The organism is Bacteroides zhangwenhongii, assembly GCF_009193325.2.
In the GTDB taxonomy this organism is placed as follows: Bacteria; Bacteroidota; Bacteroidia; order Bacteroidales; family Bacteroidaceae; genus Bacteroides; species Bacteroides zhangwenhongii.
In genome coordinates this window covers 1324513-1382183 of sequence record NZ_CP059856.1, presented here as the reverse complement: position 1 = coordinate 1382183, position 57671 = coordinate 1324513, and the positions used below count along the sequence as shown (strand labels likewise).

Genomic DNA, 57671 nt, shown 5'->3' with positions numbered 1-57671 from the left:
CATTGCCGGTGGCGCGTTAATGGGGGTTATCAGTGCCGCGATGCGCTTCGGTGGAATCAACTTGGTGAACGAAGCATGGCTGAACAATACTTGGTCGGAAGTGTTGGCGTTAGGAGCATACGCCCTGCTGATTCTCTATTTCATCAAAGCCTCAATGAAAATTAAATAAGCAAACATGAGGAGACTTTTATCCGTCATAGTATCGTTTATAAGTGCAATGACTTTTGCCCAACAACAGCCTGCGGAGCTCACTCCGCAGGACTCTCGAACGATGCTGCAAATCGGAAAGTCTTATTTGGGAACCAAATATGTGGCCAATACGCTAGACCGGGATGGAGAAGAAGAGTTGGTTATCCGGACCGATGCAGTGGATTGCCTCACTTTTGTAGAATACACACTGGCTCAAGCTCTCGGCTCTTCTTTTACTGAGAACCTGCAAAAGATACGCTACAGAGATGGAATTATCGACGGATATCCTTCCCGTTTGCATTACACTTCCGATTGGATCGAGAATGGTATCCGTCAAGGATTCCTTACGGATGTGACGGCAGAGAACAGTGTACAAACTCTTCAATTAAACCTCTCTTATATGTCCGCTCACCCAAAACTATATAAAAAGCTAGCCAATTCTCCGGAAAACATCGCCCGAATGACCGAATACGAGAAAGCATTATCCGGGAAAATCGTACATTGGCTGCCGAAAAGCGAATTACCGGAGAATGGATTATCCTGGATTATGGACGGAGATATTATCGCCATCACAACGAAACTTCCCGGACTGGACATTGCTCACGTTGGGATAGCGCAATATATAAAAGGGAAACTGCATCTGCTACATGCTTCCTCTACACTGGGAAAAGTAGTTATCAGTGATGATCCCCTCAATCATATGCTTAACAATAATAAATCGTGGACAGGTATACGTGTTGTCCGAATGTCTCACTAAAAAAATAACGAATTATGAAACGAGTTAAACATTTCCTTCTAGCCTCGTGCTTATTCCCCGCTTTGCTGGGAGCACAAGAAATGGCAAATGCCAACTTTCTGGAACTTACTCCGGATGCCCAATCGGCAGGTATGGCAGGTACAGGATTAGCTATCACCGATAACGGTAGCACAGCTATCTTTCATAACGCCTCTACAATCGCTTTCTCACAGGAAGCAATGGGCGCTAGTTATTCATACGCTGATATCAACAAGGACTGTGCGCTGCACAGCGCATCTCTTTTCTATCGGATCGGAAGAGAAGGTATTCATGGATTTGCTTTGGGATTCCGCCACTTCAAGGATCCTAAAATAATGGATTACCGTCCCCGTATATGGGATTTGGAAGCTGCCTACTTCAGGAATGTAGCCAAGAACTTATCACTGTCATTGACATTCAGATATCTGCAAGAAAAAGTAGCAAAGGAAGCAGATAGCAAGAGCAGTGTCGCTCTTGACTTTGGTGCCACCTATTATCGGAATACGGATCTTCTGGATGGAATGGCTTCTTGGTCTATTGGTTTCCAAGCCGCCAACTTGGGCAAAAAGCTGGATGGTCAGAAATTGCCTGCACGATTGGGATTGGGAGGTAGTGTCGACCTTCCATTCAGCATGGAGAATCGTTTGCAAGTAGCACTTGACTTCAACTATCTTCTTCCTTCCGAAATCCGGCATTTGCAAGCAGGAATAGGAGCCGAATATAACTTCCTGAAATATGGAGTAGTCCGCGCAGGATACCATTTCGGAAACAATGATAAAGGAATAGGCAACTATGGTACGCTGGGTTGTGGAATTAATTTCTGGCCAATGCGCGTCGATTTCTCTTATGCACTGGCTGATAAGGATTGCCTTATGCACCAGACTTGGCAACTGGGATTCGGAGTAGTTTTCTAAGTTCATTTTCAAGGCGCTGCTTCACTTCGTCCATAGGTATCTCACGTTTCAATTCCTGACGAAGAGAAGTGACGCCTTTATCAATAAACCCGCAAGGGTGAATATAACTGAAATACCGTAAATCCGTATTTACATTCAATGCCAACCCGTGCATTGTAACATAATGACTGCTCCTTACTCCTATCGCACAAATCTTACGGGCACGAGGGGTATCACCTTCCAACCATACGCCTGTAGCTTTCTCCAACCTCCCCGCTTCAATGTCATAAGATGCACATACACGTATCACCGCTTCTTCCAACAAATGAACATATTCCTTTAGTCCTAATGCAAATTCATCCAAATTCAATATCGGATAACACACCAACTGTCCGGGACCATGATAAGTGATGTCCCCTCCCCGATCTATGTGATAAAGAGTAGCGCCAATCGCCTTTAGCTGCCCATCACTCAGCAACATATTATTTTCTTTTCCACTGCGCCCCAATGTATAAACGTGTGGATGCTCACACATAATAATGAGGTTCTCATAGACTTCACTCTGAGCTTTTGCCCGAACTACACCGTCAAACCACTCCGCCTGCCGTTGCCACGCTTCGGCATACGGTATTAAATTCCAATCGATAAAAGTTGTTTTCATAAAAACAAAGGTAAGAAATAAAAAGAAAATATGTACTTTTGCACTGTAAATATAACAAACGCAACTATGAAAATGGACTTCCCACAGGTAGACTTGCCTACCGAAGTATTAGCATGGACGAATGTTACGGAAGACATTCTCAATATCTATAAGCAATCCTGTCGGTTGCAGGCATGTATTGTTGCCATCTGCACCGAAGGCTCGATGAAAGCCTCCATCAATCTGCTTGATTATGAAATCCGTCCGAATGACCTGATAACATTATTACCGGGAACAATCATCCAATTTCGGGAGAAAACAGAAAAAGTATGTCTCTGCTTTGCCGGTTTTTCCGCCTATTGTGCCGGACGAATCAATCTGATGAAAAACATCGGTAACGAATATCCAAAACTGATAGAACAGCCGGTAATCCCTCTCAATGAAGAAGTAGCCAGTTATCTGAAAGACTATTTTGCTCTATTATCGCGTGTCAGTTGTAATGAGAACTTTGAAATGGATTCTGAATTGGTTGAATTATCTCTTCAGACTATCTTGACAAGCATACGATTGATATATCGTAAATTTCCGGGTGAAAACAATAGTTCGAACCGCAAAAAGGAAATTTGCCGGGAATTGATTCAAGCCATCACCGAGAATTATAAAGATGAACGTCGTGCACAATTCTACGCAGATAAACTAGGAATATCGCTTCAACATCTAAGTACAACCGTAAAACAAGTGACAGGCAAAAGTGTGCTGGATACCATTGCGTATATTGTGGTCATGGACGCCAAAGCGAAACTGAAAGGAACTAATATGACTATCCAAGAGATAGCTTACTCACTAAACTTCCCCAGCGCCTCATTCTTTGGTAAGTATTTTAGGCGGTACGTAGGAATGACACCATTGGAATTCAGGAACAGATAATTCCTACGAAGAGCAATAGAGGATAAAATTATAAACAACGAATCCCCAAAAACGAACGGTGAACAAATTGCGCATGATCCGCAAAGGCAGTGTCCATAATATTGTGTAAATGTAAACGGGATTCAGTTATAAGTTCTCTTATATCTGGATTCTGTTTTCAAAAATAAGCATAAACTGGTTCATAATCAATCCCCAGTTAGTAATCGGCATTGTCCATTTCTTCTCAATCTCCATCAAGGAAAGGTATACCATCTTCTTCACTGCGTCATCCGACGGGAATGAAAGCTTTGATTTAGTGTACTTTCTGATTTTTCCATTCAGATTTTCAATGAGATTTGTGGTATAGATTATTTTTCTGATTTCCAATGGGAACTGAAAGAAAACAGTCAGATCATCCCAGTTGTTCCTCCATGAAAGAATGGCATAAGGGTACTTCCCTCCCCATTTCTTTTCCAGATTATCAAGCTCCGCGGCAGCAACTTCCTTGTTTGGCGCATTATAGATATTCTTCATATCTGCCGTGAACTCTTTTTTGTCCTTGTAAACGACATATTTACATGAGTTTCTTATCTGATGTACAACACAAATCTGAGTTGATGACTGAGGGAATACGGTACGTATAGTGTCCGTAAATCCGTTCAGGTTATCGGTACAGGTTATCAGTATATCTTGTACCCCACGGGCCTTCAAGTCAGTGAGAACACCCATCCAGAAGGCGGAACTCTCTGATTTACCCACCCACATGCCAAGAACTTCCTTCAAGCCGTTTTGTTTCAGGCCGACACAGAGATAGACAGTCTTGTTGATAATCTTCCCGTTGTCACGGACCTTGAAGACAATACCGTCCATCCAAACGATGAGATAGACCGGGTCCAAAGGACGGTTCTGCCATTCTTGAGCAGCCTGGTTTACTTTGTTTGTGATGATGGAGATGGCAGAGGTGGAGAGTTCTATCTCATAGATCTCGCGCATCTCTTCTTCTATATCGGACACACTCATTCCTTTGGCATATAAGGAGATAACAAGCTTTTCTATGGAAAGCCCACGGCTTTCATGCTTGGGGACTACTATGGGTTCAAACTGACCGTTGCGGTCACGAGGGATGGGTATGACAGCCTCGCCGTGCTCGGTCTGGATTTTCTTGGGGTAACTGCCGTTACGGGAATTACCACTGTTATTGCCGGAAACAGAATGTTTCTCATAACCCAAATGAGCATCCATCTCACCTTCAAGCATCTTCTCCAGCACTTGGGCGTGGAGCTGCTTTAGGAACTTGCTTACGTCTGCCTCAGTTTTGAAATGGCTGAGGAACTCCTTGGTTAAAACCTCATCAGGCACTACATGATTCTCTTTCATAATCTTTTTCATTTTGCAAATCTATTAAATAAAAAAATACGGAACTCGTACTGAATCCCGTATTTTACATTTACACAAAATATTTTATAGTGCCTCCGCAAAGTATTCACCGTTTATTATTTACTTACAATTTGTTTTCTTTGTACAGTCGCTTACTCATTTTCTTCCCAAGCTCAATGAATTGAGCACTACACTCACACTGGAGAAGGCCATTGCAGCACTTGCCAACATCGGATTCAATAACAAACCGTTCAATGGGAACAAAATACCGGCAGCAATAGGAATGCCGATCAGATTATAAATAAACGCCCAGAAAAGATTCTGATGAATCAGTTTGACCGTCTGCTTTGACAACTGAAAAGCTTTAGGAAGCAGCAATAAATCTGATGTCATCAAAGTTACCATAGCCACGTCCATAGCAATATCAGTTCCTTTCCCCATGGCAATGCTCACGTCAGCCAGTGCCAGAGCCTGCGAATCGTTGATACCATCTCCTACCATAGCGACTTTCTTTCCCTGCATTTGAAGCTCACGCACAAACTCGGCCTTATCATCCGGCAGAGCGTCAGCGACAAAACGTTCAATTCCTAAACGGGAAGAAACAGCTAATGCCGTCCGCTGCCCGTCACCCGTCAACATACAGATGTCAATGCCTTGACGTTTCAGTTCTTTTACCGCTTCGGCAGAAGTAGCCTTTATCGGGTCAGAAACAGCAATGATAGCCAATAATTCATTTTCACGTCCAAAGTAGATGATACCATTGCCATCCGATTCATAGCGAACCAGCATTTCAGCCATCACATCATTTACTGTCGCACTGAAATCTTTTAGGAGCTTATGGCTACCTACCCAATAGGTATGTCCCTCATAAGAGACCTTGATTCCTTTTCCCGTAATACTCTCGAAGCTGTCCAATGCAGCGGGTTTTACCTTCTCCTCGTTCTGAAGAGCAGACACGATAGCACCGGCAAGCGGATGTTCCGATTTCATTTCTGCAGCTAAAAGCACATCTTTGAAATGAGGTTCCTGCGATTGCGCCCATAACCATCCGGTAGCAGTAGGGTGTCCTTCGGTCAATGTTCCGGTTTTATCCAGTACAACGACATCCACTTTACGCATTTGTTCCAAGGCTACCGCGTCTTTAATCAGAATATGCTGGCTGGCAGCTTTGCCTATTCCCACCATCAATGCAGTAGGCGTAGCAAGTCCCAAAGCACATGGACAAGCAATGACAAGGACAGAAACAGCCGACAGAATGCCATAAGAGATATATTCACTGCCACCGATGGCAACCCATAAAACAAATGTCAGGATAGCAATCCCCAATACGACAGGTACGAAAATTCCGGTAATGCGGTCGACGATACGTTGCACGGGAGCTTTGCTACCCTGTGCTTCCTGCACCATGGAAATGATGCGGGCAAGCACCGTTTCACTGCCTACCTGTGTGGCATATATGATGAACGAGCCACGCTGGTTGATCGTTCCTGCCAAGACTTTATCGCCTTTCTTCTTTTCTACCGGAACCGGTTCACCACTAATCATACTTTCGTCAACATAGGAATCGCCTTCGGAAAGCTGACCGTCCACCGGTATCTGTTCTCCCGGACGTACAACAACCATATCACCTATCTGGAGGTTCTCGATCAAGATCTCCTCTTCCACTCCATTGCGCAGAACCCGGGCTACTTTAGGCTGCATTCCCATCAACTTGCGAATAGCAGTCGAGGTATTGCCTTTAGCACGTTCCTCCATCAATTTTCCGGTAAGAACGAAAGCGATAATCACCGCAGAAGCCTCATAATAAACGTGCGGTTCCAATCCACGAGCATACCAAAATTCGGGGAAGAACGTATTGAACAGACTGAACAGAAAAGCAATGGAAGTACTAAGTGCAACCAGTGTATCCATATTGCTCCGTCCCAGTTTAGCCTGTTTCCAAGCTCCGGTAAAGAAACCACCTCCGAAAAAGACCATGACAGGGATAGCAAGTACCATCTGAATCTCATTAGAGTAGGGTACATGCATCAGTATCATGGAAAATACCAGCAACGGCACTACCAAAATCCAAGCCCCAATCACTTTCCACTTCAAACGAGTGTAACGCTTATGCTGCTCCTCTTCCCGGCGTTCCTCCTTGTGGGCTTCTTCCACAATCAGATCATAACCTGCCGCAAGCACAGCCGCACGGATTTCTCCGGGAGTCAGCTGATCCTTCTCATAAGAAACGGTCAACGTATTGGTAGCAAAATTAACGGAAGCCTCGATAACTCCCGGCAATTTTTTCACTGTTTTTTCTACATTATTAGCACATCCTGCACAGTGCATATTAAGTACAGGAAATGCCTTCTTTATTGTGTTACCCATATAATTATAGTTTATGCCTTTCCCGACCCCTTAAAAGGAGTCGGGAAAGAACCATTGTTTATTTATAGAAACAAGCTAACACTGGTATTTGTTCAATTACTTCTTATCAGTCTTTTGATCACCTTTCTTTGTTTCTTTTACAAATTCAGCTTCATACTTAAACTTATTAAACCCTGCCTGTAACTTCTTTACATTTGTTTTCTCGGCATCATACGTGATAGTTACCAGCCTGGCTTTTACTTCAGTTACAATATCCTTCAATCCTTTTTCAAAGCGCATATTATCTTTTACTTTCTTTTCGCATTTCTCACAATGCATCTGGGACACTTTGAATACAACTACACGAATATCTTTTGCCAATACAGCTGCTACACTCAAAAGAGCCACCACGCAAGTGACCATCCATCTTTTTGTTTTCATTTTTCCTATCAGTTTAAAATTAGTATTCTTTATTTTCTATGTGATCGTTTCGCTACTCACTATTCCTAGTTTTTACTCACTATTCCTAGCTAAATTAAAACGTATTCCGATATATCCTTTTGCCCCGTGTACCGGTCCCCATATCATAGTGGAATCAAAGTTGCTTCCCCAAGGATTTGCCGCATCGACAATCGGATTCTTTTGTTTGAAATTGGTCAGGTTCTCGCCTCCTACATAGATAGACCAGCGGCGGAAGTAACGTGTCACCTGTAAGCTCAACTGCTCAAAACTACCATATCGACGTTCCCAGGACAACTGTCCATCTCCCAATTCATAAGGAGCAGGCATCCTACCTCCACCATTCAGTTGCAGTGTTGCATCAAACTGCCAAATCCCCAGCGGAGTCTGGTAAGAAGCAGTGAGCAAGCCTTTGTATTTGCTGGTTAGAGGTTTCTCCATTCGCACTCCTTTGTAAGTCGTTTTTGCATCCGTGAGTCGGTAAGCTCCTGTCAAAGTGAATCCTTTGAAGAAAGGATAACTTGCTTCCACCTGGAATACATGCGAGTAAGAACGTCCATTCAAATTATAGAAAGCTACTTCATGAGGGTTGCTATCCATATCCACTATTACTTGTTTCAAGAAATCTGTGTAATAGTATTCTGCATTTACATTCAGCGTTTTGCCGAATATAGGAATATAAGTAGATACACTGGCACCGTAATTCCATGCTTCTTCCATATCCAGATTCTTAGCAATTTCTACCTTACGACTACTGGAAAGCAGATAATTGTTTTCTGCCAGCACATGATTGGTACGATACCCTTTTCCGGCAGAAAGACGGAAGTTCACATAATCATTCGGATTGTATTTAAGATGTGCACGCGGAGTCACAAAGAAACCATGTTCGTTACTGTAGTCTCCACGCAAACCCGCCATCACCATCCATTTATCATTCAGGTTCAACGTATATTGCACGTATGCACCGGGAACGGCTTCCTTTTCAAAAGCTTTGAGAGGATTATCCGTATTATTCTCCAAACGATAATGCTGGTCGTAAGCATCATAATTGAAGCTTAATCCTGCGGAAAAGCTGTTCTGCGGATTAAATTCCGTTTCAAACATCAGCGAAGCATAAACGTTGGTTTGATCCACATTATACAGTTTGCGTCCATACGTAGCATCCTGATTGTGCAAAGTGGTGGAAAGAATCAAAGCCAGATTCGTATTCTTCTCCTTATTAAATATGTAAGCATTCTTGGTGAAGAATTCATAACGTTCTGTATCAATCCCCACTTTATATAAATCACCGGAGTGCATTGTCCCTCCATGATTGGCCTGTCCGCTGGTACGTGTTTCGGAAAGAGCTTTGATACCTGCCTGAAAAACATAATGGTCGCCCATATATGCCCATCGGTTCCACACATTATACTGTTCTACTTGAGGAATATCCACAAATCCGTCATCATTGCCATCATGCGCCTTAGTCTCATTCTCATAATGTGCCAGCAAAGAAGTACTCCATCGTTTGGAAATCTTTAATGTAGCATCTGCATTGGCTTCATACCGATTGGTAGTGCTTGCAAAAAGATTGGCAGATACCCAGTCGGCTTCCGGCAACTGCGGTTTCTTAAATTCCACGTTAATCTGTCCGGTGATGGCTTCATAACCATTCTTTACTGAAGACGTTCCTTTGGAAACTTGTATACTCTGCATCCACGGACCGGGAACATAACCTAGTCCATAAGGAGAAGCTGCCCCACGATAATTCGGAATGTTTTCCGTCAACATCTGCACATAAGTGCCGGACAGTCCTAATAATTTAATCTGCTTGGCCCCTGTTGCTGCATCAGAATAGCTCACATCTACCGAAGGATTGGTCACAAAACTTTCACCCAGATTACAACAAGCAGCTCTACTCAATTCAGCACTGCTTATCATATCTTCATTCATCACGCTACTGCGTAATTTCATCGTTCCCAGTTTGCGAGTGACAATATTCACCTCATTCAATTCCACTCCATCACGAAGCACAATATCCAACTGCTGATTTTTACTGCTCACATGAATGGTATCATTCTGGAAACCAATAAAACTGATTATTAACATGTGGCTTTTGGAAGGTTTTACAATAGAAAAACTACCATCTTCCTTAGTTGTCACTCCTTGCCCTGTATTCATCCAGAACACATTTGCACCCGGAATAGCCTCCCCAGTACTATCTTTCACTGTTCCCCGTACTTGCGCATATAGATTACCGGCAAATAACAGGAACAGTCCTATTATCATATATTTCATTCTTTCTAAAGTTACTTTCGAGATACAAAATTAATTTATTTCTCATGCAACTTAGTTGCATTCAGTTTCGCTTTACTTCCATATTCGATAGAAAGCAAAGGAATAAATAAGAAAGAAATAGTGGCTAAATAATATAAGTGGAATATAGCGCCAGCTTCTGCCTCGAACAGAGAGGTGGCGGAGAGGTCAGACTATCATATTCTACCGGTTTATCCGCATAAGTCGGAGTCAACAGATAGCAAAAATGCTCACACAAAAGATCGACTACTAAAGCTGATGTTGTCAGTTCAGTAGTATGTTTCATCAAATCAAGCTTATAGATAGTAGCTGTACAACCCTTATCGTTACAACCTTTTTTTGAATCACAAGTATGAGTCTTTTTACACTTCGGACAGCCTGTATCACAACAGCTCTGCACCGTTTCACAACGGGCACAACAATAATGTACAATAGAAACTCCCCCTCCTGAATAGATAATCAGAAGAGAAAGAAACAGTACGGATATGTAGGCTAGTCTTTTCATTTCAGGGGGCAAAGATAGAAATAAAAACAGACTTTTCCTATATGTTTTCGTTATTAAGATTCAATCCCCATTACAAATAGATTCTCTCGGTCATTATTTGGGTATTTTAGAGTCATATCAGCACAATTAACTCTTTTTACTCAACAATAAGACCTATCTTTGCCCCGAATAAATTCGTTGATTTTCAAGTAAACATTATGCTTACATATCTACTCCTTATTGTCACACTTTATCTGGCAGGCAATGCCTATATATTTATCAGAGCAAGACAAGCTCTGAAAGTTAAATCTCTTGGGGCGAAAATACTCTTAACCGTTTTATTCTGGGGATGCGCCTTATCCTTTTTCGTTACAATGTCGGCTCGTAATCTTGCAATGCCCGCATTTATCTCCCATTCAATGTACATCATCGGAACAAGTTGGTTGATATTTACTTTATACATGGCTTTACTCCTGCTTGTGTTTGACATCTTGAGATTATTTAAAGTCGTTTGTAAATATAGATTTCATTTATCCCTGCTATTCACATTAGCATTGTTGGGATATGGAGTCTACAACTATCACCATCCGGAAACCAATGTAGTCAGCATTTTAACCGGAAAACAATATAAAGATACTACCCAAGCAATTAAAATCGTCGCTATCAGTGATGTTCATTTGGGAAACGGTACAGGGAAAGCAGCATTAAAAGGATATGTGGAAATGATCAATGCGCAACGTCCTGACCTTATACTGATTAGTGGTGACTTGATTGACAGCAGTGTCGTACCTCTTTATACAGAGAATATGGCGGAAGAACTGGCTGATTTGAAAGCTCCTATGGGCATCTACATGGTGCCCGGCAATCACGAATACATCAGTGGTATTGATGAAAGTATCCGATATATAAGACACACTCCTATACAGTTAATGCGCGATTCGGTAGTTACACTTCCTAACGGCATACAACTGATAGGACGTGACGACCGTCATAACCGCAAGCGTCGTTCCCTGCAAGAGTTAATGGCAGGTGTCGATCAGAGCAAACCTACCATATTATTGGATCATCAACCTTTTAACCTGAAAGAAACGGAAGCTGCCGGCATCGACTTGCAATTCAGCGGGCATACACACCACGGACAAATATGGCCTATCAATTGGGTGACTGATTATATATTCGAGCAAAGCCACGGTTATCGCCAATGGGGAAACACGCATATATATGTATCTTCCGGACTGTCTCTATGGGGACCACCTTTCAGAATAGGGACACATGGCGAAATGGTTATTTTCAATTTTCAATGAATATTAATATAACATTGTCACATATGTTACAAACTCCGGGCAATCTCTGCCTTATCTTTGCAGAAAAAAAAGATTATGGAACAATTACATGCTCATGAAGTCCTCCACATGATGGAAGGCAATAGCTACTCGGAAGCATCATTACGGGAAGCAATCATTCAACAGTTCGGTGAACAACAACATTTCTATGCCTGTTCGGCAGAAGATATGGATGTGGATACCCTCATCGAATTTCTGAAGAAGAAAGGAAAATTCATGCCGGTAGAAAATGGGTTTACAGTAGACATAAGTAAAGTCTGCAACCACTAAGCCTCATTTCCGCACTCTACAAGAAAAGCAGCTTACCGAAAGAGCGAATACCCACGGCTTTTTCATTTAAGCTTTGATTTAGGGATATAATCTCCCTACCCATGCCAGTGCGGCATGGGAGCTAATCCAGTTGTTGATAATCAATAATTTACAAATATATCAAATCTAAATTTTTCTCATTTTTGAGCCAGAAAATGTAACACCTTAGTGAAGCTTACCGATAATTCCCTTGTTATCTCAGCTGTACCTTTTCGCTTATCTGATATTTTTTTCCTTCTGTTCTTCCAAACAGCAATCAGTGCCAAGACCATCCTTTGAATTGTGTCGAGGTTTCTAGCCGCCCGTTCAGCCTTACGCTTTATACTATCCTGCCGGAGGTTTCGGTCAAGATCCCAGTGCATGCTTTCAATAGCCCAATGCTGTTTGGTTATCTGACTAAGCCGCTCTGCACTGCTATCCAGGCTTGAAATGTAGAGTCGCTGTTCAGATGTAGTCTTGCCATCAGACTTTTTCTCGGTAGATGTGAGTATTTCTATAACAGTCAAATTGCCATTCCATTTTTCCTTGTCGACAATAAGTTCTTCCCCACGGTATATACGGCATATCCTTGACTCAATCCTGCCGTGTTCCAAGTATGGACCTTCCTTGTAGACATCAGTGGGGGTGGCGGTCTTTATAGAGTCTTCAAGGCCATAACGCAAAGATCTTTGATTCGCCTTGAGTTCGATCACGAAGTCTGCTCCCTTATCTCTAATCTTGTCTATTATTACCTTTTGGAATGACATGGCATCTGCTGTGACCACACATCCTGACACGTCTAGTTTGTCCAATAACCGGGGCACGGATTTGATTTCATTACTTTTCTCCTTGCAAACATCAGTAGCCAGAGTAAAGCCCGAACCAAGTGAGTATGCAGATACGATATCAGGGTTACGTCCGTTCTCGTACAAGGTACCTCGCATGGCCTTGCCATCAATACAAATGATATCAGTTGCCGAAGAGGATATTTCCTTGCGGAAAACGTCTGCAAAAGCAGACATTCGGTCAGCCATCTTTTCATCGTCTATGCTTTGAAACACACGGCAAAGCGTAGCTTCTGACGGCAAACCATATGGAAATAGCCCTTTCGCCTGCAGGCGTTTCAAGTGGCGTTTGCCAAATTGAAGTATTTCAGCTCTGGTAATACACTTGCTGAGCCTCCCCAATATGACAAGCATGAGTATGTCTTCAAGTTTGTGTTTGAAGTTTCCCCTGCTTGTTCTGCGGTATTCAGGGACTGAGGATACAAATTTTCTCAAATGAGTCATGATGCTGCCACGAAGACAGTCAAGGTGTTTTTTCTTTAGTGGTATTGTACGTAAAAACTTGTATATCAATAAAATAAATCGTATTTTTGCTATCGCAAAAACAAAGGCGGAAGACAATATTAACACCATATCTTATTGAATTCCGCCTAAAAAAAATAAAAATGAACGATAAGAAGAAACACCTAAGGCGGTGCTTCCGCATCGCTGCGCACGAATATAAGGAATTTTACTGCAATAACAAGCGATGAACAATATTTCTTAAATGAAAAAGCCGTGGCGAATACCTGAATATTTTTCTGTTTTTATTCGTCCGATTCATGAATTTCATCTATATTTGTCAATAGTGAATGATAGAACAAATGTAGAATTTATAGAAAAAACGAGTATGAAAAAACAATATGTCAGTTTGCTTGCTATTATACTTTCGGTAAGCGGCTTTTTCTTTTCTTGTCATGACAAGATGAACAAAAACACAGGTGCGTTACAGTTCGATAGTATCCGGGTAAATGAGACGGCACACCTCTTTAATGATACAGCCAAACCGGCATGTAACATCATCATCAATTTCACCTATTCCGACAAGTCATCGGATGATATGCTGAAAGACAGTCTGAATGCCTATTTCATATCCGCTTGTTTCGGCGACAAGTATATCGGCGAAAAGCCGGAGGAGGTTATAAAGCAATATACGGAGAATTATGTCAACGAGTATCGCCGTGATCTGGAACCGATGTATGCCGAAGACGAAAAAGACAAAGAGGACGAATCCTCCATCGGTGCCTGGTATTCATATTATAAAGGTATAGAAAGCCATGTACAACTATATGAAAAGGACTTGCTTGTATATCGCATCGACTATAACGAATATACCGGAGGCGCACACGGCATTTACATGACTACCTATCTGAATATGGACCTCACACTGATGCGCCCGCTCCGTCTCGATGACATCTTCGTAGGAGAATATAAAGATGCGCTGACCGACTTAATATGGAACCAGCTCATGGCTGATAATAAAGTGACGACTCACGAAGCATTGGAAGATATGGGCTATGCTTCTACCGGAGACATCACTCCAACCGAAAATTTCTATTTAAGCAAAGAAGGGATAACTTTCTATTATAATGTCTATGATATCACTCCATACGCTATGGGTCCTGTAAAAGTGACCGTGCCGTTCCCGATGATGGAGCATTTATTAGGCAGTAACCCGATTCTGGGAGAACTAAAAGATTAAACTTCATAAAAAACGAAACAGCAGTGGAAATCATACTGAAATATTTTCCTGATCTGACAGAAGAGCAGCGTAAACAATTTGCAGCTCTATATGACCTCTACATCGATTGGAATTCAAAAATCAACGTTATCTCACGTAAGGATATCGAGAATTTATATGAACATCATGTGCTCCATTCGTTAGGCATTGCAAATGTAATTCAATTCCGTCCCGGCACCAGTGTTATGGATTTAGGTACGGGCGGAGGTTTTCCGGGCATTCCTTTAGCAATATTATTTCCGGAAACCCAATTTCATCTGGTCGACAGTATCGGTAAGAAAGTGCGCGTAGCCACTGAAGTGGCAAATGCCATCGGATTGAAAAATGTCACTTTCCGCCATGCCCGTGCCGAAGAAGAGAAGAGAATGTTCGATTTCGTTGTCAGCCGTGCAGTCATGCCTCTGGCGGATCTGATAAAGATTATCAAGAAAAACATTTCTTCCAAACAGCAGAATGCGTTGCCAAACGGATTGATCTGCCTTAAAGGCGGTGAGCTGGAACACGAAACAATGCCTTTCAAACATAAGACGGTCATTCACAACCTAAGTGACAATTTTAAGGAAGAGTTCTTTGAAACCAAAAAAGTGGTATATGTTCCGATTTAGAAACTATATGCTTGATATATAAGATAAATCATAGAGAACCATGAAAATAAAGAGATTTGAGTTTAATATGTTTCCCGTAAACTGTTATGTTTTATGGGATGAAACAAAGGAAGCGGTTGTAATCGATCCGGGCTGCTTCTACGAAGAAGAAAAGCAGGTGCTAAAAAAATTCATTCTATCAAATGAACTGAACGTGAAACATCTGCTGAATACTCATCTACACTTGGATCACATTTTCGGAAACCCGTTCATGCTCAAAGAGTTCGGTCTGTCGGCAGGAGCAAACAAAGCGGATGAATATTGGATCGACGAAGCACCGAAGCAAAGTAGGATGTTCGGTTTTCAGCTGCAGGAAGCCCCTGTGCCATTGGGCAAATACTTGCATGATGGAGATATTATCACCTTCGGACATACCCAACTGGAAGCAATCCATGTGCCCGGCCATTCTCCCGGCAGTCTGGTGTACTATTGCAAAGAAGAGAACTGTATGTTTTCCGGTGATGTCCTGTTTCAAGGCAGTATCGGACGTGCAGACCTTACAGGAGGCAACTTCGACGAACTGATAGAGCACATTTGCAGCCGTCTGTTCGTACTTCCTAACGAAACCGTCGTATATCCGGGACACGGTGCTCCTACGACCATCGGAATGGAAAAAGCAGAAAACCCTTTTTTTAGATAAAATATAATCCCCCACAAATTATGAAAACCGATTTGTTAGCTAGCCGTCACATCGGCATCAATGAACAAGACACAGCCGTAATGCTTCGCAAGATTGGCGTAGAATCATTAGACGAACTTATTGACAAAACAATTCCTGCCAATATCCGACTGAAAGAGCCGCTTGCATTGACTAGTCCGTTGACGGAATACGAATTTGGAAAACACATAGCCACATTGGCTGGTAAAAACAAACTTTATACGACCTATATTGGATTGGGTTGGTATAATACGATTACTCCCGCCGTCATTCAACGGAATGTATTCGAAAATCCGGTGTGGTACACCTCTTATACTCCTTATCAGACGGAAGTATCACAGGGACGTCTGGAAGCACTGATGAACTTTCAGACTGCCATATGTGACCTCACCGCCATGCCGCTAGCCAACTGCTCATTGCTCGACGAAGGTACTGCCGCCGCCGAAGCCGTAAGTATGATGTATGCCCTCCGCTCACGCGCACAACAAAAGTCCGGTGCCAATGTAGTCTTTGTGGACGAAAATATTTTCCCGCAGACATTGGCTGTTATGACAACACGTGCCGTTCCTCAAGGTATCGAACTGCGTGTCGGCAAATATAAAGAGTTCGAACCTTCACCGGAAATATTCGCCTGCCTCTTACAATATCCCAATTCCAACGGAAATGTGGAAGACTATGCCGCATTCACAGAGAAAGCGCATACGGCAGAATGCAAAGTGGCTGTTGCTGCCGATATTCTGAGTCTTGCCCTGCTGACTCCTCCGGGAGAATGGGGAGCGGACATCGTGTTTGGAACCACGCAACGTTTAGGTACGCCCATGTTCTATGGCGGTCCGTCTGCAGCCTACTTCGCCACACGGGATGAGTATAAGCGGAATATGCCGGGACGAATCATCGGATGGTCTAAAGATAAATATGGAAAACTCTGTTACCGGATGGCATTGCAGACTCGCGAACAGCACATCAAACGTGAAAAAGCGACCTCAAATATATGCACGGCACAGGCTCTGCTGGCTACAATGGCAGGCTTCTATGCAGTCTACCACGGACAGGAAGGGATTTCGGTCATTGCCTCCCGCATCCACAGTATCACAGTGTTTCTCGACAAGCAACTGAAGAAATTCGGTTACACGCAAGTAAATGCGCAATATTTCGACACACTGCGTTTTGAACTGCCCGAACACGTTTCCGCACAACAGATTCGCACGATTGCCCTTAGCAAGGAAGTTAATCTGAGGTATTACGAGAACGGAGACGTAGGTTTCAGTATTGACGAAACAACGGATATTGCAGCCGTTAATGTGCTGCTTTCCATTTTCGCCATTGCCTCCGGAAAGGACTATCAGAAGGTAGACGACATCCCGGAAAGAAGTACGATCAGCAAAGCCTTGAAACGTACGACTCCTTTCCTTACCCATGAAGTGTTCAGCAAATATCATACGGAAACGGAAATGATGCGTTATATCAAACGCTTGGATCGAAAGGATATCTCATTGGCGCAATCCATGATCTCTCTCGGATCATGCACCATGAAGCTGAATGCTGCCGCAGAAATGTTACCTTTAAGCCGTTCCGAGTTTATGGGAATGCATCCGTTAGTTCCGGAAGACCAGGCGGAAGGGTATCGTGAACTTATAAGGAATTTGAGTGACGACTTGAAGATTATTACCGGCTTCGCCGGCGTCAGCCTACAACCGAATTCGGGGGCTGCGGGAGAATATACGGGCCTTCGCGTTATTCGTGCCTATCTGGAAAGTATAGGTCAAGGACATCGGAACAAGATATTGATACCCGCATCGGCTCATGGAACGAATCCTGCATCGGCTATCCAGGCGGGATTTACAACAATCACCTGCGCATGCGACGAGCACGGAAATGTGAAGATGGATGACTTACGTACCAAAGCCGAAGAGAACAAGGAGGAATTGGCTGCGCTGATGATCACTTATCCCTCCACCCACGGTATATTTGAAACGGAAATAAAAGAGATCTGCGACATTATCCATGCTTGCGGAGCGCAAGTATATATGGATGGAGCCAATATGAACGCGCAAGTGGGATTGACTAATCCGGGATTCATCGGCGCGGATGTCTGCCACTTGAATCTTCATAAGACATTCGCCTCACCACACGGTGGCGGAGGTCCGGGAGTAGGCCCTATCTGTGTAGCGGAACATCTGGTTCCTTTCCTGCCCGGACACGGTATCTTCGGCAATACCCAGAATCAGGTATCGTCCGCTCCGTTCGGTAGTGCGGGTATTCTCCCCATTACATACGGATATATCCGGATGATGGGTACGGAAGGACTCACCCAAGCTACTAAAATAGCGATCTTGAACGCCAACTATCTGGCTGCCTGTCTGAAAGACACATACGGCATTGTCTATCGTGGAGCAAATGGTTTTGTTGGCCATGAGATGATTCTGGAATGCCGCAAAGTGTACGAAGAGACCGGTATCTCCGAAAATGACATCGCCAAGCGTTTGATGGACTACGGTTATCATGCCCCTACCCTCTCGTTCCCTGTTCACGGCACATTGATGATTGAACCTACGGAAAGCGAGAGTTTGGCGGAATTGGATAACTTCGTAGCTGTCATGCTGAATATCTGGAAAGAGATTCAGGAAGTGAAGAATGGCGAAGCGGACAAGAACGATAATGTATTGGCTAACGCGCCGCATCCGGAATACGAGGTTGTGAATGACCGTTGGGAGCATTCCTACACACGTGAGAAGGCAGCTTATCCGATAGAGAGTGTACGCGATAATAAATTCTGGGTAAATGTAGCACGTGTAGACAACACATTGGGAGACCGTAAGTTGCTACCCACTCGCTATGGTATCTTTGAGTAACCCCGGGGCTCACATTCCTTGAGGCGTGGGCTTATTTCTATAAGCCAAGGGGGCAAACAAACTGAAGCCTTGGAGAAACATTGATTTCCCCAAGGCTTATGCCTCGTAACATAGAAGATAATCCAAGTGTAAATCTGAAAGTATGATTTCTACTTAACAATAGTTACAGTATCCGCTTTTACCTTCTTCTCTTTCATTGGAATCTTCGGATCGCCATATCCTAACGCAACACAGCCGTATACTTTATGACTAACCGGTACTCCCAATGCAGTGATAAATTCACGTACTTCGGGATCATCACAAGTCGTACCTAACTGATTGATCCAACAAGAGCCGATACCTAAAGACTGTGCAGCCAAAAACATATTCTCTATTGCACAAGCGCAATCCATACCCGCCCACCATTGAGTAGGTTCGTTAGAAACGATTACCAAAGTCGGGGCATGATAGTAACAGCAATAAGCCTTATTGCGGGCACGTTCCTGCAAACGGACATCATCACTTTTAGCAAAAGCTCCTTTTATGCGTTCATTTAGTTCTGCCAGTTTACTGACATTCTGAATAGCAGTGAAATGCCATGTTTCCAAATGCATTCCACTCGGAGCATACGTTGCAGCCTCCAGGATTGCCTGCAAATCTTCTTCCGGAACTTGTTGCTCCGTATAAGCACGCACGCTACGGCGCGCCTTGATGTTTTCTAAAATTTCATTTGTTTTCATGGGCGACAAGTGTTTTATATAAGTATATCATCATTATTAGTTTGACAGTCTCAATACTTTGTACTTTTTTCTACCGTTTGACCAATCCGATCTTTGCGTTTAGTTTGAAATAATAGACTCCATTCTCCCTCTCCAAAAATCCGTATTTATCCTTCTCCAAAGATCCTTTTTCGAAACGAGTATTCAGAAACAAGAAATCTTCCATCACTTGTTTCTCGGATTTATGGTAGCAAAGCACATCTCCATTACCATCTACCAGCAGAATGCCTTCCACTGCCGAATCCAGCCCGGTATAGATCTTTGCAGGACGCATTCCCAATGCCAATGCCATCAGAAATTGCTTTATTTTAAATTCATAGAACTTATGCTTGTTTATCAGTTCATCCTTGATCTTCAGCGGATTCATCTGTTTGATAACCTCCGTCAACTCACTCACACGTGATATGCCGTCAAGGTGCATTATACGAACCATCTCTGTCAGTACACGCGGGAAATGCAAATCAATCATCAAAAGATTGCTACGAAATACACGGTCGGCCACATCCGAATATTTAAGCACTCCTCCCAAACGTTCGATCATCATCATACGCTCGGCAACTTCATTAGGGCTCTCCGGCAAAGCATTGATCTTGTTTACTGTCGGAGTAGCAAATTTAATCCCGGTCTGCTCCAGCTTAAGATTCGCCGCACGCCCTCCATCCAACAATGGATTCATGGCACTCAACCGCGAACGGACATTAAATCCTCTCAAAGGCGCTTCCGAATGCCAGAATGCAATGGAGAAATCGGTGCGATCCTCCGTTTTTGCCTCCAAGTCGAAGATAGCCGCTTCATCCAGAAACTCTTCTACTCCATCCGGAGAGGTCACATCGTTTTCCGAAGAGGATTTAACCGCTTTCAGTATCAAGTCCGCTACGATACCGAAATCTTCACGAGGCATAGTTTTAACTCCTGTTTCCCCTTCGATGCGAATCGTCTCTTCCTCAATATAATACCGACGTGTCCCGTCGTGCTCTTCCCTCTGAATCATTGCAACAGGCCAGAATATATCTCCTGCCTTTGCTTCCGCCGTGCCTAACGCTACTCTCCCGTCCGCCAACAAACGGAAGAAAGTATAAAGTTCACACCATTCTTTTTTAGTTGCTTCGAATGCCATATATTTTTTCTTTATTTTGCTACAACTGTTTTTATCTTAATCTAATTTTATCCTATCTCTGCGACTGCTATCTTCCTTATTATATATAGGCCATAAGCAACTCCTACTGATTGATAACCTGCGGCAAAATTGCAGACGGTACAACCGGAGGAAGGATATGGGTCACCTCTTCCAACGGAGGGAGCTTGCCGACTTGTGCAAACAGGGAGTTCCGTATCCATTCTCCGGGAGTGACTACGATAAATCGTCCCGTCCAGCAACCATCAAAATAAGAAGGATTGCCCGACTGTTTCTTAATAGGGTAACAGATGTTTTCCCCTTTGCTCCGCATCTCCGGTGAACGTCCGGGATCATTCACCCACACATATTTGTCATCAATACCGCGAAGTACCATCCAATGTCCTCTCGGACCGGGACGCAAACCACGAACCGCACCTGTATATCTCACATTCACAAGCACAGGTATACCACGATCGATATAATCTTTCAATATCCGATAATCTTTCTGCTGGAAATGTTCGGCACTTATCATGTTTTCATAATAGCGTGCCAAAGAATCAATTTCAAAAGAATAGTATCCTCCTTGCCCTATCGAAGTGCGACGACGGAAAGGAGCGCGCTTTTTCAGAAAGTAATTCCGCTGATATTCAATCAGTTTCTGTTCTGCATCCTGAGCTGTGCGTTGCGTATCAGCCGTCATCCCTTTAAAATAATCAAAGACCATTAACGAGGAAGCTAGAGAACAATGCGAATAAGGATATCCCGCTATTTTCTGCGAATACCAAGGAACAGGAATGTTGTTGGGAGCAAACTTTTGAGCTTCCTGTGCATAGGCTTGTACACCGTTCCACACAAGAAAAAGCAAAAGCAATCTCGATATCATGTAGTATTTCTTTCTCATCCGGTTCAAATTCTCTTTCTCTCCTATTTTACTTTCAGTATATTAATTGGCACTTTTCCATTCAATGATTTTCTTTTTCATCCAAAATCCGAGCTGTTTCTACCTTTTCCAGCCGGGCACGCAGTTTCGCCATCATCGAACGACGAATGCGCAATGTCATACTGCAATCCATATCATACGACTGATTGAGTATTTCCGGTTCTTCTTCCTTCACGATACGCATCATATCATTCATAAAAGGATACTCAAACATAACAGTCACTTCCTCGTCCACTGTTTTTTCTATGATTGTAGCGGCAGCAATGGCTTCGGCAGCAGCAGCCTTGTAAGCTACAATCAATCCGCTTGTGCCCAACTTGATTCCACCGAAATAACGGACTACAATGATCAATATATCTGTCAACTCGTTCGAATTGATTTGTCCGAGAATCGGTTTTCCTGCAGTACCCGAAGGCTCTCCGTTATCATTGGCCCGAAAATCCTTGCGTGCCGCTCCGAGCATATAGGCATAACACACATGGCGCGCATCATAGTATTTCTTCTGATACGTTTCAAGATGCGCCTTTATTTCATCGAGGCTACGCACAGGAAGAGCGATAGCGATAAACTTGCTTCGCTTTTCCGTATAAATACCTTCAGAGGGTTCGGAGATGGTTTTATAAGTATCTTCAGCAGTCATGTTGCAAAGATACGGCTTTACACGGAAAATACCATCTGTCGTTTGGAAATATTAAATGATACGTTTGCCACAAATATACGGTTGATGTGGCACAAAGGAGCAGTCGTTTCGCTATAAACAACCGCTCTTTTTCATGGAAACAAGCGGTCGATCTGACGCAATTAACCGTATGATTGCAACAGATCGACCGCTCAATTTTATAAGATATCAGCTCTTGTTATAAGATGACAGTTATTAATCCAACTTATGAATCACAAGTCCCGAACGGAGTTTGGGTTCAAACCAAGTGGTTTTCGGTGGCATGATATTACCAGTATCGGCAATATCCATCAACTGTTTCATGGATACGGGATAAAGCGCTAAAGCCACTTTCATTTCACCGCTATCCACACGCTTCTTGAGCTCTCCCAAGCCACGGATACCCCCCACAAAGTCGATGCGTTTATCCGAGCGTAAATCCTTGATTCCCAAAATCTCATCTAAAATCAAATTGGAAGAGATAGTAACGTCCAACACACCGATAGGATCATTGTCATTATATGTGCCTGCTTTAGCTGTCAAGCTGTACCATTTGCTATCCAGATAAAGAGAGAAGTTGTGCAAACCGGAAGGCTTGTAGATATCCGTCCCTTTTTCTTCTACGATAAAGTTTTTGCCTAACGCATCAAGGAATTGTCCGGGAGTCAACCCGTTAAGATCTTTCACTACACGATTATAATCGATAATGGTCAGTTGGTTGGCAGGGAAACAGACAGCCATAAAGTAGTTGTACTCTTCATCGCCACGATGGTTCGGATTCTGCTTCGCCTTTTCTGCACCGACCAATGCAGCGGCGGCGGAACGATGATGGCCGTCAGCAATATAAAGAGCCGGCATTTTAGCAAATTCTTCGGTAATACGGGCAATGTCTTCCTCCCGGTCAACAATCCAGAAAGTATGACCGAAGCCGTCACCCGGAGCGATGAAGTCGTAGACAGGTTTTTCTGCCGTATACTTCTTGATGATTGCGTCCAACTTGTCATTATCAGGATAAGCGAAGAAAACAGGCTCGATGTTGGCATTATTCACACGAACGTGCTTCATACGGTCTTCCTCTTTGTCACGGCGGGTAAGTTCATGCTTTTTAATCACCCCATTCATATAATCGGGAACGTATGCACCGACTACCAATCCATATTGGGTTTTCCCGTTCATGGTCTGGGCATAAATATAATAGTTTTCCTTGCCATCCTGCACCAACCAGCCTTTATCCTGAAACAGTTGGAAATTTTCTGCAGCTTTGGCATACACACGCTCATCATGCTCGTCTGTACCTACCGGGAAATCAATCTCCGGTTTAATGATATGATAAAGAGACTTTTCGTTACCTTCCGCTTCTACGCGGGCTTCTTCGGAGTTCAATACGTCGTAAGGACGTGAAGCGACCTGCTCTACCAGGTCCTGCGGAGGACGAATGCCCTTAAAAGGTTTAATTATTGCCATGATATTAGTATTTTAGATGTAAAAAATAAAAGCCACAGACTTATTTAAAATCTGTGGCTCAAATATACTACTTATTTCTATGAATATTATTTATTCACACGGAATTTTTCGCAACCGTCCTTCAAGAAGCCTACAATCTGTTTAGCGGCAGCAATACCGGCATTGATATTGGCTTCGGCCGTCTGCGCTCCCATCTTCTTCGGAGTAGAGAAATAACGTCCGGCAAACTTCTCTGCAAATTCCGCATTAGCGGCAGGCATAATATCTGTGATATATTTGAAGTCGGCACGTTCCTCCATCAATTTAATCAGCTCAGCCTCATTGATAACTTCCTTACGGGCAGTATTGACCAACATCGCACCTTTCGGCATATCCTTCAACAAAGCATAATTGATAGAATTCTTCGTTTCGGCAGTTGCAGGGATATGCAATGACACTACTTGGCAAGTCTTATAGAGTTCTTCTGCAGAATCCAGCGCTTTCACACCGTCTTTCTCGATTACTTCTTTCGGGCAGAATGCATCGTAAGCATACACTTCCATTCCAAAACCTTTGGCAACGCGGGCTACGTTACGACCTACGTTTCCATAAGCGTGAATACCCAGTTTCTTACCCATCAATTCTGTACCGGAAGTACCGTTGTAGAAGTTGCGGACAGCATATACCATCATACCCAAAGCCAGTTCGGCAACAGCATTCGAGTTCTGTCCCGGAGTGTTCATCACACATACATTGTGGGCAGTGGCAGCGGCCAGATCCACGTTATCGTAGCCGGCACCGGCACGAACTACAATCTTCAGTTCTTTAGCGGCATCAAGCACTTCCGCGTCAATGATATCACTACGGATAATAATGGCATTCGCATCTTTCACTGCATCCAGCAACTGGGCCTTATCTGTATATTTCTCAAGTAAAGCAAGCTCGTATCCGGCTGCTTCTATTTCTTTACGAATACCGTCTACTGCAACTTTAGCAAACGGTTTCTCAGTAGCTACAAGTACTTTCATATTCTGATTCTATTTATAAAGGCTCACCACAGATTACGCAGATTTCCACAGATTATAGAACCTTAGAAATCTGTGCCAATCCGTGTAATCTGTGGTGAAAATAATATATTAATGAAGTTTCTCAAATTCCTGCATACAATCGATCAATGCCTGCACGCTTTCTTTCGGCATAGCGTTATAGCAAGATGCGCGGAAACCACCTACCGAACGGTGTCCCTTGATACCTACCATACCTTTTTCAGTAGCAAACTTCAAGAAGTCGGCTTCGAGGTCTTTGTATTCGGGAGCCATTACGAAACAGATGTTCATGCGTGAACGGTCTTCCTTAGCGGCAGTACCCACGAACATTTTATTACGGTCGATTTCTGCATACAACATATCAGCTTTTTCGATAGCACGACGTTCCATTTCTTTCACACCACCCTGTGCTTTGATCCAGCGCAAAGTCAGCAATGCAGCGTAGATAGGCACAACAGGAGGAGTATTGAACATAGAACCGCCATCAATGTGAGTCTGATAATTCAACATTGTCGGGATGTAGCGGGAAACCTTGCCCACAGCGTCATTCTTCACAATTACGAATGTCACACCGGCAGGAGCCAGGTTCTTCTGTGCACCACCATAAATACAGATATATTTGGAAACGTCAATCGGACGTGAGAAAATGTCAGAAGACATATCGGCAACCATAGGAACCGGAGAATCAAGATCTTTCTTTAATTCTGTACCGTAAATGGTGTTGTTAGTAGTAATGTGGAAATAATCTGCATCTGCCGGGATTGTATAATCTTTGGGGATATAAGTATATGTAGCTTCAGCAGAGGAAGCAACTTCTACAACCTCACCAAATCCTTTAGCTTCTTTCATCGCTTTTTTAGCCCACACACCTGTGTTCAGATAAGCAGCCTTTTTTTCCAGGAAGTTATAAGGAACCATGCAGAACTCCATACTAGCACCTCCACCCAGGAACAGTACCGAATAGCCTTCGGGGATATTAAGTAATTCCTTGAATAATGCCTCTGCTTCGTCAACCACAGGTTGGAAGTCTTTGGCGCGGTGGCTGATTTCCATCAAAGAGAGACCAGAGCCGTTGAAATCTAAAATAGCCTTCGCTGTATCCTCTATCACCTCACGCGGAAGAATGGAAGGTCCTGCATTGAAATTATGCTTTTTCATTTGAAGTTTGTTTTTGGTTTAACAATTTCGTTACTTTTGTCTTTTGACCTTGCGAATTTACGAATTTATTTCCGCCGCACAAATCTTTCCTTATAAAAATACTGTTTTAAAGCAGATTTTCCTTTCTTTTTATTGGTTTATACAGGATATATACACCATATTGTTATCCGTAGATGTCAACCTATCCTACTTTGCCTCCTCAATAATGGTTTTCACACCTTTTATCTTCTCGCCTTGAATCAGATTCAGGAGTTGTTTGACCTTTGCACGCCGGACAGCGACAAAAGCATAATGCTCTTTCACATCTATCGCTCCTACATCTTCACGAGTCAGATTACCTTTCTTATACAAGAATCCGGCAATGTCCATTTTGCTTAGTTTTTCCTTCTTGCCCTTACCTATATATATAGTACTCCAAACAGATTTGGGCGGACGGGGTGGATTTTCAGGCAATGCGACGGTTTCCATATCTTCCGGGATATAGGCAGGGAGTTTTTCTTCGGCATGAAGAATCAAATAAGAAGTTCCGGTAGCGTCCCAACGTGCCGTACGCCCGTTCCGATGCGTAAAGGCTTCCTCATTCACGGGCAAGTGATAGTGGATGATGTGCTCAATCTCCGGAATATCCAGTCCACGGGCAGCCAAGTCTGTAGATATCAACACATGGCAACTGCCGTTACGGAACTTATATAATGCCCGCTCACGATCCGGCTGTTCCATACCGCCATGAAAACGTTCGGCAAACAGTTTCTTATCCGCCAGCAGTTTTTGCACACGATCCACCGCATCCCGATGATTGCAGAAAACAATGCTCGAACTGCTTCCCAATGTGCAAAGCAGATTGTATAAAGTATCAACTTTATCTTTTGCCGGAGAAAGTACTTTCATCAATTTCAAACGGGACTCCTGTTCGTCGGCAGCATCCGGCAAGAAGTTCAGTCTGACTGTACGGTTCAGCCCTGTAAATTCCGGAATCTCCTCTGCGTCGGTTGCAGAAAGCAACATCCGCTTTTTCAATCCGGGCAGTTGCGTGATAATCTCCGCCATCTCATCATGGAAACCGAATTCTAATGATTTATCAAATTCATCGATGATCAAAGTTTCAATCGTTTCGGGATTGAAATTTCCTTTAGACAGATGGTCGGTAATACGTCCCGGAGTACCGATAATAATAGCGGGATGATTGCCTGATATACTCTTCTTTTCTTCCGCGATAGGATGTCCGCCGTAGCAACAACAGGTCTTCCAAGCAGTTCCCATTGCCTTAAATACACTATCAATCTGCAGAGCCAGCTCACGTGAAGGAACCAGAATCAAAACCTGTACATTGCCATTGTCAGGTTTTAGTGTGAGCAATAAAGGCAACAAATAGGCAAGTGTCTTTCCCGAGCCGGTCGGCGACAACAAGATAACGTCTTTCCTTCCGGTAGCCTGTTCCAGTGACGCTTCCTGCATCGGATTCAACTCTTCAATCTTCAGGTTGTGAAGGGCTGACTGTATAATTTCATTTTTCTCTAACATGTCTTTTTAAAGTAATTACAAGTTTTCTTTCAGCAAACTCTGATAGAGAGCTACCGGCCCCAAATGCCACATTTTTGTCTCCTCCTTTTCCAACTGTTTGTAGGTTTCAGATGCATAAAAGGCTTTCACTGCTTCCAAAGTACTCATATTTCTATCTTCGGCCAACATTCCGGCCACCCAGCTTACTTTAGAAGGAAGAATAAGGTGTAGATTCTTTTGATCAATAGTCAGATTCATAAGGTCACCTCCTTTGCTTCAATAAATACAATTGCTCGTAATGCCTCTTTGGTATGGAATAAAAATTGATCTACCAATTTATAAACTTTCAATTCTGCAATCAACGTTTGTTTATCAAGCAAACCTCCCTCATAAAGAGCAAAAGCGGCATATACTCTATCATTCGCTACCGGACCATATACAATATCGTATGAATGGATAAAATCCTTATTTGTACGATTAGCCATCACAAAATCGACCCATTCATCGGTTGGATTCTCAAAAATCAAACTATTGAATTTATCCAAAGCGCCTTTATCAAATTCATATTCATTAATATACCCTTTATCAGCATTTTTCTCTTTTATCCTACGCTTAACCCAGGCTTCAGCTTGTTCAAACGAAGTTGTAGTATAAAATCCCATACCATAATCCAATGTCCGATTGGATGTACGGATTTCCGGATTGCTCACTATCTCTAAACTTCCGTGATATAGCTTCATTTTTCTTCGTTTGTTCTTATTTTGATAAATTCATCAATATCGGCAAGAATCCATTGTCGGCTCTGAGTATGCAATATCTCAAAGTGTTCAGCAAGATATTCCAACACGCCATAACGATTCAGAAAGTTCATTGCTTCTGTACCGGTCATTCTTTTTTCGTTTTTATATTGCTCAATACAAAACGACAAGAAGTAAGCTATATCTTGTTCCTTTTTATCCATCACAAATAGTACTCATCAAGGCTCAAATGTAGAGCGTATTGCAAATATAGATAATATTTCGCATAAACAACACTCTTGGGGTATTGAGACTGCAAAAATGGGACAAAATAAGATGAAAATCAATATTGAATATTAATTATCTTCATTGTATATTGGGAATAGTGCGCACTCAAGTAATCCATATCCAACAAGCCTATCATCTGTATACAAATTCCGCTCTTCTCTAGCTAAAAAAAATAGGGAAAGCCCGATTCCGAACTTTCCCTATCCTAAGCAGCCCTTATATAACTTATATAAAAAGCTACCCGATTCTATGAAATACTATCCTCCGAAGTTATCGAACATCAAGTTCTGTGCCGGAACACCGAGATCGTCGAGCATTTTCTCAACGGCTTTCGACATCGGGCCAGGACCACACATATAGTATTCAATATCTTCAGGAGCTTCGTGATTCTTCAAGTAAGTTTCATAAATCACATTATGAACGAATCCCGGAGTATACTTCACACCTGCGGCATCGGCAGCAGGATCCGGACGGTCAAGTGCCAGATGGAATGAGAAGTTCGGGAAATCCTTTTCGATTTGCAGGAAGTCTTCCAAGTAGAACACTTCGTTCAAGGCACGGGCACCATAGAAGTAAGACATCTTGCGGTCGGTAGTATGCAACGTCTTCGTCAAGTGCATGATTTGCGCACGCAACGGAGCCATACCGGCACCACCACCGATCCACATCATTTCCTTGTCGGAATTGAAGATCGGGTGGAAGTCTCCGTAAGGACCACTCATGATTACCTTGTCACCCGGTTTCAGGGTAAAGATATAAGAAGAAGCGATACCCGGCATCACATCCATAAATCCAGGTCCCTGATCTTTCGGTTTGAACGGAGGAGTAGCGATACGTACTGTCAACATGATACGGTCACCTTCGGCAGGATAGTTCGCCATAGAATAGGCACGAATCGTCTCTTCGTCATTTCTACATTTCAATCCCATCAGACCGAATTTCTCCCATGCAGGCAAGTATTCGTCACCGATCAGACTCTTATCAATATCCTTGTCATAGTCCATTGAGAATTTAGGAATCTTGATCTGCGCATAAGAACCCGGAATAAAGTCCATGTGTTCATCCTTAGGCAAAGCAACGATAAACTCTTTGATAAATGTAGCCACGTTCTTGTTGGAGATAACCTCGCACTCCCACTCTTTTACGCCAAGTATAGACTCATCAATCTTGATAGACATATCCCCTTTCACTTTCACCTGGCAGCCCAGACGCCAATGATCTTGCTGCTGTTTGCGGCTGAAGTGAGGAATTTCCGAAGGAAGGATCTCTCCACCACCTTCGAGCACCTGGCATTTGCACTGTCCGCAAGAACCCTTACCACCACAAGCGGATGACAGGAATATGCCATTCACAGACAGCGTATTCAGCAAAGTAGAGCCGGAAGCCACTTCCAGTTCCTTTTCGCCATTAATTGTCAGTTTCACGTCACCTGACGGCACCAGGAAGTTCTTGGCAACCAACAGGATAACCACAAGCAAGAGAATAACCACAAGGAATACCCCAATGCTCGCTAATATTAAATTCATATCCATTGTCTTATTCCTTTCTTTTTAGATGTTCAAACCAGAGAAACACATAAATGCGATTGCCATCAGACCTACTGTGATAAATGTGATACCCAGACCCTTCAACGGAGCAGGCACATCAGAGTAAGCCATCTTCTCACGGATAGCAGCCAGACCAACGATAGCCAGCAGCCAACCGATACCCGAACCCAACGCGTATGAAAGAGCGTCCCAGATGTCACCGATATATTTCGGATCGCTCGGACCGAGGTTGATACGTTGTTGCATAAACAGAGAAGCACCCATGATAGCACAGTTAACGGCAATCAGCGGAAGGAAGATACCCAATGAAGCGTAGAGCGAAGGGCTGAAACGTTCCACCACCATCTCCACCAATTGCACGATACCGGCAATAACGGCAATGAAAAGAATAAAACTCAAGAAACTAAGGTCGACACCTTCGATGATAGCGTTGGCAGCCAGCACCTTAGTCTGCAACAGATAGTTGACCGGAAGCGTCACCAGCAACACGAAAGTCACGGCGATACCCAGTCCTACGGCAGTCTTCACATTCTTCGATACAGCCAGGTATGAACACATACCCAAGAAGAACGCGAATATCATGTTGTCCACAAAGATAGAGCGGACGAATAAGCTTAATAAATGTTCCATATCTTTTAATTAAGAATTAAGAATGAAGAATTAATTACTTTCTTCCTGCAGTTCTTTGTGACGTGAACGTTGGTACCAGATAACGCAAGCGACGATAATCAGCGCCATCGGAGGCATCAACATCAGACCGTTGTTCACGTATCCGATTTTCTGAATAGGCTCGTAGTTCAAGATGTTGAAACCGAGCAATGTTCCCGAACCCAGCAGTTCGCGGAAGAACGCGACGATAACAAGAATCTTGGCGTAACCCAATCCGTTACCTACACCATCCAGGAAAGATTCCCAAGGACCGTTCTGCATGGCAAATGCTTCCAGGCGTCCCATCAGGATACAGTTGGTAATGATCAGACCTACATATACAGAAAGCTGCACGCTTACATCGTATGCAAACGCTTTCAGAACCTCACTTACGATAGTCACCAACGCAGCTACCACAACCAACTGAACGATGATACGGATACGGTTAGGAATGGTTTTGCGCAACAATGAAATCACCACGTTAGAAAACGCTGTAATAACCGTAACCGAAAGTCCCATCACGATAGCAGGCTCCAGTTTTGCGGTAACGGCAAGTGCGGAACAGATACCGAGCACCTGTACGGTCACCGGGTTATCTATTCCCAACGGAGCAGAGAATACTTCTTTATTCTTCTTTGAAAACAATTGTCCCATATTCTATTTTTCTCCTCCTTATTATTTAGTTAAAAAATTCACGTACTCTTTCAAACACTCTTTCAGCATAGTGTCCACACCTACCGAAGTGATTGTACCACCGGAGATACCGTCCACCTGATAGTCAGCTTTCTCTACCTTGCCGTGTTTCACGACTCCCAAAGCGACCGCACCATTTTCCAGCGTCTTTTTGCCGACAAACGATTGTTGGAACCAGTCGGTAGCGATCTCAGCGCCCAGACCCGGAGTCTCACTCGCGTGAGAGAAGTAAGTACCGTATACAGTATCCTTATCCTCATTCAGTGCAACATATCCCCAGATAGCACCCCAAAGACCTGCACCGTAAACAGGAACTACATATTTCGTCTGTCCGTCCACTTCGCAGACAAACACATGAAGACGATTCTCCTCTTTTGCTTCTTTCTCGTAGTTCGTAACGAAGTCTCCGGTGTTTTCAGTCAACGTACCGTCAACGTTCATCAGCATATCGCCTTTCACATATTTCTTATATTCAGCATCCGCATCCTCCACATTCTTAATATTCAATGCGGCAAGAATCTGCTTCTTCGTATCCAACTGTACATTCTTGTCTTGCGTAGCTTTCAGCGAAGAGCTGACGAATGCCAGAAGGAATGCAACGATAATAACCATTACCGAAGCATAAATGATAGTATAACTGTTACTATTTGTATTCATTTTCATTCGGTATTTATTGGTTAGACTTGATAGCACGTTTTTCACGACGGCTGATATTGCCCTGTACCACACAGTAGTCGATCAACGGAGCGAAGATGTTCATCAACAGGATGGCGAGCATCATACCTTCCGGATAACCCGGATTCAGCACACGGATGACAACAGCCATCACACCGATGAGGAATCCGAAGATATACTTGCCTTTTTCAGTACGTGCGGACGTTACGGGGTCGGTAGCCATAAATACGGCGCCGAAACAGAAACCGCCGAGCACAAGATGTTCGTACCACGGCATATTTGCCATAGCATTGCCTTCCATGCCGATCGCGTTGAATACCCATGCCATGAACGCGCCACCTACAAATACGGAAATCATAGTTTTCCAGCTTGCCACGCCTGTCCACAGAAGGATAACGGCGCCGATCAAGATAGCGATCACGCTCGTCTCGCCGATAGAACCGGGAATCAGACCGATCACCATATCCATATTGAACGCGGGAGCAGCGCCTGTCGTGGCGGCCACACCGAGCGGAGTGGCAACCGTCAATCCGTCCACCGTCTGTCCCAAACCGAAGATACTGTCGCCCGATACCCAAACGGCATCACCGGACATCTTGGTCGGATATGCGAAGAACAGGAATGCGCGAGTGATCAATGCCACATTAAAGATATTCATACCTGTACCGCCGAAAACCTCTTTTGCGAAGATCACAGAGAATGCGGTAGCTACGGCAAGAATCCACAGCGGACAGTCCACCGGAACGATCATCGGGATCAGGATACCGGAAACGAGGAATCCTTCCTGAATCTCCTCCTTCTTCCATTGAGCCACAACGAACTCAATACCCAGACCTACCACGTATGATACGATAATTTTCGGCAACACTGCCAGGAATCCGTAGATAAACATCTCAAAGAAACTACCGGTAGCGCCCGTGTGAGTGAAATGCTGATAACCTACGTTGTACATACCGAACAAGAGAGCCGGTATCAACGAAATAACCACAATCGACATGATGCGTTTGCTATCGATTGCGTCGTGTATGTGCGTTCCCGTTTTCGCAGTCTTGCTGGGCACGAACAGGAATGTTTCGAAGCCGTCGAACACCGACTGGAATGCGTGGAATTTGCCGCCTTCTTCAAAGTTCGGCTTTATCTTATCGAGATAATTTCTTAACGCTTTCATTAATATATTTACTATTTTACTATTTACAATTTACTATTTGCCGACAGTCGGGCGATTATGCCATTTCAGCTCGCAGCATATCGAGTCCGGCACGAACGATGCGTTGCAGCTCCATCTTCGAAGAGCAGACGAATTCGCAGAGAGCGAAATCTTCGGGTGCGACTTCGTAGATACCAAGCGCTTCCATACGGTCGATATCACCGGCGATGATAGCCTTAATCAGATATTCGGGCAGGATATCCATCGGGAATACCTTGTCGTACTCACCGGACATGATCATGTGGCGTTCGCCACCTTTCACGCGGGCATCCAATGTATACTCCTTTTTGCCCATCAGCCAACTGAAATATGAGCGGTTGGCGCTGAACTGATTGAAACGCGGCATGATCCATCCGAGCATTTCATGAATATCATCCCCTTCGGGAATCACCGTCAACTGGCTGTGGAACGCTCCCAGGAATCCGTTCGGAGACACCTGCTTTCCAGTCAGCACATTACCGCTGATATAGCGCAAGTCCTTGTCCTTAGTGACATTGCCGGCAAACACGTTGGTGAGCAGCGCCCCTACCTGAAGTTTGCAGTAAGCAGGTTTCAGCACTTCGGAACCTGTCACGGCCACCGTACGGGTGAAATCCACACGACCGGTATTGAAAAGACGGCCGATGAAGATAACAGCTTGCGGATCAATAGTCCATACCGTTTCTCCCTTAGAGACAGGGTCGAGATGGTTGATCTGAACACCCACGTTACCGGCGGGGTTCGGTCCGTCGAATGCGGTGATTGTAACGTTCTTGGCCTGCGTCAGAGCGGCAGCATTCTGTTTTACACTGATACTCAGATAAGTTTTTGCCAGTTTGGCGAGCGCATCGAGTCCTGTCTGGAAATTTGCTTCTTCGCCTTTCAGCGCAAACTCAAAATCGGGTGCCAACGGGTTGGTATCGAAAGCAGAAACGAAGATACCTTTCGGAGTCACCGTCGGATCTGCGATAATGTCATAAGGACGTTGTCTGATAAATGCGAAAAGACCGGCTTCCAGCAAAGCGTTCTTTACAGCCTCCGCATCCATCGTTGCCACATTCTTCTTGCCAAATTCCTCGTAGTCCTGCTCAGTAGCAGCTTCTACCACGATGTTCAACACCTTACGACGAGCTCCACGCTCTACACTCGTCACTACGCCGCTCACGGGCGAAACAAATTTAATTTCAGGATGATACTTGTCGATAAACAAGGGTCCACCGGCCATCACATATTCCTGTTCCTTTACGACCACCTTCGGTGTCACACCAGGAAAATCATCGGGCACGAGGGCGTAAAAACCCGGCTCCTTCACTGTTGTGTACGTTTCAGCAGCTTTACCTTTCAGGTTTATGTCAAGGCCTTTGCGTAACTTTATTACATTTGCCATGCTATATAAAATAATGGTTTCATAAATTTGCCGCAAAAGTAATAAATAAGATTGGGATTCGGGAGGAAAAAAGGGAGTAATTACGGAGATTTTTCCGTAATTATCTTCGTGTTCGCACACGTACCCCATCTTTCTTTTCTCCCGAAACCAAAGAAAGAAGCAAAGAAAAAGAGCGAATTTACATTTATTATCTATGAATATGAAAACTAATCGGAATAAAAGCGTTTTCTTTGTACCCTGAAATTAAGAAAGAATATGAAACAGCCGAAGCTCTACAAGATGAAGAAATATATAATAGGTATATGGATGGCATTGTTGCCCATCGGTGTCATGCTGGCTCAGACAGACAGTACAAGGACGGTAAAAGATACCAAACGCGAGTTACGTCGCCAGCGTGTGGCGAAGCGGAATTTACATTACAACATTCTGGGAGGTCCCAGCTACACACCCGATTTCGGTTTTCTGGTGGGCGGTAGCGCGTTGATGACGTTCCGGATGAATCCGAGCGACACCACCCAGAGACGTTCCGTCGTACCCATGTCCATCGCGTTGATATTCAACGGAGGGCTCAATCTCATGACAAAGCCGCAACTCTTCTTCAAAGGCGACCGTTTCCGCATATTCGGCACTTTCTCCTACAAAAACACCATCGAAAACTTCTACGGTATCGGATATGGCACCAACAAGGACTATCCGCGAGGGGAAGATACGAGTGAATACCGGTATAGCGGTATTCAGGTGAATCCGTGGTTTCTGTTCCGGTTGGGGGAAAGCGATTTCTTCGCAGGTCCCCAGGTTGACTTGAACTACGACAAGATTACCAAACCGGCGGCGGGAATGGTCGAGCAACCGTCGTATATCGAGGCAGGCGGCACGGAACATGGATACACCAATTTCAGTTCGGGACTCGGATTCCTGCTGACCTACGACACACGCGATGTGCCTGCCAATGCCTATCGGGGCACTTACCTCGATTTTCGGGGGATGATGTACAGCAAAGCTTTCGGAGGTGACGATAATTTTTACCGTCTGGAGATAGACTACCGTCAATACAAAACGGTAGGAAAGCGGAAAGTTCTCGCCTGGACCGTGCAGAGCAAAAACGCATTCGGAGACGTCCCTTTGACGAAATATGTATTGAGCGGAACCCCTTTCGACCTTCGCGGCTATTACATGGGACAGTTCCGCGACAAGTCCTCTCATGTAATGATGGCTGAATACCGCCAGATGATAAATACAGACAAAAGCACATGGATCAAAAAGATGTTGAACCACATAGGATATGTGGCTTGGGGAGGCTGCGGATTCATGGGACCCACACCGGGAAAGATAGAAGGCGTCCTGCCTAATCTCGGAGTCGGCCTGCGCATAGAAGTCCAGCCCCGCATGAACGTACGTCTCGACTTGGGAAGAGACATGGTGAACAAGCAGAATTTGTTCTATTTCAACATGACGGAAGCCTTCTAGCACAAATTAACAAGAAAGAATGCAAAATTGACAACAAAAGACTGTTCATAAATGAAATTAATCCTTATATTTGCGCAAGCTATGTCACAACAGAACACAGCAGAAGCAAATAACAGGGTTATTTTATGAAACGAATTATATATATCTGTTTAGGATTACTCCTTTTATTCACCTCCAACACACCGATCGTTGCGCAAGAGGTCAGTGATTATACTCAATTAAGCGAAGAAGATTACAGCAATATCACTCTTCCCCCACTCTCCGTCCTGTTTGAGAACGCCAAAGACAACCCCATCTATGAGATGGCAGATGTCAAAGCGGCGGTAGAGCGCAAACTGCTGGCGAAAGAAAAGCGTGCATTTCTCGGATTCTTCAGTCTGCGGGGAAGCTACCAATACGGTACTTTCGGCAATGAATCCACCTATACAGACGTTTACGTAGAGCCATACCCCACCTACTCCACCCAAGCCCAGAACGGATATACGGTAGGAGCGGGAGTCAGCATCCCATTGGACGACCTGTTTGACCTCAAGGCGCGTGTCAGTCGTCAGAAGCTCAATCTGAAGAGCGCGGAGCTTGAGCGGGAAATCAAATACGATGAGATCAAGAAGAACATAATCGAGATGTACGCGATGGCTACATCACAGATGAAAGTCCTTCAGATGCGAAGCGAGGGTCTGGTGCTGGCGAACGTGCAATATGAGATTTCCGAAAAGAATTTTGCTAACGGAACCATCGAATCCACCGACTTGGCGACAGACAAGGAAAGGCAGTCGCAAGCCCGTGAAGCATACGAAAAGAGCAAGTTCGAGTTAACCAAGAGTCTCATGATACTTGAAATTATTTCACGCACGCCCATTATACGAAAATAAAAGACTAAGATATGAATTTCATCATTTCCATCATACGGACCCTATTTCGGCATCGTTGGCTGATACTGATAGGGACCACTCTCTTCACATTACTGGTCATTTATTACACACGCCATATGCGAGGCGGGTATGATGTGAAAGCAACCCTTTACACGGGAGTCGCTTCGGGCTACAACCTCGAAAGTGACAAACGCACCGATTGGGCAACCGTGCAGAACTCCATGGACAACCTCATCAGTATCATGCAGGCCGAAAGTACGCTGAAAAGAGTCAGCCTGCGATTGTTCGCCCGCATACTGATCAAAGGGAATCCGGAAAAAGAGAACGACGGAATCACCCCTTCCAGCTACAACTACACATACAACCATCTGAAAAACAGCCCTCCGGGAGACGAGATACTGAAACTGATCGACAAATCGAGCGAAGACAAGACAGTAGCCAATCTGGAAGCATATATGCGTCCGCATAGAGACAATTACATCTACGGGCTCTTTTATTATTCCCATCCCTATTACAGCTACGGTGCTCTGAAAAATGTAAAGGTACAGCGCCGCCTCACCAGTGACCTGCTGGACATCAGCTATACTTCCGGTGATCCGGGTATCGCCTACAACACCGTAAGTATCCTGATGCACGAGTTTGTCGAGGAATACCGCCGTATCCGTTACGGAGAGACGGACAAAGTGATCAAGTATTTCGAAGAAGAGCTGAAACGTATCGGAAAGCAACTGAAAGCGGAAGAAGAAGACCTGACGAAGTATAATGTACAAAAACGCATTATCAACTACCTCGACGAGACTAAGGAAATAGCCGCCATCAGCAAGGAATACGAGCTGAGAGAACAAGATGCGCTTTTCGCGTTCAACAGTACCTCATCCATGCTCAAAGAGTTGGAAAGACACATGGACAGCAATGCCAAGCAGGTACTGAAAAACATGGAGTTCGTAGACAAGCTGCGCGAAGCCTCCAACATCACCGGCAAGATATCGGAAGCCGAAGCGATGACCGATTCCAACAAGAAAGACCCCCATTCGCTGGAAGGAGACAAAAAGCGGTTGAACGAGCTTAAACAAGAACTGAACGAGTTGACTACCTCATACGTAGGTCACAAATATACCAAAGAAGGCGCGTCGCGCACCAATATCATCGACCAATGGCTGGAACAGACATTGCTCTACGAGAAGGCGAAAGCCGAACTGAAAATCGTACAAAGCGCCCGTCGCGACTTGAACAACCGTTACGTATTCTTCGCTCCTGTAGGTACCACCATCAAGCAGAAAGAACGTAGCATAAACTTCACGGAACGCAGCTACCTGACCGTCCTGCAAAGTTACAACGAAGCTTTATTGAGGAAAAAGAACCTGGAGATGACCTCCGCCACGCTGAAAGTCCTCAATGAGCCAACCTATCCGATCGGAGCCAACTCAACCAACCGGAAACAGATCGTCATAGCCGCCTGTGTCGCCATCTTCGTGATTATCATAGCTTTGCTGGTATTGGTAGAATTGCTTGACAGAACACTGCGCGACGCCAGCCGCACCCTGCGGGTGACGGGATATAAGGTGATAGGCGCCGTTCCCAGCCTCTCGACCGCCCGCTACGGAGGACTGACCAAAACGTACGTACAACTTTCCGTAAGGGAGCTGACCAACTCCCTGCTCCGCTTCCTGACCAAGCGGAAATCCCCCGGCGTGTTCATCATCAACCTGTTCAGCACCAGCGAGGATTCCGGAGAAGACATAATCGGGACACTGATCTGCGGGTTCATGCAAAGCCGCAAACTGAACACGAAGTTCATCTGCTACGATAAAGACTTCGATACCGCGTCCACCCAATACCTGCTTGCAAGGAGCGTCACGGACTTCTATACGCCGCAAGGAGAAGACGTGCTGATCGTCGCCTATCCGCCTCTGTCAAAGAGCAGCATATCGAGTGCCCTGTTGCACGACGCCAACGCCAACATACTAGTGACTCCGGCCGATCGCGGATGGAAAACGATAGACAAGCAACTATGCGAGCAGCTCATGTTGCAGTTGGGCAAGAGCAGTGTGCCTTTCCGTATCTGCCTGACCAACGCCAGCCGTGAAGCCGCCGAAGACTTCACCGGACAGTTGCCGCCATATACCCTGTTGCGCAGGATCAGCTATCATTTCAGCCAGTTGTCATTGACAGAAAAGATCATATTCAACCTCAGAAGAAAAGCAAAGGAAGCAGAAGACGAGGACGATGACGAATAGGAACACTACTTTCCATATCCTGCTTGCCGCACAATTCGCGCTAATAGCGGTAAGTATGCTTGTAAACGTCAAGACAGGGCTGTTCTCAATGGTTCTCATCTTGTTGCTCACCGTTATTTGCCTGATACAGCTCAGCAACGACAAGTCCACCGAATGGAAGCGCGGGCAAAACCTCATGACCTGGCTGTTCATCGTCTGGCTGCTATATTATCTGATGGAGATAATGAACCCCAACAACGTGTTGGAGGCATGGAACATCAACATCACGCCCTACGTGCTCATTCCCCTGATATGCGCATTCGTCGTTCCGGTCGTCATACGTACCAAGAAAGACATAGAACTGCTATTGATCGTATGGTCCGTGTTCGTCATCATCTTCACCCTCAAGGGATACTGGCAGAAAAACCACGGTTTCAGCGCCAAAGACCTTTACTTCCTGTACGCTCTCGGCGGCGCGCGCACCCACATCATCTGGTCGGGCATACGTTACTTCTCCTGCTTCTCGGACGCGGCAAACTACGGTGTGCACTCAGCGATGGCAGCCGTCACCTTCTCCATCTCCGCATTCTTTGTCGACTCCAGATGGAAGCGCATCTATTTCCTTTTTACAGCCTTGTGCGGTATCTACGGCATGGGTATTTCCGGAACCCGTTCCGCTATGGGAGTGCTTATGGGCGGCATGCTGATGATTACTATCATAGCCAAAAACTGGAAAGCGTTACTAGGGGGAATATTCATATCTATCAGCATTTTCGTATTTTTCTATTACACCAATATCGGGAGCGGAAACCAATACATCTATAAGATGCGTTCCTCCTTCCATCCCACCGAAGACGCCTCCTACCTCGTGCGTGTGGAAAACCGCCAGCGGATGAAGGAACTGATGGCAAGGAAACCGATAGGCTACGGGATAGGACTGTCCAAGGCCGGCAACTTCAACTCCAAAGAACAAATGCCCTACCCTCCCGACTCGTGGCTGATTGCCGTCTGGGTAGAAACCGGCATAGTCGGTCTCATCCTCTACCTCGCCATTCACGGTGTCCTTTTCGCCTGGTGCTCATGGATACTGATGTTCAAGGTGCGTAACAAAAACCTGCGGGGACTGATAGCAGCCTGGCTTTGCATGAATGCGGGATTCTTCATTGCCGCCTACGTCAACGACGTGATGCAATATCCCAACCAACTGACTGTATACACAGGCTTCGCCCTCTGCCTCGCCGCACCTTATATAGACAAACACATCAGTGAGGAGCCAGAGGAAAGTGAGAAACAAGAACTGCACCTGATTAAAGGACCAAACGAATAAAAAATGACAGACAACCACCGGACGGACATATCATTTATCACAATCTGCTACAATGGTTTCAAAGACACTTGCGAGCTGATAGAATCGTTACAGGAGAAACTGCATTCCGTAACCTACGAGATCATTGTGGTAGACAACGCCTCGCGTGAGGACGAGGCTGCCAAGATATCCAGACTATACCCCTCAGTCATCGCCATCCGCAGCGAGATAAACGGAGGATTCTCCGGCGGCAATAACATCGGGATCCGTGCGGCAAGAGGGAAATACCTCTTCTTCATTAACAACGACACCTATATCGAGTCAGACGCAATCTCCTGCCTGGTGGAACGGCTGGAAAGCCGTCCCGAAATCGGAGGCGTATCGCCGAAAATACGTTTCGCTTTCCCGCCGCAGCACATACAGTTCGCAGGTTTCACCCCCTTGTCGCGAATCACGTTACGTAACAATATGTTGGGGTTCGGCTGTCCCGATGACGGAAAATACGACACTCCCCACCCCACTCCCTACCTGCATGGCGCAGCCATGATGATAAAACGTGAGGTGATCGGGAAAGCGGGGATGATGCCTGAGATCTTTTTCCTGTACTACGAAGAGCTGGACTGGAGCACAAGCATGACACGTGCCGGCTACGAGCTATGGTACGAGCCCCGCTGCACGGTCTTCCACAAAGAAAGCCAGAGTACCGGACAACTCAGCCAGCTGCGTACCTATTACCTGACCCGCAACCGCCTGCTCTACGCCCGCCGCAACCTGAGGGGAGCCGCACGTCTGGGCTCCGTGCTCTATCAAAGCACTGTAGCAGCCTTGAAGAACGGTCTGCTCTATGCTTTAAAAGGACGCTTCGATCTCTTCCTGGCCGTCTGCAAAGGCGTCAATTCAGGACTGATCCTTCCGTCGGCCAACAAAGAAACAAAAGAACAAAAAAACGAATACTATGAACATCATTGACTGGGTTCTCTACATCCCCCTCACGCTATGCGTATGCTACTTGCTGCTTTACGCCATCGCCTCCAAGTTCTACCGGGCTCCCCAATATCCCGAAGCCCGTACGCTCCGGCACATTGTCGTGCTATTCCCCGCCTACAAGGAAGACCGTGTGATACTCTCTTCGGTCCGCAGTTTTCTCGGGCAGGACTATCCGAAGGAGTTGTTCGACCTTGTCGTCATTTCCGACCAGATACAGCCGGAAACGAACGAAGCCTTACGCACGCTCCCCATCCGGCTACTGATGGCGGATTACACGGAAAGCTCCAAAGCCAAAGCGCTGGCTATGGCCATGAACAACATCGACACCGATCTCTACGACATAGTGGTTATCATGGACGCCGACAACGTGACCGTCCCCGAATTCCTGTCCTGCATCAACCGTGCGTTCGACAGTGGCGTAAGATCCATACAGGCTCACCGGACAGGTAAGAATCTGAATACCGATATCTCCATTCTGGACGGCGCGAGCGAAGAGATCAACAACGGCTTCTTCCGCAGCGGGCACAACGCGCTCGGACTTTCCGCCGGGTTATCCGGCTCGGGAATGGCCTTTGATGCAAAATGGTTTCAACAGAATGTGCAATACCTGCAAACGGCAGGCGAAGACAAAGAACTGGAATCCATGCTGTTGCAGCAGCGAATCCATACAGTCTATCTGAACGACCTCCCTGTGTTCGATGAAAAGACACAGAAAAAAGAAGCGATCAGCAACCAGCGCAAACGTTGGATAGCGGCGCAGTTCGGAGCACTCCGCGCTTCGTTGCCCCACTTGCCGAAAGCCCTGCTGCAAGGCAATATAGACTATTGCGACAAGATATTCCAATGGATGCTGCCTCCCCGCCTGATACAGCTGGCAGGAGTGTTCGGACTGACTTTCGTTTTCACCGTTATCGGTCTTGTCATGAGCCTGCGCAATGGAGGAAATGAATGGACGATGGCCATCAAATGGTGGATTCTGTCGGTAGCACAGGTCTCCGCCATGATTCTACCCGTACCGGGAGGGCAACTATTTACCAAAGAGGTAGGGAAAGCCATCATGAAGATACCTATGCTGGCTGTCACCATGATAGGCAATTTATTCAAACTTAAAGGAGCAAATAAGAAGTTCATCCATACAGAGCACGGTGAACATCACTCTCATTCATAAACACATTATCCCAAACAAGAAGCAATGAAAATAGCCATTGAAGCACAGCGCATCTTCCGCCCCAACAAACATGGAATGGATTTTGTCGCTCTTGAGAGTGTCCGTGAGTTACAGAAGATGGATCACGAAAACGAGTATTTCATTTTCGTCAGTCCCGGTGAAGACAAATGCCTGAAGAGTTCGGAGAATGTGCACGTCATCGAACTGGAATGCCCTACCTATCCGCTGTGGGAACAGGTGGCTCTTCCGCGAGCGGTGAAGCGCATCCGCCCCGACTTGTTGCATTGTACCAGCAATACGGCTCCGTTGAACTGTCCCGTGCCGTTGGTGCTGACGCTGCACGACATCATTTATCTGGAGAAACGCCAATCGTCCAGCCTGTCGCTATATCAGGAGATGGGATGGCATTACCGCCGTCTGGTAGTGCCCCGCATACTCCCCAAATGCAAGAAAATCATTACAGTTTCCCGGTTTGAACGTCAGCGTATCCTCGATGCGCTGCACCTGTCCGACGAACAGTTGGTTGCCGTATACAACGGATTCAACAGCCATTTCCATCTTCAGCCCAAAGCTCCGGAAATCACCCGGAAGTATATAGATGCGGACGAATATCTCTTTTTCTTGGGAAATACCGATCCGAAAAAGAACACGCCGCGAGTGCTGAAAGCGTACAGTGACTATCTGAAACGTTCGCGGAAGAAGCTCCCGCTGCTCATAGCCGACCTCAAGGAAGACGCTATCGACCGGATACTGGGGGAAGAGAAGATTACGGACATCAAAGGCTACCTCCGTTTTCCCGGATATATTGCGAATACCGACCTTCCGGCACTGTATAGCGGTGCATTCGCATTCCTTTATCCCTCTCTTCGCGAGAGTTTCGGTATCCCTATGCTCGAAGCAATGGCCTGCGGTACGCCTGTCATTGCCGGAAACACTTCGGCAATGCCCGAAATAGCGGGTGAAGGGGCTTTGCTGGCTGATCCGTTCAGTTCGGAGGACATCACGGCGAAGATTCTTCAACTGGAAGAAGATGCGGAATTTTACAGGCAACAAGCGGACTACGGAGTGGAGCGCAGCAAACTGTTCTCATGGAAGAACAGTGCAAAAGCATTGCTCGATATTTATAGGAATATGACGGAATAGGAAGTCGCCGTTAGAAAAGCACGTATAACCGTATCGCTGGGCAAAGCTCTGATTTATGGGAAAAGATCGAATCTCTTTTGTGGATATTTCTGCATTTGCAACAACCTTCTTTCTATCTTTTTCCATTTGAAAGGTGCAGAGCCCAGCATTCTTATAGGCTCGTCAAAATTAATATCTTCCCAATAGGTAAGGGCCTTCAGAGGCATGATTACATTTGCTTTATATTTATGTTCATAGGCCTCCAGCATTTCTCTCAATGAAAGCAAAGTGGAGAGGTAGGCCAAATCGATAAAGTCCTTTATACGAGTGCCGTTGCCCGCAATAGCATTCAGTTTCATAGCGGCAATATCGACAGGAGAAGCCAAACGGATAACATCTTCCTCAACACACGGAGACAACCAAGGATATTGGTGTGAAATACAATCTATCTGGACTCCTCTAATTTCCCCTTTCAGCGTACTTCTGGAAATAAAATCCAACTCTAAATCATAATTTTCCACCAAATAGGAAGACAGTTCGGATTCATCGAACGACAAATCTGAGAACAAATCCAAATCAACACTTATACGATGCCCCAGCTGCAAGGATAATGAAGTTCCGCCCACCAATACAAAGTGCTTGAGTCGGCTGTCTTTCATTAACGTTGTCAAGAGTTCCAATGTTGAGGGTGAGACAGTTTCTTTGTGTAACATTTTAAATCCTCCTTTTTTAAGTCAAACACAGCACAGACAAAAGAAATATCTTTCGCATTCATTGTCGGAATTTCCTTGATACTTTCCTTTACTCCTTCCACTCCGTACCTATTTAAGATGGCAAAGAAATCATCTTTCCGCCCCCGTTCAATCACCCGCTGAACGACCAGCGTACGCATCTTATCCCAATCAAAACGTGACATATCATACTCCCAAAATAGGGACTGACGTATCTGCGCATCTGTATGTTGCTTATAATTGTCGAAAAACATCCTCATCAAAATTAGATTTCCTATCAACAAAGTAACAAATAAAATTCCACTTTTCCTCATTTGAAAAAGAAAATATATAAAAAGACTTGCAACACCGGTATTCAGCTACCAGATTGCAAGTCTTGTTTTCCATCCTACTCTTGACCGGAGAAGAAGTCGGATTCTTTCACTTCAAAGCACGGACACGCCTTAATCCACTCTTCCGGCTCTATCTCCCCGTTTCCGTTCAGGTCGGGGCTCAAGTCACGATGACCGCAGATACGGCAACCGGGATAATCACGCAGTAACGCGAGAACGAGCACACGCATGGAATGAATCTGCCACTCGGTACGGGTATCGGTGGGACGACCGTGACAATCCAGCCCACCTTCATAACAGATACCAATTGAACGAGCGTTGTAGCCACGCACGTGAGCTCCGATACGTTCTATTTCACGGGTAGACTTGATGTCGCCATTTTTTCGGATATAAAAATGATACCCCACACCGTTGAAACCACGACGGCGATGGCACACGTCCAGGTCGTCTTCCGTGAAATCCCTGTCCGCCCTAGTGGCGGAACAGTGGATTACAATCAGGTCAATCTTCCTCATCAACCTGCCCTTTCATTCTTTTAGCTTTTCTCTTTTTGCGAAAGAAAAACAACACTTCCAATACAACTTCCAAGATTTTGTCAACCATAGCTTTGCATTTTTAATTGATTATTTATTCACTGAATACTAGAACATCGGAGATCCTGCAGAATTGCTCCGTAAGACATTTCTGCGGAATATATCTGTAGAACATCCCCGTCGGATTACTCCGCCGGATCCGGAGCTTCCCCATTGTTATCTCCGTCCTCTCCTCCGCCAGAACCGTCCGGACTGCCGCCATCATCTCCCGAAGCGTTCTTCTTATCCGAGAGCAACTCAAACACCATATTATTATCTCCGCCACGAGTAGTGGCCGTACTGTCGTTTGCCAGTCTGAGGGAATTGTCGACTTTGAAACGAAGATTGACACGGGTAATGCTTCTCACGGTGCAGTCTTTCTCCAATTCCACACCGGGACAGGTCAGCGTGGTATAGAAAATTCCCAACCCCTCCACTTTCACTTTATTGCCTGCCACAAGGACTTTCTTCATCGCGCGGACAAAGGATTTCATGACGTGCGACACATCCTCCACCGAAAGCGAACCGATCGTTTCGATTTCGCGCGCCAGCGCCTCTATTGAATAGATTTTTGACTCCCCCGACTTAGGTTTGAGGGCAAATACCATCGGCGAATCCGCATCGCTGATTCGTTTTCTGCGCTTATAGCGCACCACTGTAACTGTTGCCATAAAAATTGTTGTTTCTACGAAAAGAAGGACATTCTTCCTTTCTGTTGGTACAACAAAAGTACGACAACCGAAAGACGGATTAACGGATTACACCGGACTAGGAGGGATTAGAACGGATTAAAAAGGATTAAACAAGAAATAAGAGAATCTCACCCCCAAAAACAGCCGGAACAGCTTGGCAAATCCGGTAAAAAAGCGTAACTTTACACTCTATAAATACGGACTAAAAACAATCAGAAAATGAAGACAAATGCAGAGCCGACCGATGACGAAAAGAAAGAGAAAACATTTGAATACCGAAGCTACGGAAAAGGGGAACTTGCCATGTTGTACCTCCCCGACATACAGCAGCAGAGTGCGGTAGACCGTTTCAACAAATGGATAGCCGCCGCTCCGGGACTGAAAGAACGACTCATCGCCACCGGCATGAATCCCCGAAGCAGAAGCTATACCCCCGCACAAGTACGGCTAATCGTAGAAGTGCTGCAAGAGCCCTGAACACAAGTACCGCTCATCCATAGACAAGTACCCCATTAAGCAAGCTCTCTCTCCCTGCCATTCACTCTTCAAACAGCTCCTTATCCGGCAGCCAGCAACTGGAGTCGAACGTCACACCTCCGACGCGCTGTTCTACGGGAACAGCCGGATCATGCGATTCCACGCACGGCAGGTAACGCCCGCTCACGGGATCATACGCAAAAGTCACCATCCCACCCATTCCGAGATGTTTGAACTTCACCTTATCCACATACACGCGGGTCACCCCCACCTCCTTGTCACGTTCCACTACAATACCATAATCCGCCTTATTGAAGAAATCGGCAGAGCCGTTGATATCATACATCTCCACGCGCGGAGTAGTGTTCGTCACCGGGTTACGGTTCATCTTGCGCGGATGGGCGACAAGCACCACCAGGCAATTATGCTGCACCGCAAATTCCGTAATCATATTCAGGAAATTGGAAAGATACTGCGTCTCCGTCTGCCCCGGCTGCGGAGTGTGGTCAAGCCGGTTGAGCGGGTCGATCACCAGAATACGACACCCCCGCCGCACCACCAGCTCGTGCGCCTTCGCAAGCACCCGCGCCGGTGTAGCGTTCCCCTTCAGAGAGATATGCGACACGTTATCGGTAAGAAACTCCTCCGACCGCATCAGCAGCCCTTCCGAAATGCCGCACCCCTTCTGAAAACGGTGTCCGGTCAGCTTCTCCACCAGCTTTCGGATGTGATAGACAATCGGCGTATTCTCCGGACTGAAAAAAGCGATCTTCCACTGATGGCGCAGACAAAGCCGCAACACCAGCTCGTCGAGCCACTCCGATTTTCCCGCACCCGGCACTCCCGTGAGGATGACAAGCCTCCCCCGTTCGTAAGTGCAGATCTTGTCCATTTCCTCCCAGCCGGTTTCCGCGCCCGGTCCGAAACCATTCTCAAAAAGAGCAAGCAGGTCGCTGTGCAGGTCGGCGGCCGTGAACACCCCTTCGAGCGGAACCTCCGCCGCCTGCTCGATGGCTACCCGCAGACTGGCAACCCCGTATTTGCACAGATGTTCGTTCGCATCCTTGCAGCCGGGCCCGTACGTCACCACACGGCAACGCTCGGCACCCAAACGGTTGATCAATTCGTCACGCAGTTGCAGTCCGGCGGAATCGGTATCGACGGCAATGATAACTTCCGTCAAATCCTCGAAATGCGTCTCCATGAAACGGTCGAGCCAGGACAAATTCGAGTTGGCGCCGGCAGGGACGGAAATCACGCTCTTGAATCCGGCGGCAAGGGAAGAGGCGGCATCCAGTTCGCCTTCGTGGATGATGCAGGAAGTCTGTCCGAGCACGGAGTCGATGTTGTAGGGAATCAGTTCGGCGCCCTGAAACATCTTGAAATGCTTCGCGTCTACACTACGGAATTTCGTGTTGACCAGTTGTCCGTCCTCGAAATAGTTGAAGCAGACGCAACGCTCCTTCTGACTGGATTGCGACATGAATTCCTCCTGTTCCGTGATGCGCAATCCGGCGATGACGCTCTGCGGGATGCAACGTACCTCCACCAGCCAACGTTCTACTGATTCGGAAAGCGTAGTCCGTGCCGGATCGAACACCGGACGCTGGAAATGACGGGGAACGGCTGCCGCACGACGCTGGCGGGCAGCACGCCGTTCGGCTTTCTCACGCTCTTCCGCTTCGTCGGGGACGTAAAAGTCCGCCCCGCAATGATAACAGTGACAATGCCCCGTATCGACGTTGACACGCAGCGAACGGTCGCGTTTGTTGTGGCGCGTGGCCTGACATTTATTACAAACAGTTTTCACTACGCCGCTTGTCCTCCGACGGACATCGACATCGTAACTGGCAAAATTTCTCATAACTTGCTTTATTTTTAAATGAATAATTATATTTCCCCCACACAGGGACAGGAAGACAAACGCTTCATGTATAACACGGAGAGATTGATACTTTCAAATACGGGATGAATGGTGTTCAGACGTGGGATGAACCGCTTTCAGACGTGGGATGAACCGCTTTCGGACGTGGGATGAGCAGCGTTCAGACGTGGGACGAACAACGTTCAAGCGTGGGACGAACAGCGTTCAAATATGGGATGAACGGTGTTCAAATATAGAACAGGCCGCAGCCGGATATGTGCTGAACTAATGCCCCCATCTCTTGTGCGCATCATCCCACACCGCCGAGTTGTCGGGCCTTGGCGGTGCGCTGTCGGGAATAAGACGTCCCAGATACATCCGTTTTCCATCCACAATACTTTCAAAACGGCTCACATCCTTGCTCTCCCGCTCCTTGATTTCCCGCATCAACTCTTCGCGCAGCATACGGCAAGTAGGCGATCCGGCAGCGATATAATTGGAGAAATAGCGTTTCACGTCCTCAAAGAAGAGCAAGCCGCCTTCTTTTCCGTAGAGAAGGATATGCTTTTTGAACAGACCGATAATCTGCTGCTGATGGTCGATAAAAAGCCGTCCCAGACCGGAACGCTGCCCCGCCAACTCCATATACAAGCGTGAGTCGGCAAGCCGGTCTACCAGCACTTCCCAAGACAACACCGGCTGTAACGGTTGCTGCCCCTCCTCATCCACCGCCCGAATCCTCATTCCCCTTCCAACAGGAACGGAAGAAGCAGTTCGGACTTCCGAAGTTTCCGAAGCCCTTGAAGTCCTCGAACTCCCCGAAGCCCCCATAATTTCCGAAGCCCTCGAACTCCCCGAACTCCCCGAATCCCCCGTAATTTCCGAAGCCCTCGAAGTCCCCGTAACATAAATCTTCTCCTCCGTTTCCGGAATAACCGTAATCTCCGAAATCCCCGAAGCCCCCGAATTCTCCTCCACCACCGTAGCAGCGTCAGCAGCTCCTCCCGCGAGGGTATTGCTGCTGTTGTTTACAACAGGAGTAATACCTATCTTCTCCTCTTCTCTCCTCTCTTGGGTTTCGTTGGGTTTTCGCCCTTTGGTGGCGGGCGTTTCAGCGCATTTCGCACGCTTCTTCGGGCGCCCTCCTTTTTTACCGTTTTCGGTATCCATTCTCCACTTTTCCTCAAGCCTTTGCATCACCCGGTCAAGATACGGAGCCCGGAACGTCTGCCGCTCCTCGTCCACCTCAAAAAGATTATAATCATGGAGCACCTTTTCCAGCATATCCAACTCAAGGTCATACCGCCGCGCGAACGCCCTCAACAAAAGCGGAGTGCACAACGCCTCATAATTATCTTTCGTGCGCAGGTGCAACAGCAACATCACATAAATGCCGAGCGCTTCCGCCGCATCCAGTTCCGACATCATACCGGCGATATTATCGTCATTCAGCAGATTTACTTCCAGATTAAAATACTGATCCTTCTTCATTATTCTTTCTATTTTAATAAATTATTCACGAAAATCATCCTTTTCGGACGAGCTAACTCAGTGAGTGCAAAGGTATTTTAAATGTTTTGGTTACACTTGTTGAAAAAAACAGAGGGCTATTACGATTCTTTTAACAACCTTTGCAGCAATATAATAACCATAAATAAAAATATTATTTAAATGAAAATGAAGTCAAATGTCATCCTGAATGACGACAAAGTAATCAAAGAGAGACTGAAATATTGTGTCCACATCACGTTAGGACGTTTTCTGAACATCCAGCGCACCGTATCGCCCCTGTCGCACGAGAAAGTAGCGGGACAGACCACCATCAATTCCAGCACGACATGGAACATGGAGCAAGTCCGGAATTACAGCATATTATCGTACGCGCAAGTGATCTACACGCATTTCATAGCCTTGAAGTGCAAGTTCTACGTCCTGCATCTTTCAAAGACGATGATCAAAGCGATTCAAAACGGGCAGTGCATCATCATCAAAACCGTAGATCACGACAAACTGGACGATTACCTTCCCGGCGAAATCCTCCTCGAACAGCACCCCGACGCGGAAGAACTGGAACGGAGGAGAAAGGCGAGAGAGGCGTTACTGAGCAAATCCATGCACCTGCGGATAAGCAAAAGTCAAGAACAGGAAAATGAAAAGAAGAAAAAGGAAAATGAGATGAAGAAGAGAAAAGAACAGGAAAAGAAGAGAAAAGAGAAGGAGAAAGGAGATAAGGGAAAAAAGAAATCGGAAAAACGGGTAAAGTTATCATAAGTTTACTACCTTTGTGGCACAAGAAGGATACAAAAGTAAGGACATGAACGATTGTGAAGAGACGAATGACAAGGCAATAAAAGCGCTCATAGTATTCAGAGAAATAAGTGATACGGACAATCTGTTCGCTCCTATTCTATGCGACGCTATCCGCATGACGGGCATTGACGTACGATGTTCCAAAAAAGCATTTTGGGAATCAGACACGGCGTATGACATCATACACTTCCAATGGCCGGAAGAAGTAGTAGGCTGGAACTGCGACGACCCCGACGTGATACGCCGGCTCGAAGAGCGCATCCGTTTCTTCCGTTCGCGCGGGGCGCATTTCGTCTACACGCGGCACAATGTGCGTCCGCACTACGCAAACGACATCATCAGCCGCGCCTACGACATCATCGAGACGCAAAGCGACATCGTGGTGCACATGGGACATTTCAGCGCGGATGACTTTGCCGCCAGATACCCCCAAAGCCGGAATGTCGTCATCCTCCACCATATCTATGAATATACCTATCAGGAGGATATCAGCGCGGCGCGCGCACGCCAATACCTCAATCTGCCGCAGAACGCGCTCATTGTCACCGCCTTCGGCAAATTCCGCAACCGGGAAGAGATACGCATGGTGCTCGGAGCATTCCGCGCATGGAAACGGCCGCATAAACTGCTGCTCGCTCCCCGTCTCTACCCTTTCTCCAGACGCAACGGGTACGGCAAGAACTTCCTCAAGAGATGGCTCTCGCGCTTCGGCTACTACGTGGTCAGACCCCTGCTCAACCGCTGGCTGCATCTGAGAGCCGGAGGCAACGACGACCTGGTGGACAGTTGCGACCTACCTTATTATATAGCAGCTTCGGACCTGGTAATGATTCCACGCAAAGATATCCTGAATTCCGGCAACATCCCCCTCGCCTTCCTCTACCACAAAGTGGTGGTGGGTCCCGATACAGGGAATAACGGTGAGCTGCTGGCCATCACCGGAAACCCCTCGTTCGACCCCGACGACCGGGAAGATATCGTCCGCGCGCTCGAAACCGGCGCACGGTATGCCGCTTACGAACACGGGGAGGCAAACTACGACTACGCCATCGACAACATGAATATCCAAAAAACGGGACGCGAGTATGCTCAAGTCTATAAAGACGCGATAAATGGCAGGTAATCTCAAAAGTCAGCTCTTCTCCGGAGTATTCTACACGGCGCTCGCCAAATACAGCGGTGTAGTCATCTCGCTTGTGGTGGCGGGGGTGCTGGCACGCCTGCTCTCGCCGGACGATTTCGGCATTGTGGCGATAGCCACCGTAATCATCGCCTTCTTCAACCTGTTCACGGACATGGGTGTATCCCCCGCCATCGTGCAGCACAAGACGCTGACACGGGAGGAATTGTCGGATATTTTCTCGTTCACCGTGTGGACCGGCATAGGCATAAGCGTCCTCTTCTTCGCCGCGTCATGGCTGATAGCCGATTATTACAACAGCGACATCCTGCGGACACTGTGCCAACTGCTGTCCGTCAACCTGTTTTTCGCTTCCGCCACCATCGTGCCGGGAGCTTTGTTCTACCGCAACAAGGAGTTCAAGTTCATTGCTATCCGCAGCTTCATTATCCAGGTTTCGGCAGGAGCCGCCGCCGTCACCGCAGCACTCTGCGGAGCGGGACTGTATGCGCTGATTATCAACCCGATCGTATCCAGCATACTGATATTCGCCATCTCCTACCAACGCTATCCGCAACGCCTGCGCCTCACGCTGGGGCTGACGGTGCTGCGCAAGATATTCTCCTATTCCGCCTACCAGTTCCTGTTCAATGTCATCAACTATTTCAGCCGCAACCTTGACAAGCTGCTGATCGGCAAATACATGGGAATGTCCGACTTGGGATACTACGAAAAATCTTACCGTCTGATGATGCTTCCCCTGCAGAACATCACACAAGTGATCACCCCCGTGATGCACCCGATATTCAGCGATTTTCAAGACGACAAAGGGAAGCTCGCCACCTCCTACGAACGGATCCTGCGCTTTCTCGCCTTCATCGGACTGCCGCTCAGCGTGCTGCTCTTCTTCACGGCGGAGGAAGTGACGCTGATCATCTTCGGCGACCAATGGCTGCCGTCCGTACCCGTTTTCCGGATTCTGTCACTGTCCGTAGGGATTCAGATCATACTGTCTTCTTCCGGCTCCATCTTCCAGGCGGCGGGCGACACGAAGAGCCTGTTCGTGTGCGGACTGTTCTCGTCCGCGCTCAACGTGGCGGGTATGCTGCTCGGAATCTTCCATTTCGGCACGCTGACGGCAGTGGCAAGCTGCATCGTCGTCACGTTCACCGTCAACTTCGCGCAATGCTACTGGCAGATGTACCGGGTGACTTTCCGGCGAAGCGTCCTGCCGTTCGTCCGTCAGCTCCTTTCTCCGCTGGCGGTAAGCCTGCTGATGGCGGCCATTCTCCTGCCGATACAGTACGCGACGGAAGGAATGAATATATTTCTCACAATAATTATAAAAAGTATAGTAAGTTTTACTATCTTTGGAGGATATATACAGGCTACGCGTGAGTACGACCTCTTCGGAAAAATACGAAGCATAGCGGGAAAGAGAAAATAAATGAACGGAATAAACAAAATACACCAAGACAAAGATCACGCATGAAAGCCTTATTCCTGATATTTCATGGTTTCGATAAAGCAAACGGAATCAGTAAGAAGATACATTACCAAGTGAAGGCACTCAAGAAATGCGGCGCGGATGTTCGCTTGTGTTACTACGACACCACGCCTTTCGGCAACCGACGGCTGATGATCGACGACGAGGTGATGGCCGATTTCGGCAAAGGGACGATGGCGAAGCTGCTGAAACGTGTCTACTACTCGCCTATCGTGAAGTACGCGCAGCGGGAGAAGATCGATTTTGTGTACATCCGTTCCTATCACAACGCCAACCCTTTCACGCTGCGGCTGGTGGAACGCCTGAAAAAGACGGGGGCGAAAGTGGCGGTGGAGATACCGACCTATCCTTACGATCAGGAGTACATCTCACGGTCTATGAGAGCTTCGCTCGCTGTAGACCGTTGTTTCCGCCACCGGATGGCGAAGCTGCTGGACGGCATCGTGACTTTCTCCAACGCGGAAACGATTTTCGGAGGCAGGACGATCCGGATTTCCAACGGGATCGATTTCGACGCTATCCCGCTGCGGAGCGGACAGAACGACACTTCACACGAGCTGCACCTGATCGGTGTGGCGGAGGTGCACTATTGGCACGGGTTCGACCGCCTGGTACGGGGCCTCGCGGAGTATTACCGGACGAATCCGGAATATAAGGTTTATTTCCATATCGTAGGTCCGCTGTCGGGCGAACGGGAACGGGAGGAGATTCTTCCCGTGATACGCGACCATCATCTGGAGGAGTACGTGATTCTGCACGGACCTCTGCACGGAGAGGAACTCGATGCGCATTTTGAACGCGCGGACTTTGCCATCGGCAGTCTGGGACGCCACCGGAGCGGTATCACGGAAATCAAGACACTGAAAAACCGGGAGTACGCGGCACGCGGGTTCGCCTTCACTTACTCGGAGACGGATGCGGATTTTGACGATATGCCGTATGTGTGGAAGGTGCCTGCGGACGAGTCGGCGGTGGACGTCCCGAAGCTGATTGCGTTTCAACGGTCGCTGAAGATTCCACCGGCTGAGATCCGGGAGTCGGTGCGCCCGCTGTCATGGGAAGCGCAGATGCAGAAGGTGATTAAGGAAATAAATGAGAAATGAGGAAAAAAAAGTTAACCGTTTTATTATGATACCGAAGATTATACATTTATGCTGGCTGAGCGGTGACCCTTATCCACCCAAAATACAGAAGTGCCTGGAGAGCTGGAAGAAGTTCCTCCCCGAATATGAGGTGATGCTGTGGGACGGCAACCGTTTCGACTTGAACAGCAGTTCGTGGGTAGCACAGGCTTTCGCCGCCAAAAAATATGCTTTTGCCGCAGATTATATACGTATGTATGCGCTCTATCATTACGGAGGCATTTATCTCGACTCGGACGTGGAAGTGCTCAAGAGTTTCGACGAGTTGCTGACGCTCCCCTATTTTGTCGGGGCTGAAAACGCGGGGACCATTGAGGCGGCTATCATCGGCGCCGAAAGCGGATGTGACTGGGTTAAAGCTTGTCTGGACTATTACGAAAACAGGGATTTCATACAGGAGAACGGGCAAATGGATATCCGTATGTTGCCGGAGATTATGAATGAGACGATCGGAAAACTGAAACCGATATGTAATCTGCCGTCCGGAACTACTCTTGGTGAACTGAAGAAGATAGGGAAACAGGAAATGACGGAAAAGGTTTATGTGCTGCCATGTGAGTATTTTTCACCTAAGATCTTCGACTCGCGACAAGTGGTCTTAACGCCTCTCACATACGCGATTCATCATTATCAGAACTCTTGGTTTTCACATAAAGCGATTGTGTATTATCGCACGAGGACGCTGATGATCAGGATATTCGGTTATCGTCTGGTAAGAAACATAGAGAGATTTTTACGGAGGAAATGATATTAAAGGAGGACAAGGAGGAATACTGCGATGAGCCAATGGTACAGCAAATATCTGCAAGTATATGAAAAGCCTTTTTCGGAGGCTCGGCCGGTAGTGGTTGAAGAGATACGCGGGAAGATCGCCGGGCTTCAGAGCGAGAATCCGGTGGTTACCGTCTCGCTGATAGGCTACAACGAGGAAAAACACTTGTTGGCTTGTCTGTGGTCGCTGAGCGAGATGCAGTGCAAGTATCCCGTAGAGATCATCGGGGTGGATAATGAATCGAAGGACCGCACGGCGGAGATTTTTCAGGCGTGCGGAGTACCTTATTATACGGAGACGCGGCATAGTTGCGGTTTTGCCCGCCTTTGCGGGCTGAACCACGCACGGGGAAAGTATCACATCAACATTGATTCGGACACGATGTACCCGCCCAGGTATGTGGAGACGATGGTGGATGCGCTGGAGCGTCCGGGTGTGGTCGGGGTAAGTTCGCTATGGAGCTATATTCCGGACGAGGAGCATTCCCGGTGGGGACTTAAGCTGTATGAGGCTACCCGCGACCTGCATCTGTGGCTGCAATCGTTCAAGCGTCCGGAGCTGAGTGTGCGGGGGCTGGTGTTCGCTTACCGCACGGATTTGGCACGGAAAACGGGCATCCGCACGGACATCATCCGGGGCGAGGACGGGTATCTGGCGCTGCAACTGAAACAGTTCGGGAAAATCGCTTTTGTGAGGAAACGCCGCGCGCGTGCCGTCACGGGGTATGGCACGGTGGGAGCCGACGGATCGCTGTTCAACAGTTTCAAGGTTCGTGCCGTCAGTCGCTTGAAGGGAATCGGCGGATTGTTCACCAAGAAGAAGGAATATAAGGATGAGGAGAGCAATCTCGTGAAAAAGAAATAAAGGAAAGAATAAAAGCTGAAAAATCATGAACAACACACTTACTCTTTGTCTCGAAATTCTTTTCTGGTTTGCCCTGTTCGTTGTGTTCTACACGTATCTGGGCTACGGAATCCTGCTTTACATCCTTGTCAAGCTGAAAGAGCTTTTCGTGAAACCGGTGAAACGCTCGCTGCCGGCAACGGACGGGGAACTGCCGGAGGTGACGCTGTTTATCACGGCTTTCAACGAGGAAGAGGTGGTGGACGAGAAGATGGAGAACTGTCTTGAGCTGGACTATCCTGCGGATAAGCTGCACATTGTCTGGGTGACGGACGGCAGCAATGACGGAACGAACGAACGCTTGCAGACACGCTGGCAGGGAAAGGCGACGGTGCATTTCCAACCGCTCCGACAAGGTAAGACAGCTGCAATGACGCGCGGAATGACGCTTGTAGATACTCCGCTCGTTGTCTTCACGGACGCCAATACGATGGTGAACCGGGAAGCGATACGGGAGATTGTACTCGCCTTTCAGGATCCGAAAGTGGGATGCGTGGCGGGAGAGAAACGGATTGCCGTGCAGACGAAGAACGGGGCTGCCGCCGGTGGCGAAGGGATTTACTGGAAGTATGAGTCGACGCTGAAAGCGTTGGACGCACGGCTATATTCAGCAGTGGGGGCTGCGGGTGAACTGTTTGCCGTACGCCGCGAACTGTTCGAGGCGATGGAACCGGATACGTTGCTCGACGACTTCATCCTATCGCTGCGAATCACGATGAAGGGGTACACGATTGCTTACTGCACCAATGCCTACGCCATCGAAAGCGGTTCGGCGGATATGAGGGAGGAAGAAAAAAGAAAGGTGCGCATCGCTGCGGGAGGATTGCAGTCTATCTGGCGGCTGCGCCCGTTGCTGAACCCGTTCCGCTACGGAGTACTCAGCTTTCAATATACGTCGCACCGGGTGTTGAGGTGGTCGGTCACTCCGTTCCTGCTGTTCGCACTCCTGCCGCTGAACGTGGCGATTCTGCTGTCGGGCGGTTCTACGGTATTCTACGGAGTGCTACTTGGGATGCAGATCCTCTTCTACGGGTTGGGATATTGGGGCTATTATCTGTCTACCAGGCAGATTAAGAACAAGATACTCTTCATCCCTTATTATTTTCTTTTTATGAATATCAATGTGTTGAAAGGGATCCATTACCTGAAAAGGAAAAAAGGAAACGGAGCGTGGGAAAAAGCGAAACGGGCGGAGAAGTAAAAACAAATTGCGGAATCTTTTGTTATCTTATAAAAAAAATCATACATGGACAGGACATTACACAATGCAAACAATGCACAAAGAATTCTGGAACTGACGGCAGACACAATGTTGCTGATAGACAGAAATGGTATCTGTGTGGATATCGATTCTCATTGCGATTTATGGTTTCTGCAAGAAGAAGTTCTTTTAGGGAAGAATATTTTCGAACTTTTGCCGGAACGTACACGGGATAAGGTTATGCCGGTGTTCGAGACGGTGATCGGGGAACAACGGAATATCAGCAAAAACTTTAAGCTGGTGCTGAAGGATGAGACGTTCTATTTCAAGTGTCTCATGTATCCGTATGACGACATGGTGCTTTGCCAATATCGGGATATCACGCAAAGAAGTAACGTGAAACGCCAGTTGGAGC

Annotated in this window: 56 protein-coding genes (2 of these 56 only partly in view); 26 read left to right on the top strand and 30 right to left on the bottom strand. The window is 46.4% G+C overall.

Going from position 1 to position 57671, the window contains the following annotated elements; genetic code table 11:
- The 3 genes in view from GD630_RS05515 to GD630_RS05505 are tightly spaced (at most 14 nt apart) and all read left to right on the top strand, a layout consistent with a single transcriptional unit that may run on beyond the window.
- Window positions 1–169: the end of an OPT family oligopeptide transporter gene (locus tag GD630_RS05515; RefSeq protein WP_007759912.1), read on the top strand. The gene continues 1820 nt to the left of window position 1, outside the view; the window shows 169 of its 1989 coding nt (coding positions 1821–1989); its start codon lies off the left edge, out of view; it ends in the stop codon at window positions 167–169.
- Window positions 170–175: 6 nt separating this feature from the next.
- On the top strand, window positions 176–946 hold the full coding sequence (locus GD630_RS05510; RefSeq protein WP_394368248.1) for an N-acetylmuramoyl-L-alanine amidase-like domain-containing protein: 771 nt from the start codon (window positions 176–178) through the stop codon (window positions 944–946).
- 14 nt (window positions 947–960) lie between these two features.
- Window positions 961–1878 (top strand): PorV/PorQ family protein, encoded by a 918-nt coding sequence (locus GD630_RS05505; RefSeq protein ID WP_143869265.1) that lies wholly within the window; start codon window positions 961–963, stop codon window positions 1876–1878.
- On the opposite strand, the gene lipB is transcribed toward GD630_RS05505, so the two are convergent.
- Window positions 1835–2518 (bottom strand): lipoyl(octanoyl) transferase LipB, encoded by a 684-nt coding sequence (gene lipB / locus GD630_RS05500; protein WP_143869263.1) that lies wholly within the window; start codon window positions 2516–2518, stop codon window positions 1835–1837. The two genes, GD630_RS05505 and lipB, sit on opposite strands and share 44 nt — an antisense overlap.
- A gap of 66 nt (window positions 2519–2584) precedes the next feature.
- Between lipB and GD630_RS05495 the strand changes: the two genes are divergently transcribed.
- Window positions 2585–3424, top strand: a complete 840-nt coding sequence (locus GD630_RS05495) for a helix-turn-helix domain-containing protein (RefSeq protein WP_143869262.1) — start codon at window positions 2585–2587, stop codon at window positions 3422–3424.
- Between the two features lie 138 nt (window positions 3425–3562).
- Here GD630_RS05495 and GD630_RS05490 read toward each other — a convergent pair whose 3' ends face one another.
- The 5 genes from GD630_RS05490 to GD630_RS05470 form a co-directional block, all read right to left on the bottom strand.
- Window positions 3563–4780: an IS256 family transposase gene (locus tag GD630_RS05490; protein ID WP_431834204.1), complete on the bottom strand. Its 1218-nt coding sequence runs from the start codon at window positions 4778–4780 to the stop codon at window positions 3563–3565.
- 156 nt (window positions 4781–4936) lie between these two features.
- A complete protein-coding gene (locus GD630_RS05485; RefSeq protein WP_143869326.1) occupies window positions 4937–7147 on the bottom strand; it encodes a heavy metal translocating P-type ATPase in 2211 nt (736 codons plus the stop codon).
- 96 nt (window positions 7148–7243) lie between these two features.
- Window positions 7244–7567: a heavy-metal-associated domain-containing protein gene (locus GD630_RS05480; RefSeq protein ID WP_143869328.1), complete on the bottom strand. Its 324-nt coding sequence runs from the start codon at window positions 7565–7567 to the stop codon at window positions 7244–7246.
- Window positions 7568–7639: 72 nt separating this feature from the next.
- Window positions 7640–9862 carry a TonB-dependent receptor gene (locus GD630_RS05475; protein ID WP_143869330.1) on the bottom strand — a complete coding sequence of 741 codons (2223 nt, stop codon included), beginning with the start codon at window positions 9860–9862 and terminating at the stop codon, window positions 7640–7642.
- Window positions 9863–9986: 124 nt separating this feature from the next.
- Window positions 9987–10385: a hypothetical protein gene (locus GD630_RS05470; protein WP_143869332.1), complete on the bottom strand. Its 399-nt coding sequence runs from the start codon at window positions 10383–10385 to the stop codon at window positions 9987–9989.
- Between the two features lie 197 nt (window positions 10386–10582).
- Here GD630_RS05470 and GD630_RS05465 point away from each other — a divergent pair, with 197 nt between their 5' ends.
- Both GD630_RS05465 and GD630_RS05460 read left to right on the top strand, forming a co-directional pair.
- Window positions 10583–11668 carry a metallophosphoesterase gene (locus GD630_RS05465; protein WP_143869334.1) on the top strand — a complete coding sequence of 362 codons (1086 nt, stop codon included), beginning with the start codon at window positions 10583–10585 and terminating at the stop codon, window positions 11666–11668.
- A gap of 75 nt (window positions 11669–11743) precedes the next feature.
- Window positions 11744–11977 carry a YecH family metal-binding protein gene (locus GD630_RS05460; RefSeq protein WP_143869336.1) on the top strand — a complete coding sequence of 78 codons (234 nt, stop codon included), beginning with the start codon at window positions 11744–11746 and terminating at the stop codon, window positions 11975–11977.
- A 176-nt stretch (window positions 11978–12153) separates the two neighbouring features.
- Here the strand turns inward: GD630_RS05460 and GD630_RS05455 are convergent, their stop codons facing one another.
- Window positions 12154–13284 (bottom strand): ISAs1 family transposase, encoded by a 1131-nt coding sequence (locus GD630_RS05455; RefSeq protein WP_182505685.1) that lies wholly within the window; start codon window positions 13282–13284, stop codon window positions 12154–12156.
- 385 nt (window positions 13285–13669) lie between these two features.
- Here GD630_RS05455 and GD630_RS05450 point away from each other — a divergent pair, with 385 nt between their 5' ends.
- Genes GD630_RS05450 through gcvP form a run of 4 tightly spaced genes read left to right on the top strand, consistent with a single transcriptional unit; the run spans window position 13670 to window position 18714 of the window.
- Window positions 13670–14521, top strand: a complete 852-nt coding sequence (locus GD630_RS05450; protein WP_007759903.1) for a DUF3298 and DUF4163 domain-containing protein — start codon at window positions 13670–13672, stop codon at window positions 14519–14521.
- A gap of 23 nt (window positions 14522–14544) precedes the next feature.
- Window positions 14545–15165, top strand: a complete 621-nt coding sequence (gene rsmG / locus GD630_RS05445) for a 16S rRNA (guanine(527)-N(7))-methyltransferase RsmG (protein WP_143864532.1) — start codon at window positions 14545–14547, stop codon at window positions 15163–15165.
- Between the two features lie 40 nt (window positions 15166–15205).
- Window positions 15206–15844 (top strand): MBL fold metallo-hydrolase, encoded by a 639-nt coding sequence (locus tag GD630_RS05440; RefSeq protein WP_143864533.1) that lies wholly within the window; start codon window positions 15206–15208, stop codon window positions 15842–15844.
- Between the two features lie 20 nt (window positions 15845–15864).
- The gene (gene gcvP, locus GD630_RS05435) at window positions 15865–18714 is read left to right on the top strand and encodes an aminomethyl-transferring glycine dehydrogenase (protein WP_143864534.1); all 2850 of its coding nucleotides are present in this window, start codon (window positions 15865–15867) and stop codon (window positions 18712–18714) included.
- 149 nt (window positions 18715–18863) lie between these two features.
- Here the strand turns inward: gcvP and GD630_RS05430 are convergent, their stop codons facing one another.
- The 17 genes from GD630_RS05430 to GD630_RS05350 all read right to left on the bottom strand — a co-directional run bounded on the left by GD630_RS05430 (window position 18864) and on the right by GD630_RS05350 (window position 34495).
- A complete protein-coding gene (locus GD630_RS05430) occupies window positions 18864–19433 on the bottom strand; it encodes a nitroreductase family protein (protein ID WP_143864535.1) in 570 nt (189 codons plus the stop codon).
- Between the two features lie 70 nt (window positions 19434–19503).
- Window positions 19504–20589, bottom strand: coding sequence for an HpaII family restriction endonuclease (locus GD630_RS05425; RefSeq protein ID WP_143864536.1), 1086 nt, complete (start codon window positions 20587–20589; stop codon window positions 19504–19506).
- A gap of 103 nt (window positions 20590–20692) precedes the next feature.
- Complete coding sequence (locus GD630_RS05420; RefSeq protein WP_394368247.1) at window positions 20693–21472, bottom strand: C39 family peptidase; 780 nt, start codon at window positions 21470–21472, stop codon at window positions 20693–20695.
- 79 nt (window positions 21473–21551) lie between these two features.
- On the bottom strand, window positions 21552–22169 hold the full coding sequence (locus GD630_RS05415) for an IMPACT family protein (RefSeq protein WP_143864538.1): 618 nt from the start codon (window positions 22167–22169) through the stop codon (window positions 21552–21554).
- Between the two features lie 234 nt (window positions 22170–22403).
- On the bottom strand, window positions 22404–23651 hold the full coding sequence (locus GD630_RS05410) for a DUF1015 domain-containing protein (protein WP_143864539.1): 1248 nt from the start codon (window positions 23649–23651) through the stop codon (window positions 22404–22406).
- A gap of 86 nt (window positions 23652–23737) precedes the next feature.
- Window positions 23738–24658: an NAD(P)-dependent oxidoreductase gene (locus GD630_RS05405; RefSeq protein WP_143864540.1), complete on the bottom strand. Its 921-nt coding sequence runs from the start codon at window positions 24656–24658 to the stop codon at window positions 23738–23740.
- Between the two features lie 108 nt (window positions 24659–24766).
- The gene (gene serC, locus GD630_RS05400; protein WP_007753195.1) at window positions 24767–25834 is read right to left on the bottom strand and encodes a 3-phosphoserine/phosphohydroxythreonine transaminase; all 1068 of its coding nucleotides are present in this window, start codon (window positions 25832–25834) and stop codon (window positions 24767–24769) included.
- A 186-nt stretch (window positions 25835–26020) separates the two neighbouring features.
- On the bottom strand, window positions 26021–27355 hold the full coding sequence (locus GD630_RS05395) for a DEAD/DEAH box helicase (protein WP_143864542.1): 1335 nt from the start codon (window positions 27353–27355) through the stop codon (window positions 26021–26023).
- A gap of 15 nt (window positions 27356–27370) precedes the next feature.
- Complete coding sequence (locus tag GD630_RS05390; RefSeq protein WP_143864543.1) at window positions 27371–27592, bottom strand: hypothetical protein; 222 nt, start codon at window positions 27590–27592, stop codon at window positions 27371–27373.
- A complete protein-coding gene (locus GD630_RS05385; protein ID WP_143864544.1) occupies window positions 27589–28074 on the bottom strand; it encodes a DUF3990 domain-containing protein in 486 nt (161 codons plus the stop codon). The genes GD630_RS05390 and GD630_RS05385 overlap by 4 nt, the downstream gene beginning before the upstream one ends.
- Complete coding sequence (locus GD630_RS05380) at window positions 28071–28295, bottom strand: DUF3791 domain-containing protein (protein WP_143864771.1); 225 nt, start codon at window positions 28293–28295, stop codon at window positions 28071–28073. The genes GD630_RS05385 and GD630_RS05380 overlap by 4 nt, the downstream gene beginning before the upstream one ends.
- A 321-nt stretch (window positions 28296–28616) precedes the next feature.
- Window positions 28617–29891, bottom strand: coding sequence for an NADH:ubiquinone reductase (Na(+)-transporting) subunit F (gene nqrF, locus GD630_RS05375; protein ID WP_143864545.1), 1275 nt, complete (start codon window positions 29889–29891; stop codon window positions 28617–28619).
- An 18-nt stretch (window positions 29892–29909) separates the two neighbouring features.
- Entirely contained in the window at window positions 29910–30536 is a 627-nt protein-coding gene (gene nqrE / locus GD630_RS05370) for an NADH:ubiquinone reductase (Na(+)-transporting) subunit E (RefSeq protein WP_005676340.1), read from the bottom strand.
- Window positions 30537–30566: 30 nt separating this feature from the next.
- The gene (locus GD630_RS05365) at window positions 30567–31208 is read right to left on the bottom strand and encodes an NADH:ubiquinone reductase (Na(+)-transporting) subunit D (RefSeq protein WP_143864546.1); all 642 of its coding nucleotides are present in this window, start codon (window positions 31206–31208) and stop codon (window positions 30567–30569) included.
- Window positions 31209–31229: 21 nt separating this feature from the next.
- Window positions 31230–31904, bottom strand: a complete 675-nt coding sequence (locus tag GD630_RS05360; RefSeq protein ID WP_182505712.1) for a Na(+)-translocating NADH-quinone reductase subunit C — start codon at window positions 31902–31904, stop codon at window positions 31230–31232.
- 13 nt (window positions 31905–31917) lie between these two features.
- Complete coding sequence (locus GD630_RS05355; protein WP_143864548.1) at window positions 31918–33090, bottom strand: NADH:ubiquinone reductase (Na(+)-transporting) subunit B; 1173 nt, start codon at window positions 33088–33090, stop codon at window positions 31918–31920.
- A gap of 55 nt (window positions 33091–33145) precedes the next feature.
- Window positions 33146–34495, bottom strand: coding sequence for a Na(+)-translocating NADH-quinone reductase subunit A (locus GD630_RS05350; protein WP_143864549.1), 1350 nt, complete (start codon window positions 34493–34495; stop codon window positions 33146–33148).
- A gap of 279 nt (window positions 34496–34774) precedes the next feature.
- On the opposite strand from GD630_RS05350, the gene GD630_RS05345 reads away from it, so the two are divergent.
- The 7 genes from GD630_RS05345 to GD630_RS05315 all read left to right on the top strand — a co-directional run bounded on the left by GD630_RS05345 (window position 34775) and on the right by GD630_RS05315 (window position 43654).
- Window positions 34775–35962 (top strand): BamA/TamA family outer membrane protein, encoded by a 1188-nt coding sequence (locus tag GD630_RS05345; protein ID WP_143864772.1) that lies wholly within the window; start codon window positions 34775–34777, stop codon window positions 35960–35962.
- 125 nt (window positions 35963–36087) lie between these two features.
- Complete coding sequence (locus GD630_RS05340) at window positions 36088–36834, top strand: TolC family protein (protein WP_143864550.1); 747 nt, start codon at window positions 36088–36090, stop codon at window positions 36832–36834.
- A gap of 11 nt (window positions 36835–36845) precedes the next feature.
- Window positions 36846–39071 carry a GumC family protein gene (locus tag GD630_RS05335; protein ID WP_143864551.1) on the top strand — a complete coding sequence of 742 codons (2226 nt, stop codon included), beginning with the start codon at window positions 36846–36848 and terminating at the stop codon, window positions 39069–39071.
- Window positions 39061–40377, top strand: a complete 1317-nt coding sequence (locus GD630_RS05330) for an O-antigen ligase family protein (RefSeq protein ID WP_143864552.1) — start codon at window positions 39061–39063, stop codon at window positions 40375–40377. The genes GD630_RS05335 and GD630_RS05330 overlap by 11 nt, the downstream gene beginning before the upstream one ends.
- A gap of 3 nt (window positions 40378–40380) precedes the next feature.
- Entirely contained in the window at window positions 40381–41325 is a 945-nt protein-coding gene (locus GD630_RS05325; RefSeq protein ID WP_143864553.1) for a glycosyltransferase family 2 protein, read from the top strand.
- On the top strand, window positions 41312–42511 hold the full coding sequence (locus GD630_RS05320) for a glycosyltransferase (protein ID WP_143864554.1): 1200 nt from the start codon (window positions 41312–41314) through the stop codon (window positions 42509–42511). Before GD630_RS05325 ends, GD630_RS05320 begins: the two co-directional genes overlap by 14 nt.
- A 24-nt stretch (window positions 42512–42535) precedes the next feature.
- A complete protein-coding gene (locus GD630_RS05315; protein ID WP_143864555.1) occupies window positions 42536–43654 on the top strand; it encodes a glycosyltransferase family 4 protein in 1119 nt (372 codons plus the stop codon).
- 53 nt (window positions 43655–43707) lie between these two features.
- Here the strand turns inward: GD630_RS05315 and GD630_RS05310 are convergent, their stop codons facing one another.
- The 4 genes from GD630_RS05310 to GD630_RS05295 all read right to left on the bottom strand — a co-directional run bounded on the left by GD630_RS05310 (window position 43708) and on the right by GD630_RS05295 (window position 45939).
- Entirely contained in the window at window positions 43708–44346 is a 639-nt protein-coding gene (locus GD630_RS05310; protein ID WP_143864556.1) for a nucleotidyl transferase AbiEii/AbiGii toxin family protein, read from the bottom strand.
- Entirely contained in the window at window positions 44301–44624 is a 324-nt protein-coding gene (locus tag GD630_RS05305; RefSeq protein ID WP_238482969.1) for a DUF6922 domain-containing protein, read from the bottom strand. The genes GD630_RS05310 and GD630_RS05305 overlap by 46 nt, the downstream gene beginning before the upstream one ends.
- Before the next feature lie 128 nt (window positions 44625–44752).
- On the bottom strand, window positions 44753–45211 hold the full coding sequence (locus GD630_RS05300; RefSeq protein ID WP_143864557.1) for an N-acetylmuramoyl-L-alanine amidase: 459 nt from the start codon (window positions 45209–45211) through the stop codon (window positions 44753–44755).
- 203 nt (window positions 45212–45414) lie between these two features.
- Entirely contained in the window at window positions 45415–45939 is a 525-nt protein-coding gene (locus GD630_RS05295) for an HU family DNA-binding protein (protein WP_143864558.1), read from the bottom strand.
- 240 nt (window positions 45940–46179) lie between these two features.
- Here GD630_RS05295 and GD630_RS05290 point away from each other — a divergent pair, with 240 nt between their 5' ends.
- Complete coding sequence (locus GD630_RS05290) at window positions 46180–46437, top strand: DUF4248 domain-containing protein (RefSeq protein ID WP_007759829.1); 258 nt, start codon at window positions 46180–46182, stop codon at window positions 46435–46437.
- A 61-nt stretch (window positions 46438–46498) separates the two neighbouring features.
- Here GD630_RS05290 and GD630_RS05285 read toward each other — a convergent pair whose 3' ends face one another.
- The gene (locus GD630_RS05285) at window positions 46499–48301 is read right to left on the bottom strand and encodes a bifunctional DNA primase/helicase (RefSeq protein WP_143864559.1); all 1803 of its coding nucleotides are present in this window, start codon (window positions 48299–48301) and stop codon (window positions 46499–46501) included.
- 285 nt (window positions 48302–48586) lie between these two features.
- Window positions 48587–49792 carry a DUF7833 domain-containing protein gene (locus tag GD630_RS05280; protein ID WP_143864560.1) on the bottom strand — a complete coding sequence of 402 codons (1206 nt, stop codon included), beginning with the start codon at window positions 49790–49792 and terminating at the stop codon, window positions 48587–48589.
- A gap of 180 nt (window positions 49793–49972) precedes the next feature.
- Between GD630_RS05280 and GD630_RS05275 the strand changes: the two genes are divergently transcribed.
- The 8 genes in view from GD630_RS05275 to GD630_RS05240 are tightly spaced (at most 45 nt apart) and all read left to right on the top strand, a layout consistent with a single transcriptional unit that may run on beyond the window.
- The gene (locus GD630_RS05275; RefSeq protein WP_238482968.1) at window positions 49973–50572 is read left to right on the top strand and encodes a hypothetical protein; all 600 of its coding nucleotides are present in this window, start codon (window positions 49973–49975) and stop codon (window positions 50570–50572) included.
- Between the two features lie 43 nt (window positions 50573–50615).
- Complete coding sequence (locus GD630_RS05270; protein ID WP_143864561.1) at window positions 50616–51734, top strand: glycosyltransferase family protein; 1119 nt, start codon at window positions 50616–50618, stop codon at window positions 51732–51734.
- Window positions 51724–53178 carry a lipopolysaccharide biosynthesis protein gene (locus GD630_RS05265; RefSeq protein WP_143864562.1) on the top strand — a complete coding sequence of 485 codons (1455 nt, stop codon included), beginning with the start codon at window positions 51724–51726 and terminating at the stop codon, window positions 53176–53178. Before GD630_RS05270 ends, GD630_RS05265 begins: the two co-directional genes overlap by 11 nt.
- Before the next feature lie 41 nt (window positions 53179–53219).
- Window positions 53220–54341 carry a glycosyltransferase family protein gene (locus GD630_RS05260; protein ID WP_143864563.1) on the top strand — a complete coding sequence of 374 codons (1122 nt, stop codon included), beginning with the start codon at window positions 53220–53222 and terminating at the stop codon, window positions 54339–54341.
- A gap of 25 nt (window positions 54342–54366) precedes the next feature.
- A complete protein-coding gene (locus tag GD630_RS05255; protein ID WP_229118828.1) occupies window positions 54367–55128 on the top strand; it encodes a glycosyltransferase family 32 protein in 762 nt (253 codons plus the stop codon).
- A 30-nt stretch (window positions 55129–55158) separates the two neighbouring features.
- Window positions 55159–56016, top strand: a complete 858-nt coding sequence (locus tag GD630_RS05250; RefSeq protein ID WP_143864565.1) for a glycosyltransferase family 2 protein — start codon at window positions 55159–55161, stop codon at window positions 56014–56016.
- A gap of 25 nt (window positions 56017–56041) precedes the next feature.
- Window positions 56042–57256, top strand: coding sequence for a glycosyltransferase family 2 protein (locus GD630_RS05245; RefSeq protein WP_143864566.1), 1215 nt, complete (start codon window positions 56042–56044; stop codon window positions 57254–57256).
- A 45-nt stretch (window positions 57257–57301) separates the two neighbouring features.
- A protein-coding gene (locus tag GD630_RS05240; RefSeq protein ID WP_143864567.1) for a hybrid sensor histidine kinase/response regulator crosses the window boundary here: on the top strand, window positions 57302–57671 show its 5' portion. It continues 2297 nt past the right edge of the window; the window shows 370 of its 2667 coding nt (coding positions 1–370); its start codon is at window positions 57302–57304; its stop codon lies off the right edge, out of view.

Excerpts from the sequence above, each read along its gene's own strand:
- GD630_RS05395 (WP_143864542.1), bottom strand. The coding sequence starts at position 27,355 with ATGTTAGAGAAAAATGAAATTATACAGTCAGCCCTTCACAACCTGAAG.
- GD630_RS05490 (WP_431834204.1), bottom strand. The coding sequence starts at position 4,780 with ATGAAAGAGAATCATGTAGTGCCTGATGAGGTTTTAACCAAGGAGTTC.
- GD630_RS05305 (WP_238482969.1), bottom strand. The coding sequence starts at position 44,624 with ATGAGGATGTTTTTCGACAATTATAAGCAACATACAGATGCGCAGATA.
- GD630_RS05475 (WP_143869330.1), bottom strand. The coding sequence starts at position 9,862 with ATGAAATATATGATAATAGGACTGTTCCTGTTATTTGCCGGTAATCTA.
- GD630_RS05335 (WP_143864551.1), top strand. The coding sequence starts at position 36,846 with ATGAATTTCATCATTTCCATCATACGGACCCTATTTCGGCATCGTTGG.
- GD630_RS05350 (WP_143864549.1), bottom strand. The coding sequence starts at position 34,495 with ATGGCAAATGTAATAAAGTTACGCAAAGGCCTTGACATAAACCTGAAA.
- GD630_RS05290 (WP_007759829.1), top strand. The coding sequence starts at position 46,180 with ATGAAGACAAATGCAGAGCCGACCGATGACGAAAAGAAAGAGAAAACA.
- GD630_RS05485 (WP_143869326.1), bottom strand. The coding sequence starts at position 7,147 with ATGGGTAACACAATAAAGAAGGCATTTCCTGTACTTAATATGCACTGT.
- GD630_RS05295 (WP_143864558.1), bottom strand. The coding sequence starts at position 45,939 with ATGGCAACAGTTACAGTGGTGCGCTATAAGCGCAGAAAACGAATCAGC.
- GD630_RS05365 (WP_143864546.1), bottom strand. The coding sequence starts at position 31,208 with ATGGGACAATTGTTTTCAAAGAAGAATAAAGAAGTATTCTCTGCTCCG.
- nqrE (WP_005676340.1), bottom strand. The coding sequence starts at position 30,536 with ATGGAACATTTATTAAGCTTATTCGTCCGCTCTATCTTTGTGGACAAC.
- GD630_RS05310 (WP_143864556.1), bottom strand. The coding sequence starts at position 44,346 with ATGTTACACAAAGAAACTGTCTCACCCTCAACATTGGAACTCTTGACA.
- GD630_RS05320 (WP_143864554.1), top strand. The coding sequence starts at position 41,312 with ATGAACATCATTGACTGGGTTCTCTACATCCCCCTCACGCTATGCGTA.
- GD630_RS05455 (WP_182505685.1), bottom strand. The coding sequence starts at position 13,284 with ATGACTCATTTGAGAAAATTTGTATCCTCAGTCCCTGAATACCGCAGA.
- GD630_RS05360 (WP_182505712.1), bottom strand. The coding sequence starts at position 31,904 with ATGAATACAAATAGTAACAGTTATACTATCATTTATGCTTCGGTAATG.
- gcvP (WP_143864534.1), top strand. The coding sequence starts at position 15,865 with ATGAAAACCGATTTGTTAGCTAGCCGTCACATCGGCATCAATGAACAA.
- GD630_RS05505 (WP_143869265.1), top strand. The coding sequence starts at position 961 with ATGAAACGAGTTAAACATTTCCTTCTAGCCTCGTGCTTATTCCCCGCT.
- GD630_RS05355 (WP_143864548.1), bottom strand. The coding sequence starts at position 33,090 with ATGAAAGCGTTAAGAAATTATCTCGATAAGATAAAGCCGAACTTTGAA.
- lipB (WP_143869263.1), bottom strand. The coding sequence starts at position 2,518 with ATGAAAACAACTTTTATCGATTGGAATTTAATACCGTATGCCGAAGCG.
- GD630_RS05480 (WP_143869328.1), bottom strand. The coding sequence starts at position 7,567 with ATGAAAACAAAAAGATGGATGGTCACTTGCGTGGTGGCTCTTTTGAGT.
- GD630_RS05255 (WP_229118828.1), top strand. The coding sequence starts at position 54,367 with ATGATACCGAAGATTATACATTTATGCTGGCTGAGCGGTGACCCTTAT.
- GD630_RS05265 (WP_143864562.1), top strand. The coding sequence starts at position 51,724 with ATGGCAGGTAATCTCAAAAGTCAGCTCTTCTCCGGAGTATTCTACACG.
- GD630_RS05510 (WP_394368248.1), top strand. The coding sequence starts at position 176 with ATGAGGAGACTTTTATCCGTCATAGTATCGTTTATAAGTGCAATGACT.
- GD630_RS05460 (WP_143869336.1), top strand. The coding sequence starts at position 11,744 with ATGGAACAATTACATGCTCATGAAGTCCTCCACATGATGGAAGGCAAT.
- GD630_RS05285 (WP_143864559.1), bottom strand. The coding sequence starts at position 48,301 with ATGAGAAATTTTGCCAGTTACGATGTCGATGTCCGTCGGAGGACAAGC.
- GD630_RS05270 (WP_143864561.1), top strand. The coding sequence starts at position 50,616 with ATGAACGATTGTGAAGAGACGAATGACAAGGCAATAAAAGCGCTCATA.
- GD630_RS05260 (WP_143864563.1), top strand. The coding sequence starts at position 53,220 with ATGAAAGCCTTATTCCTGATATTTCATGGTTTCGATAAAGCAAACGGA.
- GD630_RS05470 (WP_143869332.1), bottom strand. The coding sequence starts at position 10,385 with ATGAAAAGACTAGCCTACATATCCGTACTGTTTCTTTCTCTTCTGATT.
- GD630_RS05245 (WP_143864566.1), top strand. The coding sequence starts at position 56,042 with ATGAACAACACACTTACTCTTTGTCTCGAAATTCTTTTCTGGTTTGCC.
- GD630_RS05425 (WP_143864536.1), bottom strand. The coding sequence starts at position 20,589 with ATGGCATTCGAAGCAACTAAAAAAGAATGGTGTGAACTTTATACTTTC.
- nqrF (WP_143864545.1), bottom strand. The coding sequence starts at position 29,891 with ATGGATATGAATTTAATATTAGCGAGCATTGGGGTATTCCTTGTGGTT.
- GD630_RS05315 (WP_143864555.1), top strand. The coding sequence starts at position 42,536 with ATGAAAATAGCCATTGAAGCACAGCGCATCTTCCGCCCCAACAAACAT.
- GD630_RS05280 (WP_143864560.1), bottom strand. The coding sequence starts at position 49,792 with ATGAAGAAGGATCAGTATTTTAATCTGGAAGTAAATCTGCTGAATGAC.
- GD630_RS05440 (WP_143864533.1), top strand. The coding sequence starts at position 15,206 with ATGAAAATAAAGAGATTTGAGTTTAATATGTTTCCCGTAAACTGTTAT.
- GD630_RS05415 (WP_143864538.1), bottom strand. The coding sequence starts at position 22,169 with ATGACTGCTGAAGATACTTATAAAACCATCTCCGAACCCTCTGAAGGT.
- GD630_RS05325 (WP_143864553.1), top strand. The coding sequence starts at position 40,381 with ATGACAGACAACCACCGGACGGACATATCATTTATCACAATCTGCTAC.
- GD630_RS05430 (WP_143864535.1), bottom strand. The coding sequence starts at position 19,433 with ATGAAAACAAATGAAATTTTAGAAAACATCAAGGCGCGCCGTAGCGTG.
- GD630_RS05380 (WP_143864771.1), bottom strand. The coding sequence starts at position 28,295 with ATGGATAAAAAGGAACAAGATATAGCTTACTTCTTGTCGTTTTGTATT.
- GD630_RS05420 (WP_394368247.1), bottom strand. The coding sequence starts at position 21,472 with ATGATATCGAGATTGCTTTTGCTTTTTCTTGTGTGGAACGGTGTACAA.
- serC (WP_007753195.1), bottom strand. The coding sequence starts at position 25,834 with ATGAAAAAGCATAATTTCAATGCAGGACCTTCCATTCTTCCGCGTGAG.
- GD630_RS05250 (WP_143864565.1), top strand. The coding sequence starts at position 55,159 with ATGAGCCAATGGTACAGCAAATATCTGCAAGTATATGAAAAGCCTTTT.
- GD630_RS05385 (WP_143864544.1), bottom strand. The coding sequence starts at position 28,074 with ATGAAGCTATATCACGGAAGTTTAGAGATAGTGAGCAATCCGGAAATC.
- GD630_RS05410 (WP_143864539.1), bottom strand. The coding sequence starts at position 23,651 with ATGGCAATAATTAAACCTTTTAAGGGCATTCGTCCTCCGCAGGACCTG.
- GD630_RS05345 (WP_143864772.1), top strand. The coding sequence starts at position 34,775 with ATGAAGAAATATATAATAGGTATATGGATGGCATTGTTGCCCATCGGT.
- GD630_RS05340 (WP_143864550.1), top strand. The coding sequence starts at position 36,088 with ATGAAACGAATTATATATATCTGTTTAGGATTACTCCTTTTATTCACC.
- GD630_RS05465 (WP_143869334.1), top strand. The coding sequence starts at position 10,583 with ATGCTTACATATCTACTCCTTATTGTCACACTTTATCTGGCAGGCAAT.
- GD630_RS05300 (WP_143864557.1), bottom strand. The coding sequence starts at position 45,211 with ATGAGGAAGATTGACCTGATTGTAATCCACTGTTCCGCCACTAGGGCG.
- GD630_RS05275 (WP_238482968.1), top strand. The coding sequence starts at position 49,973 with ATGAAAATGAAGTCAAATGTCATCCTGAATGACGACAAAGTAATCAAA.
- GD630_RS05330 (WP_143864552.1), top strand. The coding sequence starts at position 39,061 with ATGACGAATAGGAACACTACTTTCCATATCCTGCTTGCCGCACAATTC.
- GD630_RS05405 (WP_143864540.1), bottom strand. The coding sequence starts at position 24,658 with ATGAAAGTACTTGTAGCTACTGAGAAACCGTTTGCTAAAGTTGCAGTA.
- GD630_RS05390 (WP_143864543.1), bottom strand. The coding sequence starts at position 27,592 with ATGAATCTGACTATTGATCAAAAGAATCTACACCTTATTCTTCCTTCT.
- GD630_RS05495 (WP_143869262.1), top strand. The coding sequence starts at position 2,585 with ATGAAAATGGACTTCCCACAGGTAGACTTGCCTACCGAAGTATTAGCA.
- GD630_RS05450 (WP_007759903.1), top strand. The coding sequence starts at position 13,670 with ATGAAAAAACAATATGTCAGTTTGCTTGCTATTATACTTTCGGTAAGC.